This is a genomic window from Flammeovirga sp. AWQ4_249 (assembly GCF_056161045.1).
In genome coordinates this window covers 173,014-221,500 of sequence record NZ_JBSWYJ010000005.1, presented here as the reverse complement: position 1 = coordinate 221,500, position 48,487 = coordinate 173,014, and the positions used below count along the sequence as shown (strand labels likewise).

Below are 48,487 nucleotides of genomic sequence, written 5' to 3'. Positions count from 1 at the left end.
TGAGGTGAATTTTCTTTTACTTTTCATAATACTGCAATTTACTTAATTATTAATTTTGATTGCAGTCCATTTTGATGGGGTAACTATAGTACACTGTTTACTTCGATTTTATCAGAGAAACCAACTTCAAAACAAAGTATGAGTCGAAAAGGAAATTGTTGGGACAATGCTGTTGCTGAAAGCTTTTTCAAGAGTATCAAATATGAATACCTTTATCGATTCAATTTTCAATCCATGGAACATCTGAGAAAAGAAGTAACTAAATATATTTATTGGTACAATAATAAAAGACTTCATTCAGCTTTAGGTTATAAAACACCTGCTGAAAAAGAAAATGAATTAAAATTTGTGAATTTAGAAAGGGCAGCTTGAAATTTGTATCCTTTTTGGTTGCTATTCCATTTTGTGCTGACTCTCCTTTTGGCTTATAATAATAACTAGATTTCTGTAAACCTAATAGCTGACATTGACGTGTGATGCTTAGCTCTGGATGAGCCTTGTCGACAATTTTTCTCCGTTCTGACAACGACTTATTTACGACAAGGCTTTCTTTAAAAAATCCACTTCAACTTGAAGTTTACCAATTTTCGCATAAAGCTCATCTTCTTTCCCTTCACTCGCTTTTTGAAGCTTCTTTTTCTCTCCAGACTTTTCAAAAACATTGGATGCACCTTCTAGAAATTCCTTTTTCCATGCACTGATCTAAGTAGGATGAAGATCGTACTTCTGGGCTAATTCTGTGGTAGTCTGTAAATCTTTGATGGCTTCTAAAGCTACTTTGGCTTTAAATTCTGAGGTGAATTTTCTTTTACTTTTCATAATACTGCAATTTACTTAATTATTAATTTTGATTGCAATCCATTTTGATGGGGTAACTATACAGTTTTTAGACCGGATAGAATACAAAGTGATCAGATGTTCCAAATATCTGGCATAAATAATGTTTGATAATGTAAAATATTTTTAATATTTGATAAAATGATTTATATAATTTTAGGAATGCATAAGAGTGGTACTACTCTAATATCAAAAACACTTCATAAATCTGGGATTAATATGGGGGATTTTAATGATAATGTATCATATGACAAAGGTAATCAATATGAAAGAGAAGAAGTTTTAAACCTTGATATTTCAATTTTAAACGCAGAAAAAATTCCAAGTTATCTAGTTAACAATAATAATTTATCTGTTTCGACAAAAGATAAAGAAAAAGCTACAAAAATTATTAATAAATGTGATATAACATTTGATGATTGGGGTATTAAAGAGCCTAGAATGCCATTATTACTAGATTTTTGGAGTAAGATTCTCAAACCTTATAAGTATAAAACAATTATTGTGATTAGAGATCCTAGAGAATTATTAGTGCATTATAAAGTGAAAAATCCATTTATTTTAGTTAAAGTTATTAAATCTTGGCGAGCAACATATTTAAATATAATTAAATATGTTCCTAATATGGGAAACGGTTTTATCACTATAAATTATAATGATTTCATGACAGAAAATTATGAATTTTTAAATTTAAAAAAATTTGTAAATAATGATATTGTTGATCTTAGAGATAAGAAGCTTTATAGGAGTAAAGTAAGTTCTTTGAATAGATTAACTAAAGTATTATATGATTTATTTTACAAAAAATCATGTGAAAGGCTAATTTATCAACTAAGTAATTTAAAATAAATAATTAATGCGCATTGTACAAGTCGTTAATACTCTAACATATGGTGGTGCAGAACTATTTGTAATTCGTTTAGTTAATGCTCTATCTGAACAGTATAAAGTTACTCTTATAATACTTAATTCAGATTTAATAGAAAGTGAACTTTTAAAAAAAGTAAATAACAAAGTAAATGTATTAAAAATAAAAGTATTTCCATTCAACGCAGGGCTATGGAAGTTAGATTCATTTTTATATAAGTTGAATATTGATTTTTCCTTTAGAAGGAAATATTTTGAGTTACATTTAAATAAAATAATAAAAAAACTTAAACCAAATGTAGTACATTCTCATTTATTTCAGGTTGATTTAATACTTTCAAAAGTTTTAAAAAATTATGCTTCAATAAATCATGTGACTACTATACATGGAGATTATCTGAAATATTTTAAAGAGATAAAAGATGGAGGTAAGATTTATCAAATGCATAATTATTTAAATAAACTTGATAAATTATTATATAACACTAAGATTCAATTAGCAATCATATCAGAGTTACAAAAAGAGTTTTTTGATAAAAATTTTACTAATATTCAAGTTAGTAAAATATATAATGGATATTCTGTAAAACTGCCCATAAAAAAAAATAAAAATGATTTAGGGATTCCTGAAACTAATAAAGTTATTGGAATGGTAGCAAGAGGTATTAAAGAAAAAGGTTGGGAAATAGCAATCAATACTTTTAATAAATTAAAAGAAAATAATATAACACTATTACTTGTTGGAGGAAGTGATTATATAACTGAATTAGAAGTTAATAATACTAACAGTAATATAATCTTTTTAGGTAACCAATCTAATCCACTAGAATACATTCAACTATTTGATATTGGAATACTTCCATCTTATTACGGATCTGAAAGCTTGCCAACCACAATTATTGAATATTTATTATGTAATGTGCCATCTGTTGCATCAGATATAGGTGAAATTAAATACATGTTATCAAATTCTATTCAAGAAAGTGGTGTATTATTATCTCCTCTTAATTTAGAAGAAGATTTGTTTTTGAAACTTACAATGTTATTAAATAATGAAACTAAGTTAAGAGAAATGAGTGAAAATTGTCAAATTTTATTTAATCAGTTTTCAATGAGTAATTGTATTGGTAAATATATTGGTTTATATAAAAACAGAGCTCATGGGAAACAATAGATTATTAATGATTATACCTAATTTTGGGTATGGTGGAGCACAATTGTCTTTTAGTAAATTATCAAAATCATTATCAGAAAAATTTGAAGTGTTTATCTGTGTTTTTAGTAATGAACAAGAATGCATATATCCATTAGGTGGGGAGGTAATTAATTTAAAATCAGGTTCTTCTCATTCAGTTATAGGGAAGGTTACTAATTTTTTTAATCGTATTATTAGTTTAAAAAAAATAAAAAAGGATTTAAATATTTCACATAGTATTTCGTTTATGGAAGGAGGGAATTATGTGAATATTTTGTCAAAAGTTGATGATGAAATAATAATAAGTGTTCGAGGCTCGAAATTATTTGATAATGAAATAAGTGGGATATTAGGATCAATCAGATTAAAAATATTAATTCCATTATTGTACAAAAAGGCAGACAAAATAGTTTCAGTTGCAAAAGCATTAAATAAAGAAATTATTGATATTTTTAATATAAATAAGGAGAAATGTATTTATATACCTAATTATTATGATTTCGATGTTATTAATGAAAAATCAAATGAATCTATAGATGAGATTTATAAAAAATTATTTAAACATAAAACGATAGTCAATGTAGGTAGATTTCATATTCAGAAGAATCAGAAAGCATTAGTTTGGACTTTAAGAAAAATTAGAGACTTTGGTGTAGATGATATAAAATTAGTTTTGATTGGTGATGGTAATTTATATGATGAAATAATTAAAACAGTTAAACTTTCAAACCTATCTTATCAAGAGATTAATGGTATTAGTAAGTTAGAAGAAGTTGATATATATTTTCTTGGATATCAAAAAAATCCTTTAAAATTTATGAAAAAATCTAATGTATTCGTATTATCTTCTTCTTGGGAAGGTTTTCCAAATGTCTTATCAGAAGCTATGTCAGTAGAAGTGCCTGTAATAGCAACAGATTGTCCAACAGGGCCAAGAGAAATATTAGCTCCAAATACAAAAATCGATCTTAACTATAAATTGAATTCTATAGAAGAAACAAAATACGGAACATTAATACCCATTTTAAATAAAGATGAAAACAATTTATTGTTAGCTAATTATTTAATTAAATTTTTCAAAAAATTAAAAAAGAATAATTTATTTAATGATAATACGAAATATGCAAAAGAAAGAATTGAAACTTTCAACGAAGAAAATGTTATAAGAAAATGGATCCAATTGATAGAAAAAGGGTATTAATCATAGATAATTCAAAATATTTGACGGGTGCATTTAAATCCGCATTAATTTTTTCTAAACAAGATCATGATTTTTTTTATGTATTACCTAAAGGTAATCAGCTTAATCAATTCTTAGATAAAGAAAATATTCAATCATATGAGCTTAATATGATTGAAATAAGTACGTCAATTAAAAGTTTAATATTGTATCTACCACAATTATTAATTAACACATTTAAATTATTAAAGTTAATAAAAAAAGAAAAAATTGAAATTGTTCATGTCAATGATATGTATAATATGTTAGGGATTACTCTAAAGATGTTAAAACCAGAAATACAATTAATTTATTTTGCACGATTAATGTCTTCCTCTTATATAATAAAATTATATTCTTCTTTTCAAAAATTGATAATTAAATATGCGGATAAAATAATTTGTGTGTCTAATGCTGTAAAATCTTCTTGGAAAGATCTATATAAAATTGAGGTTCTTTATGATGTTATAGAAGATGAATTACAGACTTTTATAAATTCCAATACCTTATCATATAATTTAAATAATAACAATATTAAAATTCTTTATTTATCAAATTTTGTGAAAGGTAAAGGGCAAGATTATGCCCTTGAAGCGTTTAATTTACTATTGAACGAAAATGTAAACGAAGGTGTAGAGTTACATTTTATTGGTGATGATTCCCATGGTATTTTATTTAAAAAATCTTTACTTGATAGAACTCAAAATTTAAATCTGTGTGATAAAGTTAAATTTTTCCCTAAAAGTAATAATATTATTCAAACAATTTTAAGCTATGATATTGTATTGAACTGTTCTGAATCTGAATCCTTTTCAAGGACATGTTTGGAAGCTTTGACTTTAGGAAAACCATTGATATCTACAGATAGTGGAGGACCAAAAGAGTTATTTGTTCATCTGGAATCAGGATATTTAGTAGAAAACAAAAATATAACTTCTATTTTATCTGGTTTAAAAACGGTAATATTAGATGAAAACCTTAGGAGTAAACTTGCTAATAATGCATCTCCTCAAGTTCTTAATAAGTTCTCATATGATATATTGGAGGAGCAATATTTAAATTTATATAATTAAGAAATGAAAATTCTAATACTAGCACCATATCCAGAGGGTAAAGCACCTTCACAAAGGTTTAGATTTGAACAATACTTATCGTTATTAAGTGAGAATAATATAAATTATGAATATCATTCTTTTCTTGATAATAAAGCATGGAAGAATTTACATCAACCAGGTAATTTTGTAAAAAAAGCTTTTTCAATAATATATGCATTTGTTAAAAGATTTAAGCTCATGAAGAAACTTAATAATTTTGATAAAGTTTTTCTTCATAGAGAAGCATCACATATTGGCCCACCTGTTTTTGAATATTTAATTGCTAAAATATATAAAAAAACAATAATTTATGACTTTGATGATGCTATATGGATGCCAAACTATTCTGTTCATAATGCTAGATTCCATAAATTAAAAATGTATTGGAAAGTAAATAAAATAATTAAATGGAGTGAAAAAATTAGTGTTGGTAACCTATATTTAAAGCAGTATGCTGAAAAGTATAATTTAAATGTAATTATCAACCCAACAACAATAGATACTGAAAATTATCACAATCCATCATTGTTTTCTAAACCTCATAATAATATTCCTGTTATTGGATGGACTGGTACTTTAACTACTGCTAAATACCTTGATTTCTTAGTTCCTGTTTTTCAAAAATTAGAAAAGAAATACAATTTTAAGTTTATTGTGATTTCAAATGAAAATCCAAACTTACCTTTAAAATCTCTTGAATATATTAAATGGAAAAAAGAAACTGAAATTAAAGACCTTCTGAAATTCAATATTGGTATTATGCCTCTTGTTGATGATAAATGGGCTAAGGGAAAATGTGGTTTTAAAGCTCTTCAATATATGTCATTAGGAATACCTGCAATTGTCTCACCAGTGGGTGTAAATAATGAAATTGTAGATAATGGAATTAATGGATTTAAATGTTCTAGTGAGAAAGAATGGTTTGAAGCATTGTCAAAATTTTTAGAAAGCTATAAGGAAAATGATATGGCTTACCAAGCTAGGAAAAAGATCATAGAAAACTATTCAGTATTATCAAACTCTAATAATTTTCTTTCTCTTTTTTATTAATTTTTTTTGTTTTATAAAACCAAAATGTATTGCTAAAAATAGAGTGTAAAAAGGCATCATTGGTGTTTTAAATCTTTGTAATACACCAAAATTATAAGATATATAACCAGCGATAAAACCAAAAAGTAAAGCATAACCTATTAAAAACACTAAATTAGGATCAGATATCGTTCTCTTTAACAAATTGTAAGGACCAACTTTTAAAATTAAATAAAGTGTAATTAGCAAAATAGAAAAACTTTCAAATGAACCTAATAACTGCACTATTTTTTTTGTTTCCCATGGAAAAGGTCTAAATAATGTGTAACTCACAGCTTCAGGAAAAGAAAATAATATACCTAATAATGATAAATCACCTGCTGTTTTTAGATGATATGTAGAAGCTTGCCCACCACCATGTCCTCTGTTTTTACTTCTTTGACTACCATGATCACTTTGAAACCCAGAAATTGTCTCTTTTGCACTTTTAAATTCTTCGCTAGATTCAACATATTTTTCAAAATTTTCACCAACAAATAAAAGTATAATTGGTATAGCCACCATCATAGACAGTGAAAAAATAATTTTAACAAATTTAGAGAAAGAATTTAAATTATGTAAAAATAACCATATAACTAAACAGGGTAATAAAATATATACTGTAGCACCTTTTATGTCAATAATTAGTTTAATAATTAAAAGAATAATAATTATTGATTTCAAAGATTTTTTTTTCTTTATAAAAAACTCATGAAATTCATATACTAAAAAGCCAATTGCCCCTGTTGTTATTGATTCTTTTACAATTCCACTACTCCAAAATAAACAAGAAGGAATAATTATTAGAGAGATGCAGATAAGTTTATAATTGTATTTGTATGTATTTAGAAAAACTTGACCTAATCTCCAGGTTCCAATAAAAGACCAAAGACCAAAAAAAAATGATGTAATAAAATAAGACTTAAATGTAATAACTTCAAAGAATGTGGAAATTTGAACCATCCTCCAAGTACTTATTTCTCTAGCCATATATAATCTGTTTATATATGGCATTATTTCACCATCAAACTTACCATTTTCATGAAAAAAAGTTTTTAAACCAATTATTGGTGACTCGATAAATAAATCGGAAAGTATACCCCCTTGTAGGAAATATCTAGTATTATCTCCACCACCATAATAGTACATATAAATTAAGCAAAAGAATATACTACCTATTGTTTTAAGAATTAAACCTAATCTAAAATAAATCTTTGTGTATTTATTTGTTAATTTTTTTTCAATAAAAAATCTTACAAATAAATATAATAAGGTTAAATATATAGGTGTTATAATAAAGTTATATAATGGATTCATAACTAGTTAAAAATACTATTATATTTTCCTTTTAATCTCAAAAATTTATTCTCAAAAAAATTAAAACTAAACCAACTTATCAAAATTGATAATGTTAAAGCTGAAAAAGTTTCAAGTATTAGTACCTCTTCTAGAGTTTTATTAAGTCCTAATTTATCAGTGATTGTAATTATAATAAGGATAGCAATAAAATGTAAACAATATAATCCATAAGTATATTTCCCTAAGTAGGAAAATATTTTATTATTAGACATTTTATAATAAGATTTTTTTGAAAAACATTGTTCCAAAATTATAAATAAAATAATGGTTGAGATAATTAGTCTGTCAAAAATGGTGAAAAAATCATTAAAAAAAATTTGTTTTCTGAAAAAGAAAATTAAAATGAAAAAGACATATATAATAAATATATTTTTCTTACTTAGATCAGATATTATTTGTTCGAAGTTTTTGTTCATCAAAATTAACCAAGCACCTAAAGAACCTATTGCCATATCATTAATACATGAAAGAGTATGATATTCAAACATAGTATGACTTTGATTATAAAATCGAAATATCAAACTTATTAATATAATAATGATAAAAAGAATCCAATATTTTCTTACAGGGAACAAATAAAGAAATAAAGGCCAAATAAGATAAAATTGTTCTTCAATAGCTATACTCCATAATACACCTAAATTTGAAGAGTCAGGTAACCCTGAATTTATAAAATCAAAATTATTTGTAAACGTCAAATAATAAAAAATAGACGCAGTTTCATTTGGTGTTTGACCAAAATACTCTTTTAAAAAAGGAAAAATAAAGAAACCAAAAAATACACAAACGTAAAAAAGAGGCCAAATCCTAAGAATCCTTTTTATCCAAAAAAAAATAATATTTATCTTTCCTGTATTTTGTTTCTCCAGAATTAAAAAATAAGTAATTAAAAAACCACTTAAGACAAAGAAAAAGTTAACACCTAAATTTCCGTTAACAAAAATATGCCTTGTTATAAATATATATATATCATTATCTTTGATGTATTCATATTTAGTATGAAAGCTATGGTAAAAAAAAATCGATAGAAAACATAAAAACCTAAAACCATCTAAGTTTTCAAAGTATATATTTTTTTTATTTGGCATAAAATCAGAAGATTCTTATATAATTAACAATTATAATGTTTAAAATAAATAACAACATTAAGGAAAATATTTTTGCAAAAAAAATGTTTTATGAATTAATATTTGTATTTTTTTAAAATATCAATTTTATATTCTTTCTCCGCAAGATCAATAATCATATCAAAAATAATAGCCTTATGACCTGCTTTTTCAGCTTATTTTTTCTAGACGGTTAATTTTTTTCTTGGCCGCCTCTAATTCTACTTTCATTTCTAGCAATTCTTGTTTTGGTGATTTCTTTTTCAAGGTATTCACTTTATGGTTCCAATCAAAGTTATCATATTTTTGTAACCATAACTTTACTGTTCGATTACCTAGAATTCCATATTTACGTTGAGCAGCTTTTAAACCTAGTTGACCACTTTCAACTTCTGGCACAATTTGAAGTTTTAAAGACAATGGGTGGTAATCCTTCTGTGTACGTTTAACACACAAAATTTTATGTTCTTTCATAATAACGATTGTTTTAGTGTATCGTTAGGACAATACATTATGAATTTAGAAAGGGTAGCTTAAAATTTGTAACATTTTTTGTTACTATTTCAGAAATTAATAAAAACTATAATTGATTTCTAACCAATGTGTATCATCCCACAAATAAATATCCTTTTTTCCTGAATCTTTCAATATCTTGTATGTATTAGGGATTTGGACGTCTTCAATTTTTAAATTGAAGACGTTGTAGAGGAAATCTGAACCGTGGATATTTTCTTCGTTATAGAAGGAGTATTTGTCTGGGGCAACCAAGAAAATTAACTTGATGTTTTTCTCTTTGCATTTTTTAGAGATGGATATTAATGTTTTTTTAAGGTTTGTGATTGTTTCAGGCCTGTTATTTATTTTTTGATAGAGGAGGTCTTCTGAATAAAAGAGGACCTCTTTTTTATTATTTGAGAAGTAATTTCCTTTCACAGGTTTTCTATAAACGTTACTGATGAACGCATGATCATTAAATAGGTATAAGAAGTTGTATAATGGAAATTTGAGATGATCTAAGGAAAGGAATCCGTTGTCTTGTATCTTATTTTTTTTGTAACCCTTGTCAAATATGTCTCTTTTGTAATCAGCAATTTTTTTTGAAGTGTTATACTCTATGTTTTTTACTCTTTCGCCAATTTTCCTCTCTACACTTTGAAGAATAATGTAATTCACTTTTAAACTATCTGTGAAGTCACCATTGAGGTAATCAATACATCTTTGGAAAGGATTGTAGAAAAAAAGAGGTTTATCATAGATAACATTAATAGAAGGATCTTTTGCTAGGCTGTTTTTATAACCTGAATTAGCAACTTCTGAAAATGAATCTCCGAAGATTAATACACGTTTTCCTTTTGCGTTTGCATTGAAAGCCTTCCAATTAATTAGACTATCGTAATATATTGGCGAATTAAATGCTTCAGAAAATTGCTTTCTGTACTCAGTATTCTTAGGTAAATAACCTATACGAGTAAGGTCACCTTCAGTTTTACTGTAAAATAAATCTGTTGATAGAATACAGATTGCAAATGGAAGTAAGAATAGTGTTGTATTAATGATAAATTTCTTCATTGTAATCTGTATTATTAAAACTGAAAATAAAGAAACTGTTGTTCAGGATATTCAACCAAGAAAAGTGAAATGGTTAGTACATAATACATTAATCTTCTCATCAATTTATGATTTTTTAATGTTGGCATTCCGTATGAATTTTCTTTATGAAACCACTCTATAATGATGAAGATAAGGATTAATGCTATGATTTTTTTTGGAAATAATAAACGTCCCTCGAAATCAAATAAATGTTGCGTATAGGTGAATGCATCTTGTATACTTTCAGCTCTAAAAAAGATCCACGTAAATGAAATGATAATAAAGGTGATAAGTATCTGAAGAAACTCTTTAAGAGTAGGTAACTGCTTGTTTTCAAACTTAATCAGATAATTTCTATTACTACCTTTTATGATTAATGGTAAGAAAAATAATGCATTTAGTACTCCCCAACAGATAAAAGTCCATTTTGCTCCATGCCAGAATCCGCTTATTATAAAGACGATAAAAATATTTTGAATTGTTGTGAGTCTAGACTTTTGACTTCCTCCTAGAGGAATGTATAGATAATCTTTAAACCAACTTGTTAGTGAGATGTGCCATTTTCTCCAGAATTCACCAATATTTCTCGAAAAATAGGGATAGTTGAAGTTTTGCATTAAATCGAACCCAAATAACCTAGCTGAACCAATAGCTATGTCAGTATAACCGGAAAAATCACAATAGATTTGAAAACTAAATAGAAATAAGCCTATCCATAAACTGATACCGTTAAATTTTGAAGGTTCATCAAAGATTTGATTTACATAAACTGCACAGTTATCAGCAATGACTACTTTTTTCACCAATCCCCATAGTATTTGTCGTAGCCCTTCTATACCTTTTTGATAAGAGAATGTTCTATTATTTTGAAATTGAGGAAGAAGGTGAGTTGCCCTTTCAATTGGACCGGCTACCAATTGTGGAAAGAAGCTTACGAATGCAAAAAACGCTATAGGATCCTTGATAGGGTTAATTTTACCTCGATAAATATCTATCGTATAACTAAGTGTTTGAAATGTATAAAAGCTAATTCCAACAGGTAAAATGATGTTGAGCGTTGAAAGACTGGGTTTAAGGCCAAACTGTTCATTTAATGTAACAAAACTTTCGATGAAGAAATTACAATATTTAAAGAAGAGAAGAAGCCCTAGATTTACAATTATACTAAGTGTTAGAAAAAGTTTCTTAGTGCTTTTGTTCTGTGAATTTGAAATTTGTAGACCAATACTATAATCGATAATCGAACTAAATGCGATTAAGAGTAGGAATCTTTTGTCCCAAAAACCATAATATATATATGAGATAATTAAAAGAAAGAGGTTTTGACTTTTTAGCTGACCTTTCAAGACAATCCAATAGATCAGGAATGTTATAGGTAAGAAATAAAAATATTCTATGGAGTTAAAAAGCATTACTCTTATAAGTTTAAAAAATCATTGTGTAAAAGTATAACTTCAAAAAAAATGCCCAAAGCGAACTTTGGGCATATTGATAACTATGATCAATTCTAATGTTTTTCCTTATATGATTTTCGATAATTGGATTTTTAGCAAGTGTTAGTTGGTCCTTTTCCTCATTAATAAAAGGTTTGAAAATTATATAGGAAGTTTGCTGAAAGTGTTTGTTAGACTTTTCACATTAAAAATGAAATTATCTATGCATAAATTTAATTAGATTTTTTTAATGAATAAAAGTTCATGCAAATTTTTCAATGAATTAATATGTTTTTTTTGAAATGGATAACAATTCTCCCAAATCGTTTCTATAATAGGAATTAATAATTTTCATCTTTTATGATGTAATTAAAGTTTATTAACGGTTGAGTTATTTGAAAAAAAATCAAAATATTCGACTTTTATGATATGTATAAATCTGTAAAGAACATATTACTTTCCTTTGTATTGATTTTAGGAACGATTGGGACAATGGGTAATGCTCATATTTGCAATGGTGTCTTAAAAGCAATCAATATGGCACCTTCACATGAGTGTTGTGCGATGGGAATGGATATGAAAATGAAAACAGATTGCTGTGAAAACAATGCACATCATATTAAAATTGAAGGACATTTCGATCATGTTATTGATATCGTAGAAGTACCTTCCTTTACTTATCAGGAAATGATGAGAAATCTATGGGAATCTGCATTTGTATTTATTCAACCTTCAATGGATACTATTTCTATTATATCAGTTGCTCAAACGGATCATAGTATCTATTCATCACCTCCAATCTATCGGGAGGTTCCTATTAATATCACAAATCAAGTTATTTTAGTTTAGTAAGCTTATTTTCAATTGTATTAAACAAAATCTAGTATTCTGTACATATGAATTTTTATATTCATATATAAAAATGCAATACATTTTTGTTTAAATTAAGTGATTAAAAATAAGATCTATACAATAGCAGTAAATACATCTTTTTCTGCTCTAAACTATATATAAATGATTAATAAAATTGTTCGTTTCTTCCTCTATAATAGAGTAGTAACGATCGTAACATTATTATTAGTAGTCTTTTGGGGATTAATGCATAGCCCATTCAGAACTACTATTAATGATTACATTCCATATGATCCCGTTGCTGTAGATGCAATTCCAGATATTGGGGATAATCAACAAATTGTGTTTACAAATTGGCCTGGTCGATCTCCTCAGGATATTGAAGATCAGATTACTTACCCTTTGACAACTAGTCTTCTTGGAATTCCTGGGGTGAAGAGCATTCGAAGTAATTCAATGTTTGGCTTTTCAACGATAAACGTCATTTTTAAAGATGATGTGGAATTCTACTTTGGTCGAACTCGAATTTTAGAGAAGATTAATAGTTTACCTCCAGGTACTCTTCCGCAGGGTGTTCAACCTACTTTAGGGCCAGATGCAACAGCTGTTGGTCAAGTGTTTTGGTACACTTTGGAAGGACGAGATAAAGAGGGGAACCCAACAGGTGGGTGGGATTTAGAAGAACTAAGAACAACTCAAGACTTTTTAGTGAGATATGCTTTGATGGCTGCAGATGGTGTGTCTGAAGTGGCATCTGTAGGTGGTTTTGTGAAAGAATATCAGATTGATGTTGATCCTAATGCATTGAAGGCTTATAATGTGACCCTTCAACAAGTGATGAACGCCGTTCGTAATTCAAATTTGGATGTTGGAGCTAGGACTATTGAAGTAAATAATGCGGAGTATTTTGTACGAGGAATAGGCTATATCAAAAGTTTAAATGACTTAGAGGAATCTGTTGTAAAAGTCAATAATAACATTCCAATTCGAATAAAAGATGTTGCCAAAGTAGTTGAAGGTCCAGCAGTAAGAAGAGGTATTTTGGACAAAGAAGGAGCTGATGCAGTAGGTGGAGTTGTTACTGCTCGATTTGGTGCTAATCCAATGCTTGTAGTGGATAATGTAAAAGCTAAAATACAAGAAATCCAATCAGGTTTACCTCAAAAAACCTTAGAAGATGGTACTGTAAGTAAAGTAACTATTGTTCCTTTTTATGATCGTTCAGTTCTAATCAAAGAGACATTAGGAACGTTAAATGAAGCTTTGACACAAGAAATTCTAATTACTGTAATTGTTGTCTTGATTATGGTTTGGAATCTGAGAGCTTCTATGTTGATTTCAAGTTTACTTCCAATTGCAGTTTTAATGGTGTTTGTCGTCATGAAATATATGGGTATTGTTGCCAATATTGTTTCATTGAGCGGTATTGCAATTGCGATTGGAACAATGGTGGATATTGGGATTGTCATGTCAGAAAACTTGATTAAACATTTAGAACATCGAAATGGAAGACAATTAGTAGATCTGATATATGATGCTACAAAAGAAGTTTCTGGAGCGATTGTAACAGCTGTCGCAACAACAGTAGTTAGCTTTATTCCTGTCTTTACTTTACAAGCTTCAGAAGGTAAGCTATTTACACCACTTGCCTATACTAAAACTTTTGCATTATGTGCTTCAGTAGTGGTTGCACTAGTGTTTTTACCCTCTTTCGTTTATTACTTTTTTAAATCAAGTCAAAAGAAAAAAGTATCCTATATCATTCAGGGTTTGACTATTTTGATAGGGTTTGTATTACTGTTTATTAAGACCTCTTTAGGAGTTGGCTTATTATTGATATCAATTTATAATGTATTAGAACAACCTCTTAAAAAATACATTCCAGAAGGATATTATGATAAAATCAGAAGTGGAATTGTCGCTTTTATTATTGCTTATTTGTTGGCAATGGATTGGTTGCCTTTAGGAGCACAAGAAAGTAATTTTAAAAACTTTTTATTTGTTGTGGGTTTAATTGCATTAATTCTTGGAGGGTTTCAGCTGTTCATTAAACTATACCCTAAGTTGTTGGCATTCTGTTTAGATAATAAAATTACATTCTTATCAATCGTATTTTTTGTAGTCTTCTCTGGTATCTCAGCTTGGTTAGGTTTTGCAAAATTATTTTCTCCTGTAACGAATAGCATTACTAAGTTAGGTGTTGATGTTACTACTTCAAGAGCCTATAAAAACATGCAACATGCCTTTCCTGGGATTGGTTCAGAGTTTATGCCTTCGCTTTCAGAAGGGAGTTTTCTTTTGATGCCAACGACTATGCCAAATGCGGGTATTTCAGAAGTTAAAAAGAATCTTCAGTTGATGGATATGGCAGTGAAGAACATCCCTGAAATTGAGTCTGTTGTTGGAAAAGCAGGAAGAGTACAATCACCTTTGGATCCAGCTCCATTATCGATGTATGAAAACATCATTAATTATAAAAGCGAATATAAAGTCGATGAAAACGGAACACGTTTGCGATTTAAAGTTGATGATGAGGGTAATTATATTAAAAATGAGAATGGAGATTTAATCATAGATCCTGATGGTCAGTATTATCGTCAATGGAGAGAACATATTCACTCACCGGATGATATATGGCAAGAAATTGTCAAAGCAACTCATTTACCAGGCCTTACTTCAGCTCCTAAATTGCAACCTATTGAGACGCGTTTGATAATGACACAAACGGGTATGAGGGCACCAATGGGAATCAAAGTATATGGCCCAAATTTAAAAACTATTGAGAGCTTTGGAGTTGCCTTAGAAGGGATCTTAAAAGAAGTTCCTTCAGTCAAAAAAGAAGCTGTTTTTGCAGATAGAATTGTTGGTAAACCATATTTGGAAATCGAAATAGATCGTTTGAAAATTGCAAGATATGGCATGAATATCAAAGATATGCAAATGCTATTAGAGATGGTCATCGGTGGTATGCCTCTAACGTATACGGTTGAAGGTAGAGAGCGATTTCCTGTTCGTTTACGTTATGCAAGAGAATATAGAGATAATCCAGATGTATTAAGGAAGTTTTTAGTCAATGTTCCATTAGGAATTCAGGTTCCATTGGAAGAATTGGCAAATATCAATTATGTAGCAGGTCCTCAAAGTATTAAAAGTGAAGATACATTTTTAACAGGTTATGTTTTATTGGATCGATTACCAGAATATTCAGAAGTTCAGGTGGTAGAGCAAGCAACCGCATATATACAATCTAAAATAGAAGAGGGAAGTTTGATAGTTCCTAAAGGAGTTAGCTTTAAATTTTCTGGTAATTATGAAAATCAACTTAGAGCTGCAAAACGATTATCAATTGTAATGCCTATTTGTTTAATGATGATTTTCTTTATTCTATATCTTCAATTTAAATCGTTGAAAACCACATTTATGGTCTTCTCTGGAATTGCGGTAGCATTTAGTGGAGGGTTTTTAATGTTATGGTTGTATAGCAAACCTGACTTTTTAGACTTCTCAATTTTAGGCACAAACATGAGGACACTATTTAATGTCGGTACAGTTAATCTTAGCGTTGCTGTATGGGTAGGATTTATTGCTTTGTTTGGTATAGCAACAGATGATGGCGTTTTAATCGCTACTTATTTAGATCAATCATTTGCAAAGAATTCACCTAAAGATATTCAACAAATAAGGAAAGCAGTGCTCGAAGGAGGAATGCGAAGAATACGTCCAAGTTTAATGACAACAGCAACGACATTACTTGCTTTTATACCAATTCTTACTTCTGCTGGAAGGGGTGCAGATATCATGAAGCCTATGGCTATTCCAGGATTTGGAGGAATGACAGTGGCATTATTAACGCTTTTTGTTGTGCCAACTCTTTACAGTGCTGTTGAAGAAAGCAAACTTTCAAAAGCAAATACAAAGAGTGAATAGTTTAAGCTTTAAATTTTAAAGAAATGAAAAAATTAATATATATATCCCTTATTCTATTTTCTCAAAGTGTTTTAGCTCAAAATTCCTTTTTGGATGCTTATATCAATACTGCATTAGAAAATAATTATGGGGTACAATCTAAGTCTCAAAACATTCAAGCGGTTGCTTCTGAAAAAGAAATAATAAAAGGTGAAGCAACCTCGAATTTTGATGTGATGTATGGATACGCTGCCTCGCCAATTGAAACTAAAAATGGTCCTGTGAATCATAAAGTTTCAGCTGGAATACTATTGCCTTGGTTTGGTACACGTTCAACTCAATATCATGTTGTAGATCACAAAGTCGAGAAAGCACAGAAAGATAAAGTACAAACCGAAAATGGTGTAAAGTATACTGTTCGCAATTTGTATTTTAAGATGCTTCAAAACAAAAAAGACTTAGTATCTGCAAGAGATAATATAAGAATTCTAAAGACTTTTGAATCGATAGCTTTATCACGTTATGAGAATGCAAAAGGATCATTAGTAGATGTTCTTAGAGTGCAAATGCAAATTGAGGAGGCTGAAAATAAAGTGAAGACGTTTGAAGAAGATAGTGTGTTGTTGGATGAACAATTTACATTAGTATTGAATCAAAAAGTAGATGTAATTGAATTATCAGATGAGATGATCTTTGAAAATGATGATAAAATTACTTTAGAAAATAATCCAATGCTTTTAGGGTTAGAAGCTTCTCAAAAAGTAGTTGATTCTCAAGTTTTAAATGTATCAAAGGAAGCTTCTCCTAAAATTAAAATCGCTTTAGAATATAGCATTTTAGGAGATGCTGGTTCAACTGCTGAAAACGCAGGAAGAGATGCAGTGATGCCAATGGTTGGACTTTCTATACCTGTTTTTAATTCAAGAAAATATACAGGAAAAAAAGAGCAATTGGCCTTAAATCATCAGACCATTAATCTTCAAAAAAGAGAGCTAGAGAATGTTCTTCAAAGCGAATATTTAAAGGCTTTAAATCAAAAAGAAGATGCATTAAGAGCAATAGAGGTGATTAATAGTCAAATGTCTAAAGTCGATCAAGCGATTAAAATTCAACAAGAAGCCTATTCAGTAGGAAATTCTCAGGGACAGGCATTTATTGAACTTTTAAGGTTACAAATTCAAAGGTTAGAGTATCAGTTCAAGAATCATCAATCTGAAATGAATAAGTATGATGCTTTAGCAAAGATTGAATTTCTAGCTGGTTTATAATGCTTAATTTATAAAAATAGATAAAAATGAATCAATATATAAAATCATATAGTTCGCTGATTATTATATTCCTGATTGGAATATTTTGTGGATGGTTATTTTTTAGCGGAGGGGAATCTTCGAGTACTCATGAAGGGCATCAACATACTTCAAAAGAAGAGGTTTGGACTTGTTCAATGCACCCTCAAATTAGACAAAATGAACCTGGAGATTGTCCAATTTGCGGTATGGATTTAATTCCTGCATCTACAGCGGATGCAAATCAAGATCTATCACATATTTCACTTTCAAAATCTGCAACTGCATTAGCCAATATACAAACGACAGAAGTAACGATGGCATCTCCTGAAAAGGAGTTGATTTTACAAGGGAAAGTGGCAGTAGATGAAAGAAGAACGTATTCTCAAACTTCTCATATTTCGGGTAGAATAGAAAAAAGTTACGTGAATTATTTAGGTGAAAAAGTACGTAAAGGTCAAAAGTTAGCGATTATTTATTCACCTCAGTTAGTTACCGCTCAAAGAGAATATTTTGAAGCAAAAAAAGTAAAGGAAACAAACCCTCAGCTTTTAAGAGCAGCAAAAGAGAAGTTAAGATTATGGAAATTGACGGATGAACAAATCAAAGAAATTGATCAATCTGGAAAAGTAATGACGGAGTTTGATATTCGAGCTGATATTTCTGGAGTGATTACAAAACTAAATGTAGTGGAAGGAGACCATGTGATGGAGGGACAAGTAATGTATGATCTAGCTGACTTATCTCGCCTTTGGGTAAAGTTTGATGCTTATGAAAGTGACCTTGCATGGTTGAAAGTTGGTGACGCAGTCGCCTTTTCTGTGACTTCTTTTCCTGGGCAAAAATTTACTACAAAGATTAATTTTATCGATCCATTTATTGATCCAAAAACAAGGGTTGCAGCGGTTAGGGGTAATATTGTAAATAAAGGCACAAAGTTAAAACCCGAGATGTTTGTGACAGGAAAAGTAAAAGCAAAATTACCTGTATCGAAAGATGTAATTGTTGTTCCTAAATCTGCTGTTTTATGGACAGGACCTCGTTCAATCGTATATGTAAAAGTAGAAGGACAAGATGAACCAACTTTTGAAATGAGAGAAGTGACTTTAGGTACAGCATTAGCCAATGCATATGTTATATCAGAAGGAATTAAAGTGGGTGAAAAAGTGGTGACAAACGGAACGTATACAGTGGATGCTGCTGCACAGTTAAAAGGAAAACCAAGTATGATTGATCCTAATAAAGGGAAGAATCATGACCATGGCAATGATATGGCTGAAATGATGAAAGAGGAGACTAAATTTACTCAAGGTGTTTCTGAGAAATTTCAAAATCAATTATTAAAAGCTTTCCAAAGTTATATCTTAGTTAAAGATGCTTTGGTAGCAAGTGATGATGCTAAAGCAAAAGAAATTTTAGAGGATTTGTCCAATAACGTCAAAGCTATAGATATGAAAGGTTTAAAAGGAGATGCTCATATGTATTGGATGATGACTTCAAAAGAGTTAAAGAAAAACTTAAAAGAAATGTTGGCTGCTGATAACATTGATACAAGAAGAAGGTATTTTGTTGATGTTTCGAATGAGCTCACAGGATTAGTGAGTAGATTAGGATTACCCAAAAGTGAAAAGATATTTTTATTGTATTGTCCAATGGCAAACCACGATAAAGGAGCTGCATGGTTATCAACGACCAATGAGGTATTGAATCCTTACTATGGTGATATGATGCTACGTTGTGGAGAAATGAAAAAAGAAATACAATAAGTAATAACACTTTATTGATACACAAAAAGACAAATGATCCTTAGTAGATTGTTTGTCTTTTTTTGATGATTGAGAAAGATAATATAATTGTTAAAGAATTAGATCAGATTATGTAATGGGTATGTTTGAAACATACGTGAATATTTAAAACAATTTTAAAATTTTATACATTTCATTCAAAATATTATACATCAACAAATACACAAACTACCTACCTTTGTTTTATACAAAGAACAAACAATATGAAAGAGTTAACACTAGACACTACTTTAGGTTGTAAAGCTTGTGAAGCAAAAGTACAACCTTTATTGGATGCTGATCCAAGAGTGATTGATTGGGAAGTAAAAGAGGGGCATATACTGAGAGTTGTCACGGAAGGCGCTTGTCAAAAATGTGTAAATAAAATAATAGGAGAAGCGGGATATGAAGTGAAAGAACAACTTTCATCTAAAGAAGTGAACCCAGAAGATTATAAAGATAAAATTAAACATGATATTCCTGCAATAGAGTATGATGTACCTGATTTTTCAGCAGACAAAGCAGGGAAGTATTATTGTCCAATGTTATGTGAAGGAGAAGATAAATTATATGATGAGGCAGGTGATTGTCCAGTCTGTGGTATGCCTTTAGAAAAAATTCCAGAACCAAAGCCTGCTGTTCAATATGCTTGTCCTATGCATCCAGATAAAACGAGTGATGGTCCTGATGAATGTCCAATCTGTGGGATGACAATGGAACCTGTAATGGTTGATATTCCAGTTGAAAAAAATGAGGCGTATGAAGACATGAAGCACCGTTTTAGATGGAGTTTAGTATTTACGATTCCAGTTGTCTTAATCGCCATGCTTGGTCATATTATTCCATCGATTCACCATGCCATGTTGGAGTTAATGTCTCAAACTGCTTGGGATTGGGTGCAATTCGCTTTTACCATTCCAATGGTATTTTATACGGGAAATATTTTTCTAAAAAGAGCATGGTCATCTATTGTAACTAGGAATTTCAATATGTGGACATTGATTGGAATAGGTACTGCAGTGGCTTTTCTATTCAGTATTTTCGCTCTTTTATTCCCTAATGTGTTTCCAGATCAATTTAAAGATAATGGAGCTGTACATGTATATTTTGAGGCAACATGTACCATCTTAGTTTTAGTGATGGTTGGTCAGTTAATGGAATTAAGGGCACATTCTCAAACAAATGCTGCTTTAAAAGCATTATTATCTTGGGCGCCTTCTACAGCTACAGTTATTCGTAAGGGTAAAGAACTTACAGTGGCATTAGAACATATAGAAAAAGGAGACATTATAAAGATTAAACCGGGAGAGAAAATCCCTGTTGATGGACACATTACGGAAGGAAAAGGGACTATAGATCAATCTATGATAACGGGTGAGCCAATTCCAATTGATGTTGCTGAAGGAGATGCGGTAACGAGTGGATCTATCAATGCAAATGGTCATTTCTTGATGAAAGCAGAACGCATTGGAGGTGAAACATTGCTCTCTAAAGTAATTCAAATGGTCAATGATGCTAGTAGATCAAGAGCCCCGATTCAAAAAGTTGCGGATCAAATCTCTGCTTATTTCGTTCCCATCGTTGTTGGAATTTCAATGCTTACTTTTTTCATCTGGTATTTCTTATACACAGGTGAAAATGCAGCTACTTACGCTCTAGTTAATGCTGTTGCAGTATTGTTAATTGCTTGTCCATGTGCATTAGGTTTGGCAACTCCAATGTCTATTATGGTTGGAACAGGTAAAGGTGCTCAATATGGTATTTTAATAAAAGATGCTGAAGCCTTACAAGGGTTTAGTAAAGTAGATGTTTTAATGATTGATAAAACAGGGACGCTTACAGAAGGTAAACCTGAGGTCAAAGGATTAATTACATTTGGTGAACAAGATGAGAATGAATTGATTCAAGCTTCAGCTAGTATTGATCAAAATAGTGACCATCCTTTAGCCAAGGCTATTGTAAGAAAAGCCAAAAAAGAGAATCTTGAATTATTACATGTAGATAACTTCGAATATGTAATAGGTAAAGGAGCTACTGCAACAGTCAATTCAAATGCGATTGCAATAGGGAATAATAAATTAGTTGACCTTTCTCAATTAGATGAGGAATCAAAGATAAAAATTAAGAAAGAGCAAGAACAAGGTGCTACCATTGTATTTATCTCAAAAAATAATAAAGCTGTAGGTGGAATTGTTATTTTTGATCCGATTAAAAAAGGAGCAGCACAACAAGTTCAAGCTTTAAAAGAAGAAGGAATAGAAGTAGTAATGCTGACGGGAGATAATCCTGTTACTGCACAAAATGTAGCTAATGAAGTAAACATTAAAGACTTTGTGGCAGAATGTTTACCAGAAGATAAATTAAAGAAAATTAAAGAATATCAAGCACAAGGAAAGCATGTTGCAATGGCAGGAGATGGTATCAATGATGCCCCTGCATTAACACAAGCTAATATTGGAATTGCAATGGGTGATGGAACTGATATTGCCATTCAAAGTGCAGAAATTACCTTATTAAAAGGGAATTTAGATAACTTAGTAAAAGCAAGAAAACTGAGCGAAAAAGTGATGAAAAATATCAAGCAGAACTTATTCTTTGGTTTCTTTTATAACACACTAGGGGTGCCAATTGCTGCAGGAATATTATTTCCTTTCTTTGGTATTTTATTATCTCCAATGTTAGCAACTTTAGCGATGAGTTTTAGTTCAGTATCAGTGATTACAAATGCACTTCGATTAAGAAGATTGAAATTGTAATTTACTATAAATTAAAACTAGCATAAAAATGACCAATATAGTATTTATATTGGTCATTTTACATTATAAACGAATTAGAACAAAACAATACAATAGATTTTAATTAACTTACATAAATCTAACAAAGTGTGAACTCGACTGTCAATTATTACAATGAAAAAATATCATTTAACGATATTATTCTTTCTATTATTCTCTACTGTTTATGGGCAAACAATTAAAGGAACAGTACTAGATCGAGATACAAAAGAATCTTTACCTTTTGTCAATATTTCATTCGTTTTTAATGATTCAATCGAATCGATAACTTCAACTGATTTTGATGGTCATTTCGAAACATCTCCTAAAAATCGGGGAGAATACATTATTCAATTTCATTATACAGGTTATGAAAAAAATCAAAGAATACTATTGGTTTCAGATGATCTTGAAATTGATTTGGGTAAAATTGAACTAAAGTCAAATATCACGGAATTAGAAGGAGTTACAATTACTGCCGAAAAAGAGTCTGTAAATATGACTGAAAATGGAATGACGTTTAACATAACAGACGGGAGTGGAGATACAATGGAAGATATTGTCTCAAGCATGCCTTCTATGTCAGTAGATGAAAATGGACAAGTATCTTCAAATGGTGAAAAAGTAGTCATTTTAGTAAATGGAGTAGAGTCTGACTTAGATAATCCTCTTGAAGATATCCCAATGCAGATGATAGAGAAAGTGGAATTACTTAATAACCCGCCTGCACAATATACTTCTGCCAGCAGTGCAATCAATATTGTATTAAAAAAGAATGTAAAACTGGGAAATTTAGCTAGGTTTGAATTAGAAGGTGGATTGCCTGAAGCTTACAAAGTAGGGCTAAATATTTCTAGAGCTTCAGATAGAATTTCTACTTCTTTAAATGTAAAATATCAAGAATATTATCTCCCATTTGAAAGAGAGACAGAACGTTTAAACTACGGAAATAACTACAGAGAAAATGAGAGTGAATATGTAAATGGTTTAAAACATTTTAGTGGAAATTGGACCACTGCTTATGCATTATCTCCCAATGATAGAATCAGATTAAGCTTATCTTATTTTTCTAAGATAAATACTACTGAAAGCAATGAATTTGAATTAGTTCAAAATACTGACGAGAATAATCTAAATCCTCGCGAAAACTATAGAAAAGCAGAAAATACGAGAGAGTTTTCTAGAGCACAAGCTCAACTAAGTTATAATAAAAACTTTTTACAGAAAGGACAGAAGTTTAGTAGTACTGTACGTTGGTCTTTAGAAGGTTTTGACCAATTAAACAGTAACAATACTGATGTTTATAATGTCAATTCAGGTAATTGGAATTATCAAGATGAGCGTTTTACAGATAGGTCACGTCCTGCACAAAATATTTTTGTGAATTTAAATTACACTCATCCATTTAATGAAAATAAAGGTTCATGGACAAATGGAATTAGAAACAATACTAAAATTCAGAATATTGAAGAAAGATTTTATAATGTTAGTGATGAAGGTGATGAAATAGAACGAGGAAAAGGTTTACAAACCACAGATTACCTAAACCAAAAGCTGACTTTTTATTCTCAATTTAGATATCGATTTGACAATAAATTGACATTAAATATTGGAGGACTTGTAGAAAATGCAAGAGTTGTATCAGGTGTTATAAACAACGAAAACTCATTTAAAGCAGATAACAACTTCTGGATTTTCAATCCTAACATTACTCTGAATAAACGATTTACAAAACATCTTTTTGGTAAAGTTACCTATTCATATAAAATGCTGACACCTCCAGATCATGCATTAAATCCAACTATCAACGATAATAATCCTTTATATATATCAAGTGGTAATCCTAATTTACAGTTACAGAAATACAACAAATTGACGATTGATGTGACATATCATAAAAAGAAAACTTCTTTAAGAGGAGGTGTGTTTTTTAGGTCAATTAATGATGGAGTAGAAAGAGTTTTTGAAAATAGAGGAGATACTATTTATACTACTTTCATGAATATTGTAGATAAATATACAGCAGGTGTAAATCTATATATGCAGTATAAACTAAGCAAAAAACAGAATATTACAGTTTCTGGAGATATATACAAAGACTTTTTTAATGAAAGAACAGGAGATTATGCATTGAGTCAAGTTATGTTTAATGGTAAAATCAACTACAATGCTCGTTTCAAAAAAGGCTTTAGATTAAGAGTGACAGGATATTATCTATCAGAGACAATACTTTACAATGGTACTTTCCAACCCGCATCCGGTGTTGATTTATCTATTTCAAAATTTATATATAAGAGTAAAGGTAAGATTTGGCTTTCTGCTGTTGACCTATTTTCAACTAGAAAAATTGTAAGGAATAATGTCACACCGACTTTCGAATCTTCTTCTCTGATAGATCTACCATCAACCTTCAAATTAGGATTTTCATGGACGTTTTTATCTTCTTAGAAAAATAAAAAAGAGAGAAATATTCCCTCTTTTTTCATTCAAAATCTTACTAGAAATAATTTATTATTCTTGGATAAACAAGTTATAATTGGAGTAATAAAAGTATCATTTTCCTGATAAAAACACACAAAATATATCAGAGGGTTATAAAAGAATATTCAATTAATTTTTAAGTAATAATTTCTATTAAGATATTATTCTCATGATTAATACACATATATATGCACACTACGCTTTTTTTTGATTATTATTTTTAAATTCTCTGTATATCACATTCAATAAGAAGGTGACAGAAGAAGTAATAAAAACAAGCAATAGAATTCTAAAGTTATCCATGGTTGATTTATGCTTTGTAATGAAGAAATAGTTAATTTGATTTATGCTCTTGAGTAATATTGAATTCTTTCTTCAGCTTGTTGACTCAAAGAAATATAAATATTATGCTTTGTGATACTGACTAAATTTATCAGACCATCTTCCCTTAACTTTGAAGTAATATTTATCAATTCTTCTCGATTGTAAGGTAAGTTCAATTGTTCTGAAATATCTTCTAAACATTTGTGCTTCATGATAAAAGCACCTTCAATTAATTTGTGATGACGAAAAGTATTTTCCATAATTTATTTTATTTCATTCTATACATTACTTAACGGAGATGTTTTATATGAAACATATAATTTCCGTTTATAATCTTGTGAAATTTGGCTTTCATTTTCATAATCTGACTATCTTCTTTTAAAATGTGATTGCTTAGTTAGTTCTTTGTGTTTTATGATTATTTTATGAAAATAGTCCTTTTTTATACCATAATGACTAATATTACTATTTTTTGGTGATCTGAATCAATATAATTAACTTTTAATTTTTTTCAATTTGGTTATCTCTCAAATTCAAAATGATAATATGTGTGATATTAAACTAAATAGTTTTATTTTTTCCATTTAAACAACAATAATACATAAAATGACTCTTAAGTCGGCATATGTGTAAAACAGTAATGAGTTAATTGTTTATCTATCTAAATCATTATTACGTTGTGAAATAAAAAAATGTAAAGATAATTGGAGTTTTACACCTTGTTAAAACTTATTAGGTCTAGTAAATTCATTTTGAATACTTTATTGTTGAATTTACCCTCAATAACTTAACTAAGTGCAGACTATATCATGACATCTATCTTTAAAATAGTATTACTACTATTATCATTCATTTCTTTAACCACATTTGGTCAAGTTTCAAAAAAGGTAAAAAGAGAAGGTAAGCAAACGGTAGTATTTCTTGGAAATAGTATTACCTATCAAGGTGATTATATAAAGTATTTTGAAACCTATTGGAATATTAAACATCCAGATGCAAATGTTGATTTTATCAACTTAGGTTTACCTAGTGAAACAGTTTCAGGACTTTCAGAAGAAGATCATGCAGGGGGTAAATTTCCTAGACCTGTCCTTAATGAGCGTTTATCAAGAATCTTAGATTCCTTATCCATTGATCTTGTTGTAGCGTGTTATGGAATGAATGATGGTATATTTCTCCCTTTTGATAAAAAGAGGGAAAAGAAATACATCAGTGGTATGAAAGCTTTAAATGATACATTAATGGCAAGAGAAATTCCTGTAGTTTATATGACTCCTGCTATGTATGATCCAAAAGGTGAGGCCGCTTTTTATACTGAAGTATTGGACAGATATTCAAATTGGTTAGTAGAACAAAGAAAAAGAGGGTGGGAAGTGATAGATATGCATTATTTTGTAGAGAACTATGTAATTCGGAAAAGGGAACAGCACCCTGAATTTGTTATAGCTGAAGATGCAATCCACCCAAACGATGAGGGGCATTGGTTGATGACTTTACCATTAATCAATTATTTTTCAAATGATAGTTTATCTGCTGAAACTTCAAAAGAAGAGGTGTTTGGTGATATCAATAATTTTGATTCTATATATAAACTGATTTCCTATAAACAGAATTTACAAAGAGATGCTTGGTTGACTCATATTGGTTATAACAGACCTGGTTTACCTCAAGGAATACCAATTAAAGATTTACAGATAAAGAAAATGCAGATTCAAAAAGAATTAGAATCTTTTCATCATATTACTCAATAAATACTAGTTATTGAAGTGAATTTTTGTGCTTCATAAGTTCCATTAAAAAGTCCAAATGTTTTTTCATATGGACTTTTATATTTCTAGATAATTACAGTGTATTTAGCATTAACAATTTAATTTCCTAATAAAATTAAATTTGTACATTTTCTTTATTCAGAATAAGATTCGTGTATACTTTTTGTCAATTGAAAAATATAATTTTACAACATTAAATTTTCACCAGACCACTTATTGTGTTTTAATAAAATTACCAGCAAACTTTATTTCAAAACCTTATAAGCGATATTTAGGACTTCAAGCATATCATGAAGAAATTATTTTTAATCACTCTATTATTTATTTCCTTCTTTAACACCTTTGCCCAAAATGTGACAGGTATAGTGACAGATGGAGAAACCAACGAAGCATTACCGTTTGTAAACATAGCATGTTTAGATCAGGATAGTACTACAATTGCTACTGCAACCACTGACTTTGATGGGAAATTCTTATTTAACCTAACAGAACATGGAGATTATAAGCTTAGGTTTTTATTTACAGGCTATAAACCACATCAGAGAATTATTACAATTAAAGATGATTTAGATATTTCTTTAGGGGAAGTGAAATTAGCTTCTACAATTACTGAACTGGAAGGTGTAACGATTACAGCTGAAAGAGAAAATGTCAACATGACGGCTTCTGGTATGAGCTTTAATATTGATAATGATGGGGGGGCTGATATGGAAGATATTATTTCAGGAATGCCTTCGATCACTATGGATGATGATGGTCAAGTTACTTCTAATGGTGAAACGGTAATCATTTTAGTAAATGGTGAGGAGTCAGATCTTGAAAATCCATTGGAAGAAATTCCTATACAAATGATTGATAGGGTAGAATTAATGAATAATCCACCTGCGGAATATACTTCTGCTAGCTCTGCGATTAATATTATTTTGAAAGAAGATGTACAGTTAGGTAATCATGGACGAGTACTTCTAGAAGGTGGTTTACCAGATCAATATAGAGCCAATGTAAGTGTTTCAAGATCAAAAGACCGTTGGTCTACAAACTTAAATGTTGGTGCAAGAGTTAGAAAAACACCTTATGAAAAAGAAACATCAAGATTGAATTATGATCAAAACCAAAGGTCATCAACAAGAGTGGATGATGTAACGAGAGCAAATTATAATGTGAATTGGTCTACATCTTATGCAGCATCTGCAAATGATAAATTGAAGCTAATTTTAAGTTGGAGTAGATATGATTACAATTTAGATGGCGATGAAAATGAACATGTTTATGATGTAGATACTATGGATCCAAATCCAAGAGATAACCATAGAACGATCGAAAATGAAAGAACATCTCAACGTCTACAAGCTCAATTCAATTATGATAAAAACTTTATGCAAGAAGGAAGAAAGTTATTATTTAGAGCGAGGTGGTCAATGGATACTTATGATCAATTTAACGCGAATGGAGTTGAAACATATTACTATGATTCAGATTCTATAGATTATGGTGATACAAGAATAACAGAAAGAGATCGTCCCGCTCAGAATTATTTTGCTACCCTAAAATATATCCATCCTTTTAATGAAAGGAGTATTTTAACAACAGGTTTTAGAAATTATACTAAAATCCAACAAACTTATGAAAAGTATTATGATGTAAATCAAGAAGGTGGAATATCTGAAAGAGGAAGTGGATCTCAAGACATTGATTATTTAAACCAAAGGTTTGCAGGATATGCTTCTTGGAATTATAAATTCTACAATGATTTATCTTTTAGAGTTGGAGGTGTTGTAGAAAGTTCGATTGTCGATACAGATTTTTCTTCTCCTGATACTGTTTATAATACGAATAATAACTTCTTGGTAATCAACCCAAGTGCCAATATCAATAAAAAATTCAATGAAAATTGGATGGGTAATATAAGTTATTCATTCCGTTTGAATACACCTGCGGAATGGAAAATGAACCCAACAATTAATGATAGTAATCCTCTTTATATTAGTTATGGTAATCCAAACCTTGGTTTAGAGAAATTTCAAAAATTGACAATTGAAGCAACCAATCAAAATGATAAATTCTCTACTCGATATGGTTTATTCTACAGAAATATTTTAGATGGAACAGAAAGAGTGTATGATTCCAAAGGAGATACTATTTATGCTACATATGAGAATATTGTAAATAAGCATACTTTTGGAGGAAATGTGTATGTTCATATGCAGTTGACAACCAATCAATCGATTATCTTCTCTGGTAATATTTATAATGATATTTACAACCAAAGAATTGTAGATGATTTACCTAAAAGTCAATGGATGTGGGATACAAAATTAACCTATAAAGTGAAGTTCCTAGAGCATTATCGTTTTAGAATTGTCGGTTATTACACATCAGAAAGAATTGATTACTCTGGAACATCTACACCTGCCAGTGGAGTTGATGTTAGTATTTCGAGATATGTTGCAGATCGCAAAGGTAAAATCTGGCTTAGTGCTCAAGATATCTTCAATACGAGATCTTATTCAAGACAAAGTTATTCTCCTACTTTTGAGTCTGATTATTATAATGATTATGCTCAAACTGTAAGGTTAGGATTTAGTTGGTCGTTTTACTCGATGAATTAATAGTTGAAGTAAAGTTACTTTAGAGATATAAAATAGGAGATTAATCTATTGATGAAGAATAGATTAATCTCTTTTTTTATATCTATGATCCTCATGTATTTTGAAATAAATCATTAGATTTGTTTTGATAAATAACAGATTAAACAAAACTAGCACAATTGATTTAAGACTTCTTTCTATTGATAAATTGACTGAATCAATAAATGCTGGAAATTACTACGTATGAAACTAAGGAATAAATTACTTATCGGTGGATTAGCGATAAGTTTAGCAGCTTGTACTACTACAGAAAAAACAGTTGCTGATTTAACTACAGTCGGTACTCTCGAAGAAACAAATGCAATACCATTACCGGGTAAAATCTATTCAACAGGAGACATTTTTCTTTTGACTAAAAACGCTAACATTGTTGTTGAAAGTAATAGCAAAATCACTTCACAAGCAATAAGTACCATCAAAGAAACTTTTGGCCCTTCTCTCGGAGGCTATTTTAATGTAATTGAGAATGAATCCTCTGAAAAAGGAGATATTGTATTAAAATTTGATGCTAAAATTACAAGTACTGAAGGTTATATCTTAGATATAAATAGGAATAACGTAACAATAAGTGCTAGTACGGCTAATGGACTATTTTATGGAGTACAAACATTACGACAACTTTTACCTGCTGAAATTGAATCAGATAAAAAGGTAGAAGGAGTTTCTTTTGCTATTCCAACAGGAAAAATTGTAGATAGCCCTCGTTATGAATATAGAGGTTTTATGCTTGATGTTTCAAGACATTTTTATACCGTTGAAGAGGTGAAAAAGTATATTGATTATTTATCAATGTATAAAATGAACAAGCTACACCTTCATCTGACAGATGATCAAGGATGGAGGATAGAAATAAAATCTTGGCCAAACCTAACTGTTAAAGGGGCTGTATCTGAAGTTGGAGGGACTGATGGTGGTTTTTATTCACAAGAGCAATACAAAGACATTGTTGCTTATGCTCAAGAAAAGTTTATTACAATCATACCTGAATTTGATTTACCAGGCCATACACAAGCTGCTATTCATGCTTACCCTGAGTTGGTGAAAAAACCTTTTGGAAAATTTAAACATGACTATTATACAGGTACAGAAGTGGGAGAGAGTTCTTTAGATATCAATAATCCTTTAACATATGAGTTTATGAATGATGTCATTAAAGAATTAGCAGAAATGACACCTGGAAAATATATTCACATTGGTGGAGATGAAACTCATGTCACTAAAAAAGAAGATTTTATTGAGTTTATATCTAAAGTAAGAAAGATAGTTTCCAAAAATGGAAAAGAGATGATGGGTTGGGCTGATATATCTGATGCAGACTTAGAAAAAAATAACGTTGCTCAATTTTGGAAAACGGATACTAGAAATGCAAAACTAGCCGCTAAGCAAGGAGTGAAAATGTTGATGTCACCAGCTAACTATGCATATTTAGATATGAAATATAATAAGGAAAGTAAATTAGGATTAGCTTGGGCAGGGACTGTTGAAGTAGATAAGGCTTATAATTGGGACCCAGGTAAATTCTTAGCTGAAATCCCATCTGAGCTTGTTATTGGAATAGAATCACCTCTTTGGGGTGAAACAGTGAAAACCTTAGATGATGCAGAATGGTTGACTTTCCCAAGGCTTTTAGGTTATGCTGAAATAGGATGGAGTGCTCAAGAAAACAGAGTTTGGGAGTCTTACAAATACCGATTAGCAGATCAAGAAGATCGTTTTAAAGCATTAGGAATTAACTATTATAAATCAAAAACGATACCTTGGGCGAAAGCTATAGAGAATCAACCGAATTCAAAATAATTAATTTAAAATATCTACAAATAAATTCAAAAAATAGACTTGCAATGGAGTGAGTCTATTTTTTATGCTGTCTTTTTTTAGTTATATAACTGAATAATAATTCATTACACACCTTGTTGTTTAAAAAAAATAAAAGAATCAGTGTTAGATTTAAAGAAAATAAAAAGGCTTTTATAATAGTTAATATTTTTTGTGAATGAAGCATACATATCGTTATTGCATTAATCAAACAAATAACTAACCTCGATTCATTAATATGAAATACTTATCATTCATTATCTACTTAAGTATCGCATTAATTGTATACTTAGGTGTTCAAATTGTAGTAGGTCAAGCGATCTATGAAACATTCAGTCCTGAGACAGGATTTGGTATCCTATTTTTCTTTATTATGTGGCAAGTGTTGAGTAACACGGTCGGTTTTGGATTAGGGAAACTTTGTAATAAAGTATTCAACTAAAAGAAAGAATCTATCTCGCAATTTTCTTTTAAAGAAATTCAATTCCATTGTGATGGAATAAAAAACCATTCAAATGCTACTTTGAATGGTTTTATAATTATTGCTCAACAGAGAAATAAACAATTTTTTCTTGAAAGTCCTTTTTATTTGTTTTTTGAATGCTCAGCCATTCTTGAAATTCTTCTGGACTTAATGTTTTAATTCCGCCTTGTTCTGTCCTTAATACAGGTTTATCATACTCTTCAGGACAATAAATAAAATATAGTCGATTAACTATTCGTTTTGGTCCCATGGTAGACAATACTAACTGATCTACTTGTCGACTTGATATGTTTTCAAAATGAGAAGTATTATTAGGATCAAAAAATACATAAGGTACATCAGCTTTTACAGGATAGGGTTTAGTGAGTTCACCTTGTAAAGTAGAATAGGGGAACAAACGATAGACTTTATCATTTTCTCTCATATAAATGCTTATGTATCCATCTTTAGGAGAAGTCAGAGAAGCATAAAAATGTTGCATTTCTTTGAAAAGTGTCGTTTCACACTTTTGATCAGGACAACTTAATGTCGCTACATGATAATTTAATGTGGGTGTATCAATGGCTCTTGCTTTTCCTTCTACATTGCATGAAAGATATAATACCTGTTGATTATTTTCTATATCTATATTCCATTCATAAGTAATCTGTAAGGTTTTAATCCATTCTCCTTTAATAGAGCTATTATTGAATGAATTTAATTCCATAGCAGTATTATCTAATCTAAGATCAGATGAAGAAGTAATATTTGTTCCGAAGGCTTTAGCAAGGGCATCAATTTGTGCTTTTCGAAATAAATTCTCTTTAAATTCTTTAATTGAGTAGGATTCATCGACTCTTTCGATAACTTCTCCTTTAACTTTTTTTGTACTCTGGGCATTTATTGATACCGTAAAAAGTAAGTAAATGCAAAAAAATAAAAATTTTTTCATTGAAATTCAGTTGTTAGTATACTTCTTGTCAAAAGATCTGTTAAATTAAAATATAATATTCATATATTTACGCATCGTAACTGACAATTATTTTTTTAATTTATTAATGAACTATGAAAAATAAATTCATTTTAAGTTTTTTACTAGTTTTTGCTACATTATTCTTTATCTCCAATGAGAATCATGCCCAAACAAAGCAAGAGAAAAAAGAAACTTTGAAAGCTCTGAAAGGTAGAGCTAACAAAGATGCCAGAAAACAAGCAAAAGCTTTAAAGAAAGAAGGTTTCTCAGTATTACCTGGTGATTTACCTATGGAGAAGCAATTAGAAGCTTCATTTTTTGCCCGTTTAGATACTGACGATATGGGTAATCCAAAGTACTTTGTAGCATATCAACAATCGAAAGGTGAAACTTTTGCTGCTGCAAAACAAGCTGCTTATCAATTATGTTTAACAGATTTAGCAGGTAAAATTGGTTCTGAAATCGTTGGTCGTATCAAATCAAATGTTGCAAACTCAGAAGGAATGTCTGACGCTGCTTCTGTTACAGATGTAATTGGTGCTTACCAAAACAATGTAACTGCTCGTTTAGGTAGAACAACTCCAATTGTAATGTTAAAGAAAGTAGACAGTAAAGGTCTTACTCACATTACAATGTCTATCAAATATCCAATCGCTGAAGCTGAAAGAATCGTAAAAGACGATTTAAGAAAGAAATTAGCTGCTGAAGCTGAAGTAAGCCAAGATGAAATCAATGGTTTATTAGATATTCGTTAGTCACAACGATATAAATACAAAAAAAGGCTGTCTCATATTTCTTTATGTGACAGCCTTTTTTGTGTTTAATTATTTGTCGTTCTGCATTTGAATAAATGCTTGACCTATATGATCGATTACATCTGTTGTGACCAAACTTTCATAACCTATATTTTCAACTGCAATGTCTGCAGCTTTTCCATGTAAATAAACACCCAGAATTGCTGCTTCTTTAGAAGAATATTTTTGAGAAAGTAAACCAGTTATTAAACCTAGTAAAGCATCGCCACTTCCTCCTTTAGCTAATCCAGGGTTCCCACTTGAATTAAAATGAACCTCACCATTTGGTAAACAAATTGCTGTATTAGCCCCTTTTAATATAATAATTACGTTACGATGTTTGGCCATTTTTTGAGCAGCTTCTAATCGATCAAAAGATTGAACATAATTTACATCAGTTAATCGTTCAAATTCTCCAACATGAGGCGTTAGTATTGAATTTTCAGGTATAAAATCCCACCAACTTTCATTTTTAGACAAAAGATTGAGTGCATCAGCATCCAATACAACTGGTTTGTCATAATCTTCAAGAATTGAACGAATAGCTTTTGAAGTCTGATCGTGTTGGCCTATTCCTGGACCTATGCCAATTGCTGAATATTTATTGACCAAAACAGAAGCAATAATATGATTATCAGAAGGGTCTGCAAGACACATAGCCTCTGGAAGCATTGCTTGCATTACTTCATAACCACATGAAGGAACTAATGCCGTAGTTTTTCCTGTTCCACTTTTTAATGCAGCTTTAGTGGCTAATTGAATAGCACCTATCATTCCTTTGGAACCTCCTACTAGGAGCGTATTACCAAACTTTCCTTTATGATCAAATTTTAATCTTGGACGATGGATGGCTTTTGCATCAACATTAGTAGTATAAAAGTAGGTGCTAGATGTATTTTCCTGAAATTTAGGATCTAACCCTATTGGTAAGACCACCATTTTCCCTACATTTTTATTATTTTCCATGAAAAGCATAGAAAATTTTGGCATTTCAAGGGTCAATGTAATATCTGCTTCAACAATTGACTGGAAATGAGTAGAATATTGATCTGTATAAAGTCCTGAAGCAATATCTACAGAGATAATAGGAGCATTAGAATTATTAATTAAACTAATGGTACTTTGTGCAATACCTTTCGGGGCCCTTGTTAACCCTGATCCAAAAATACAATCAATTATAACACTTTTATTCTCTAATTGTGGAAGGTCTTCTTCTTGGTAAATATCAATACAGCTTATTTTTTCAGGTAACCTTTCTCTATTTTCTTTAAAATCGTTTGATTGATCTTCTTTAAAATGAACGATATAGCATTGAACATTAAAGCCGTCTTTATTTAAAAGTCGAGCCATAACTAATCCATCTCCGCCATTATTACCAACACCACAAAATATGACTACATCTTTAAAATTGCTACAGTGACTTTCATACCAATTGGTAAGGGACGTTGCAGCTCTTTCCATTAAGTCTAAGCTACTAATCGGTTCATTACTAATTGTAGCTTGATCCCATTCTCTTATTTGTGCTGAGGTAAATATTTTCATTATAAACGTTTGATTTTTTTGCCTATTTAATTTACAATTAAATTTAGTTTAAAGACGAATTAATTGTTCTTTAATTTTGGTAAATTCATTCCATATCTCATTAAGAACGTCACCAGCAGGTCTAACATCTTTTATGTGAGCTGAAACCTGACCAATTTCAATTTCTCCTTCTTCAAGATTCCCTTCAAAAATTCCTTTCTTTGCTCTTCTTTTACCAAGTATTTCTGCTAATTCATCTTTTGACGCACCTCTAGCTTCGGCTTTCGCTACTTTTTCATAAAATTCGTTTTTAATCAATCTAACTGCAACAAGGTCTTTTAATGTCAAAATAGTTTCTCCTTCCTGAGCATCAACAACTCGTTGTTTATAGTTTTCATGAGCGGATGATTCTTGTGTGATGGCAAAACGGGAGCCAATTTGAACACCTTCTGCACCTAAAGCAAATGCTGCCATCATTGCTTGGCCTGAACCAATACCACCTGCTGCAATAACTGGTATTTCTAATGAAGCAGCTATTGGTGGAATTAAGCACATTGTTGTTGTTTCTTCTTTCCCATTGTGACCGCCTGCTTCGAAGCCTTCAGCAACAATAGCATCCACACCTGCTTCTTGAGATTTTAAAGCAAATTTTAAAGATGATACAACCTGAACAACCGTAATATTATGACTTTTAAGAAATGCAGTGTATTTTTTTGGACTTCCTGCCGAAGTAAAAACTATAGGTACATTTTCATTGACAATAATCTCCATTAACCTATCAACTTCAGGGTAGAATAATGGAATATTTACTCCATAAGGTTTTGAAGTGGCCTTCTTACATTTTTGAACATGTTCTTCAAAAGTTTCAGGATGCATTGAACCTGCACCAATTAAGCCTAAGCCACCTGCATTACTGACCGCTGATGCCAATTTCCATCCACTACACCAGACCATTCCTCCAGAAATAATAGGATATTCGATCTGAAAAAGTTTACAAATTCGATTGTTATTCATGTGTTTATATTAGTTTTTTGATTTTAATAGTGAATATAAAAAAAAGAGTCTAAGGATAATACCCTTAGACTCTTAACACTTAATATTTGACAAAATATTTTCTAGTAGAAAACAAAGTGGAATGGACCTACACCCATACCTTCTGTGATATGAACGATTTCAGTACCATCCTTTGAGAATATTTTTACTGACCCTGACTCTGAAAAACTTTGAGCAATAGCAACATGAATGTTTCCATTAGCAGGGTTTACCCCAATTCCTTTAAAATATTGACCAGAAACTACTGGTGAAGAAACCGTTGATGAAGCAACATCAAATTTCACAACTTCAGTTGTAGAAGGACCTTCCCATGCATCATCTGAACCTAAAATATAAATTTCTGAACCGTCTTCTGATAATTGAATGTCACCCTCATTTGCAATACCTGAATAAGTAACCCTAGATTCAACAGCATCATTCACAAGTTTAACAACACCAAGATCACTAGTTTCTGGAGCAGGCCATAAGTAACCTTTTGAAGCAGAAACCCATAAATTATTGTTTCCATCAATTACAAAATGTTGTGGGGCAGCTTCAATATCAATTGTTGTGACTAAGCTATGATCATTTAAGTTGTAAACTTCAACATTTGTGGTATTTGAAATCGCCACATAAATTTTATCATTTTGAATAGCAATTCCTTCTGGACCTGCACCTACAGCAAATGTTTCTTCTAATTCACCAGTAGAAAGGTTGATAACACCAACAGATGAATTTTGTAATGAGAAATCCTCTTCATATGGACCCCAAATAGTAACATATGCTTTTCCATTAGAAGTAGCAATATATCTGGGGTTTACAATAGCTGGATTATCTTCTAAAGTAAATCTTCTATTCATTGTTGAAAGATCTACAATTTGAATTTTATCTGCATTTGAACAAGTAACGACACCTACACCATCATTTCCAAAAAAACCTTCAGTGATTCCACCAAGTTCAAAACCATTCGCCGATTGGAAAACTCTAGGTGAAGAGGTAAATATATTTTCCGATTCTGTCACTCCAGTGATAGAACCATTGCCTTCAGAAAAGTTTCCGGAGTTACTTACATAAAATCCATTTGATCCAGGAACGAATGGAGTAGGAGTATCATCATTATTCTCACATGAGATAAACCCAAATCCTAATAAAAGAAAAAGTAAGGAAAGTTTGTAAAATTGTTTCATTGTATAATTTATTAAATTGAGATATTCACTTTTAACATATAATTTCTGCCAGGCATGGCATAATTCTTATAATTTTGGTATTCTTCATTCAATAGGTTATTCACCTTGAAAGTGACAAGAAAGTCTACTTTGTTTAACTGAAGATGTTTACTTAGACCAATATTACTGACCCAATAAGGATCTAAAGTATCATAATCATCTGTAGTCGTTCTCCAACCCGTATATAAAACATCATAATTGAGACTCCACTTATGATAATTTAAACTGAGAAATGACTTAAATAAATGTCTTGGGACATAGATGAGTTGTTTATCTTTCTCTAAGTCTGTAGCATGTGTAAATGAATAGCTTGAACCTATATTCCACTTAAGTTGACTTAGAGAATTATAATTATTTATTTTCAAAGCGGTCTCTAATCCTTTAGATAAAGAGTTGGCAACATTTTCCGCATAAGTAGGATCAGTGGGAACCCATCGAATACGATCATACATTCTTAAGTAATAAACTGAAGTCAACCAATTCATTGAAATATTTCCCATGTTACGTGTATAATCAAAACCTAAATCAACATTATAACCATCTTCAGGTTTGATTTCTGGGTTTGCATTATCACCCCAATAACGTTCATTTAATGTAGGTACTCTATAACTTCTTGCCGCTGAACTCTTTATTGTTAAACTATTTTTATCGGTATTAATTGCTTTATAGGCAATATCAAAAGCAGGAGTAAAAGGAGCAGAGTATCCTGTAACAACGGTCTGTCTAAGTGTAGTAGACAAACTTAATCGATCAGTTGCATCCCATCTAACGGCTAAAAAAGCGGAAGCTCTTAATTCTGTGGTGTTATCAGGGTAAGCATATACATCAGGCCATATGTACATGGCATTAATTCCTCCTTGGAAATTGACTTTCTCTCCAAAATAGGTTTCTGTCTTCCATTCTCCTTGAAGACGTTCAGTACCAATAAATAAGCTCTGATAATTCTGATTATCCTTTATATAACTTACTCTTCCAAACTGTGTCCATTGATTACCTTTATATTTGTAATCAATAGAAGCTCTGATATTACTATTGTCAACAGTGTCATATACAGAAGGATTATTATTGTTACCCATAATGGGTTGTACTTGTCTTTCTTCTGAAGTGATCCAGACATTTGCCGACCATTCTTCTCTATTATTAGGTTTGAAATGCGATTCATGCATAACACCTGCATGGTAAAAACCAGCATTGTTTACCGTTTCAGTTGATCCTTTTGAGGGATTTGAAAAAGTATAATCATTTGTTGCTGTTTGATACAAGGCTACTGTTTTATGTTTCCATCTTTTAGTGCCATATAATGCTTTCCCCCCAATGAAATATTGTCCATAACTACCAAATGCTGTTTGAACTTCATAATGATTGGGAGATTTCCATGAAAATTGATCATTTAATACGACTGTACCACCCACTGCTCCTGATCCATATTGAGCTGACCCACTACCATAATGTACATCAATATCCTCGAAATAAAATGTATTGACAGAGGACATGTCCATCATACCCAAAGTCATGGAATTTAGATTTATTCCATTCCAAATAATAGCGGTATTTTCAGGTGAAGCACCTCTAATAGACATCGAAGATAACTGTCCGGGAGCACCATATTCTCTAATGTAAATAGATGCATTATCTCTTAACATTGTAGCTAAAGTTCCTTCATTCCCTAATTGTAGTTTAATGCTATCAATCATTTGAATATGAGATCCTTGAGCGTAATGTTTTAAAGGGGTAGAGATAATTTCTACGGTTTCCAATTCTTTGTCAGGCAAAGCGTAATCTTGCCCAAATACATTTATCCCAATGAGAAATGAAAAAGAAACCACCAATAAAAGATGTTTCATTTCCTATTTTAATTTTTGATAAAAATAAAGTTCATAATCCGGTAGAAGTTCCGGATGAAATATTTTAATTAAATCTGCAATGACTAATTCAGGATGTAAAATACCAGTACCCCAATAATCATTGGCAGTGGCATTTTTAACTCTTTTAGTATTGTTATAAACTTGCTTTGTTTTAAAAGCTTTAAATTTTACATAACGTGGGTCATTACTTTTAACTGCTTCTAGAGTGGTCAAAGTTCCCACATTTAACCAAAAATCAGCTTGACCACCTTTTGCGTATACACCTTCTAAATCCAATTGAAGACTACCTGTTTGACTGGTTGCTTTCCAAGGGTATTCAGCATTAGCTTGTTTAAATGCATGAGCTAGATAGGATTCTCCTCCAGGAACAGACCACATACCTTTGTAGGGTAGTCCACTAATTACAGAAGGTTGAGATTTAGCAGTTTTAGCGATGTTAATATATTCCGTGAATTTCTTTTCTACCATTGAAAAGATTTCATTCGCTTGTTCTTCTTTATTTAATAATGCCCCAAAAAGCTTAATCCATTCAGCTCTTCCTAATAGATGATTTTCTTGCCAATCAGTATTCGCTAAAACAGGAATATTTACTTTTTGTAAAATAGGGAAGGATGAAGAAGTGGTTGTACTACTTCCAACAACCATGACAAGATCTGATTTAGCTGAGATAATTTTTTCTGTATTACTGCCTAAATCATAGCCAACAGAAATAATTTCACCTGATTCCATTCTATCCAAGATAGGTTGGCTATACATATAATCCTTAGCAACATAACCTTTTATGCAGTCAATACTCCCTAATGCTTCAATCATAGAAGTTTGTGCAGTAGTCGTTGTTATAATTCGTTGAATGGGAATAGAAATAATCCTGTTTTTTGAAAAGCCACTGGGCATTTTGGACCCTTTCGGAAGTAAAACAAAAGATTCTTCCGTTATATTCTCTGAAAATGGATTAATTAAATGAAGTAATTTATAGCCATCCTTGTATTCTAAACGAAAGGTTTTGGCATATTTAACTTCACTTTTAGTTGAAGTAGTGGAGGAGACAGAAGTCTGTGCTTCTGTGTTGTTAGAGGAGTTCGTTGTACTTTCATTACAACCAACCAAAGAATAGGATAAGCCTAATATGATTAGACTTAGTGTCTTGATATTCATTAGTAAAATTACTTTACACCCGAAGAAAATAAAATGTAATGAAAGATATCCTGACTTTTCTTTTACTATGGGCCTTCCCATCCTTAGATAGTGGCTTGCATAAACCTAATTTAATAGGTTAGAATTACAGTAGCGGGGACTGTCATGGATTTTCACCATGTTCCCTTTCGTTACATGTGCAAATATGAAGGATTGTTTTTGACTTTCCTATAATTAATATGACAAAATTTTAATGATCGTCATCAACATTTATTTCGTATACAATTTTAATTAAATATTCAATCTTGCAACTGTAATGCCTGTATTAAGCTTACTATTTTTTAGCCACTCTGCTATTGGTTTTGAAGTTATGACAACTTTTTCGTTCGATTGTGAGGCATGAAGTAAATGTATTTGCCCATTTTGTCGTACTGCTATTCCAACATGAGAAACATCTAAACCACCAATTTTTGTAACTAAGGCAATGATATCACCCTCATTAATTTTGGCCTCTACAGAAGCAATATCTTTAATATATATTTGTGATAATTGTCTAGTGTTAATTCTTGCTTCAGCCACTTTTACTGAATCTACAGCACTTTTATTATTGTTAAGACGTTTATAAGATGAAATATGAGTACTCATGAAATTTATAGTTTTGTCATATTTTGTTCCACCAATTTCCAATGTAATATCTCTTAAAATACCTTTCTTTTGATTGTCTAATACCCATTCTGTAAAATAATGAAGTCTACTTGCATAACCATTTAATTTTCCATTTCTATAACGCAATCGTTCAAGAATAGAAGCATAGTGATTGAGATTCCTAAAATCTTTCTTTTGATTGAATAATAAGTTTAAAGCAGTGACACTTTCGACGAAGGTTGTACAATCAAATCCAACAAAATTGACAATCAATTCCTCCTTATTTCCAATTTCAAGTGTCTTCTCTAAGTAAGGCTGAGCTAAAAAAGTTCTTGCAATGCTGCCTTCCCTTAATGGAGCTTCAATTGTATCAACTTGTAAAGAATTTAAGGTTTCAATTTTCTTATCTAAGCTAATTTTACTGGCATTTGAGCAAACAATTTGTGCTTCTAGTGAAAAAGTGGTAAATAATGTGATAATTGTACAGAATAAATATCTTAACATATTATTTTTTTAGCATTTTTACGGTATGAAATTTTATTTCAATCGTCATTTATATCGATCAATACTAAATTATGACAATCTTTAATAAACAAAGAACCTTTTTACATTTAATTTTTACAAATCGAACTTCGATTTTTTCATATGTATTTCTTTTGGTTAGTACATTAATGACTACTTATTCTAATGCACAAGAAATAAGTGAAAATCCTGATAACGATACATACGTTGGACAATACAATGGTGATGGAAAACGTAATGGTTTAGGTACTTACACTTGGGAAGATGGAACGATTTATCAAGGACGTTGGAGAAATGACTTGATGGAAGGGAAAGGAAAATTGAAATTCTCCAATGGAAATACTTACGAAGGTAATTTTGAAAAAGGTGTTCCTTATGGTTTAGGTGTTTACATTTGGGCAAATGGAGACGTTTACCAAGGTGGTTTCTTAGATGGAAAAATGCATGGTAGAGGAGTATTAGTTACAAAGTCAGGTGAAAGACACGAAGGAACTTGGATCAATAATGTAGTAACAGGTGAAGGAATCCATTATTATTCCAACGGTTCACAATATATAGGTAACTGGTTAAATGGTAAAAGAAATGGTAAAGGAATTATGCTTTATGTCAATGGAGATACTGATCAAGGGCAATGGGTAGATGACAAGTTTATTCCATGTGATTGTGTGAGAGAAAGTATTTCAGTGGAGCAAGCTTACAATGAATCGGAAGCTGTTTTTGTCGGTAAAGTATTTGAAGTACAAGCGATGGAAGAAGGCTATGATAGAGTAGGTATGATCGTTTCAGAATACTGGAAAGGATCACTTTATCCAGAAAGAAAAGTATATATTAGAGCTGAATATTCTTCTTGTGATTTTGTATATTTTGAAGGAGATGAATACTTAGTTTATGCTGATTCATATCAATTTGACAAAACAGTTTACTATCCTACAAAATGTACGAGAACAATGTCATTAAATGTTCCTCTAGCACAAAATGACATCAAAAAATTAAGATCATTTACTTGTCAGATTCCAGAGAACGATAATCGTGCAGTGACATTCGATTTTACAGATGACACAGTATGTGGTTGTGATGGAAAGGATTATAAAAATCCATACGAAGCCTATAAGGAAGGTATTGGACATTGGTATGCGGGTTCTTGTGAGGAGAAAAAGAAAAGAGATGCAGCTTTAGCAAAACAAAAATCTGAAATTAAGTACAAGATTGAGGAGGAAAAAAAGAAAGCGGAATTGTTAGAACAAAATGCAAAACCACAAACTCCACAACAACCTACTTATAATTATGTAGAGGAAGAATAAAATGAAAAAGATAATTTCCTTTTATAAACAGTATAAAACCTATATGAGGGTTGATTTATTAATGTATATCGTAATGATTTTAGCTTTAATCATTGGAGTAGTCATTGCAAGTTTTATGAATTAATATACAACTTTAAATAGAAAAAAGAGGCTTCAATACATTGTTAGGTGTATGAAGCCTTTTTGGTTTTAAAGCACATAATAATTTAAAGATCATTATATAAACATATTTAGATTTCTTTATTAATAATAGATTATAAAGTAACTTCTCTAATCAACTATATTCTCACTTATATACGCATTAAATAATGGTCATCTTAGTTACTTGTTATGAATTGGACCCAAATAAGGGGTCGTACGAAGGAACCGGTTGGAAGTGGATTCAACAAATAGCAAGAAATCATGATGTAATAGTGGTTACTCGGAAAAGTAATGCAAAAAATATCAATGCCTTTTTGAAAGATAAAGAAGAGGATAAATTTCAAAATATCTTTTTTCAATATTTCGATCTTCCATTAGCTAATCTTTTGAGAGGTAGAGGAGCCTTCCGTTCAATGTTATATTATCACTTATGGCAGAAAAAAGTAGTTGGCTTCATTAAGGATTTGGGATTACAGTTTGATATTGCTCATAATTTAAATCTAAATAACGATTGGAGTCCAAGTTTTCTATGGCAATTAAATAAACCCATGGTTTGGGGGCCGATAGGTCATCATGATAAAATTCCTTTAAAATACATGAGAAATTATCCATTGAAGTTTCTTCTTCGTGATCGATTAAAATGGCAAATCAAGAAATTATTATGGAAGTATTCAAAAGACCTTAAGGAAACAACAAAGAAAGCTGATGCAATTATCATGACGAATGAAAGAGTGAAAGAGGTACTTTCATTAGAAAATAATCATTCCAAGAATTTTATTATTCCTATATGTGCTTCAGAAAAAGCACCCTCAATTTATCATGATCTGAGAAGTGAAAAATATCAAATTTTATGTGTAGGTACTTTAAAAGCCATTAAAGGATTTGATTTAGCCATCCACGCTTTTCAAGCCTTTATGGAAAGATTACCTCCAGAAAAAAGAGATAATTTTGAATTAATAATTGTAGGAGAAGGTGCTGCTTTAGGAAGTCTTAAAAAAGTAGCTGAAAAAGGTTTTACGGAGTCTATAAAGTTTGTATCAACACTCGATGGAGATAAATTAGTAAAGCATTATAAAAAAGCAGATGTATTTTTATTCCCTTCACATGAAGGAACAGGTATTTCAGCTTTAGAAGCCATGTCCTACAGTTTACCTGTGATAAGTTTAGATAATCCTGGACCAGGAAGTTTTATTGATGAGACATGTGGTTATAAAATCAAGCAATCAACTTACACCAAAACAGTTCTTCAAATTTCTTTTGCATTGCATCATTTATTTTTCACTGAAGGTGAATTATTAAAAAAGCAAGATGCAGCATACCACAAATTTAAGGAGAAATATAAATGGAAGAAGAAAGGAGAACAGATTGATGAGATATATAAAGAACTCGTTCATTTAAAGCGAAAGAAATCAGCATAAAAAAATGGAGTAGTACCTAATGATACTACTTCATTTTTTATTATAAATCTAAAACTAATGATGGAGGCCTTCCTACCACTGCTTTGTTATCTTTAATGACAATTGGACGCTCAATTAATTTTGGGAAATCAACCATCGCTTGAATATATTCAGCATCCGAAAGATCTTTACCTTTAAAATTTTCTTTATAAATCGCCTCGCCTTTACGTATCAATTCCAGAGGTTTAATTTTTAATAAAGATAAGATATCTTCAATCTCTTTTTTAGAAGGTGTATCTTTGAGATATTCTCTGATTTCAACTTCCTGTCCATTCTCTTTTAGAAGATTTAAAGATTCTCTACTTTTTGAACATCTCGGATTATGCCAAATTTTAATCATTTTTCGTTTTATTTTGATTAAATAATGCGATTAATTTTCTTGCTCCTGCAATTGCAGGCAATTTATTTTGAATAACCTGATTCTCCAAATGATCGAGCTGATCTTCTACTAATGGGTTAGCATAAAATGCTCTTTTCAGATGATTATCTATACTTTCATGCATCCAGTGGAGGTTTTGTTGTTGTCTATTCGACTGAAAGAAACCTTTATCTTTCATTTCTTTTTCATAGGCCAAAATATTCTCAAGAATAGCATCTAAACCATCATTTTCTAAAGATGAACAAGTCATTACTTTAGGAGACCAGCCAGTTTCAGAAGGAGGGAACAAATGCAATGCATTCTGATAGCTTGCTCTTGCTAATTTTCCTTTATGAACATTATCACCATCACATTTTGTGATAGCAATAGCATCAGCCATTTCCATTATCCCTCTTTTAATACCCTGTAGTTCATCTCCTGCACCAGCCAACATTAATAAAAGGAAAAAGTCAACGATACCTTTGACGGTAGTTTCAGATTGACCAACACCAACAGTTTCTATTAAAATAACATCGAAACCAGCAGCTTCACATAGCAACATCGTTTCTCTAGTTTTATGATTAACACCACCCAGTGCGCTACCTGCTGCTGAAGGTCTAACATATGCTAAAGGATCGTTAGATAGTTCCTCCATTCTTGTTTTATCCCCAAGAATACTTCCACCACTTATTTGAGAACTTGGATCTATGGTTAATACAGCCAATTTCATTTCTTTAGAAGTGATGTATTTTCCAAATGATTCAATAAATGTACTTTTTCCAACGCCAGGGACACCTGTAATACCAACTCTTAGTGTATTACCAGTATGAGGAAGGATCAACTCTAAAATTTCTTCAGCAAGTAAAACATCACTTTCTAACTTACTTTCAATTATTGTAATGGCTCTACTTAATATAATACGATTACCACTTATTATACCGTCAGCATACTCTTTTGCGGTTAATCGTTTTTTTCTTTTATAAGCCATAGTGTTAGATGAAGTCTTATTGGTTGTTATTTTTTCTATCATCTCTTCTATTATTTAAGTAAATAAATAAAGTAAGAGAGAAAAGCTTATCACAGTGTATCTTTTGATGCTTCAAATTTACGGACAATTATTTATAAATTACCTATATATTACTACGAATAGTAGGACAAATTAATCAATTATTAATTTTTTATTTTTTTAAATATTAACTAAAAAAGCAAAAAGGTGATTTTAATTCACAAGTTAATATGTTGATATTCAATATGTAGGTGTAGTGGTAGTCTCATTAAGTAATTTTAGAGTTGATTTTTGTATGATTATTAATCTTGAAATAGGTGATAAAAGTTATCTGTAATTCATTCGAAATATGTCAATTTTACATTAAATAATAAGAGACAAAAACTTATCACAGTCCAAGTTATTACTTATACTAAAAAAGAAAAGAAAATGAATATTTCACACATTGAGCACATTGGTGTTGCAGTAGAAAACTTAGAAGAATCAATTAAGTATTACGAAGAAGTATTGGGATTGAAATGTTATGCAATTGAGGAAGTTGAAGAGCAAAAAGTAAAAACAGCTTTCTTTAAAGTAGGAGATACTAAAATAGAATTATTGGAGTCTACTGCCGAAGACGGACCGATTGGTAAATTTATTGCTAAAAAAGGTCCTGGAATGCACCATATGGCATTTGCTGTGAAAGATATAGAGAAAAACTTAGAAGACGCCGAAGCAAAAGGTGTCCGATTGTTAGATAAAACACCAAGAAAGGGAGCGGAGGGTTTAGACATCGCTTTCTTACATCCCAAGTCAACGCATGGAGTTTTAACCGAGCTCTGTGAAAAAAAAGGTGAATAACCTTTGACCATCTTCCAATAAACAACTAGCACTACAAACACACAAAAAGTTGACTCTTGGTAGAAGTAACTGAATATTACTTCTACCAACCGTTAATTACTACAATAACACAATAACAACACATGACTCTGTATTATGAAACCAACAACAAAACAAAAACAAGAAAGATCAAATGTAACATGTAAAGTACGAAATGATGAAAAAAATGATCACAATTCTCAATGAACACATAGGTGAGAACTGTGACCCAGTAGCTCTAGGAAGGAGTTGCTCACAAAGTAAGAAAAAGTAACAAGGAAACGTCAAGGTCAATAGTCGTTCATGATTTTAAGCTAAACGACTTACAAACCTAAAGTTGAATTAAAATTTGATTTTTTAAACTCATAGAAATATGAGGGTGGACGGTTATTGCCTTGATTTTCTTACTACACGAAGATGAAAAAAATAATACACTGAAATGTGTATAAGTAATATTTGACAAAAAACCCGCTGGGAGAATCAATGGGAACTAACAGAGACAAGGTTAGAGAACTTGTAGAAAAAAGATCACAAGCACGTTTAGGTGGAGGTGAAAAAAGAATTGACAAGCAACATAGTCAAGGTAAATTAACTGCTAGAGAAAGGATAGACCTTTTATTGGATGAAGGAAGTTTTGAGGAATACGATATGTTCGTAACGCACAGAACAAAATCTTTCGGGTTAGATAAGCAACAATATTTATCAGATGGTGTTGTTACTGGACACGGTACTATAGACGGTAGAGTCGTTTATGTATTTGCTCAGGATTTTACCGTTTTCGGTGGTTCATTATCTGAAACATTCGCACAGAAAATTTGTAAGGTAATGGATCAAGCCATGAAGGTGGGAGCACCTGTTATTGGTTTAAATGATTCTGGGGGAGCACGTATACAAGAAGGCGTTAGGTCTCTTGCGGGTTACGCGGAAATCTTCCAAAGAAACATAATGGCATCAGGTGTTGTGCCTCAAATTTCAGCAATCTTAGGACCTTGTGCTGGGGGTGCTGTTTATTCACCAGCTCTTACAGATTTTATTTTGATGACGGACCAGACTTCTTACATGTTTGTTACAGGTCCTAAAGTAGTTAAATCAGTGACAGGTGAAGTCATTTCAGTAGAAGATTTAGGTGGTGCAAATATGCATGCATCGAAATCTGGTGTGGCACATATGATGACTGAAAATGATGAAGAAACTTTACTACTTATTCGTAAGTTAATGAGCTTCTTACCATCAAATAACCTAGAAGAACCACCAATGATCGCCTGCAGCGATCCTACAGATAGAATAGAAGATGTATTAAATGATATTATTCCTGATGATCCTAACAAGCCATATGATATGTTAGATGTCATTCATCTGTTAGTAGACAATGAGGAATTCTTGGAAATGCACAGAGCATATGCTAAAAATATTATTACTGGGTTTGCACGTTTCAATGGTCGTCCAGTAGGGGTAATTGCCAATCAACCATCATTCTTAGCAGGTGTATTAGATATTGAAGCTTCCAAAAAAGCAGCTCGTTTTGTTCGTTTCTGTGATGCTTTCAATATTCCAATAATAACACTTGTAGATGTACCAGGTTTCTTGCCAGGTTCGGGTCAGGAATATGGTGGTATTATTCTTCATGGAGCAAAATTATTATTTGCATATGGAGAGGCAACGGTACCAAAAATTACCATTACACTGAGAAAATCTTACGGAGGTGCTCACGATGTAATGAGTTCAAAACAATTAAGAGGTGATATTAACTACGCTTGGCCAACAGCCGAAATTGCTGTAATGGG

Annotated in this window: 36 protein-coding genes, 1 pseudogene and 1 riboswitch (1 of these 38 cut by a window edge); of the genes and pseudogenes, 21 read left to right on the top strand and 16 right to left on the bottom strand. The window is 30.9% G+C overall.

Features of this window, described 5'->3' with window-relative positions; genetic code table 11:
* Positions 1 to 132: 132 nt before the first annotated feature.
* A pseudogene (locus ACXAHM_RS06755) lies at positions 133 to 372 on the top strand (integrase core domain-containing protein); the annotation flags it as partial.
* A gap of 330 nt (positions 373 to 702) precedes the next feature.
* Here ACXAHM_RS06755 and ACXAHM_RS06750 read toward each other — a convergent pair.
* Positions 703 to 819 (bottom strand): transposase, encoded by a 117-nt coding sequence (locus ACXAHM_RS06750; protein WP_474959650.1) that lies wholly within the window; start codon positions 817 to 819, stop codon positions 703 to 705.
* A gap of 159 nt (positions 820 to 978) precedes the next feature.
* Between ACXAHM_RS06750 and ACXAHM_RS06745 the strand changes: the two genes are divergently transcribed.
* Genes ACXAHM_RS06745 through ACXAHM_RS06725 form a run of 5 tightly spaced genes read left to right on the top strand, consistent with a single transcriptional unit; the run spans position 979 to position 6,262 of the window.
* Positions 979 to 1,686 carry a hypothetical protein gene (locus ACXAHM_RS06745; RefSeq protein WP_474959649.1) on the top strand — a complete coding sequence of 236 codons (708 nt, stop codon included), beginning with the start codon at positions 979 to 981 and terminating at the stop codon, positions 1,684 to 1,686.
* Positions 1,687 to 1,693: 7 nt separating this feature from the next.
* Entirely contained in the window at positions 1,694 to 2,878 is a 1,185-nt protein-coding gene (locus ACXAHM_RS06740; RefSeq protein ID WP_474959648.1) for a glycosyltransferase, read from the top strand.
* Complete coding sequence (locus tag ACXAHM_RS06735) at positions 2,865 to 4,100, top strand: glycosyltransferase (RefSeq protein WP_474959647.1); 1,236 nt, start codon at positions 2,865 to 2,867, stop codon at positions 4,098 to 4,100. Before ACXAHM_RS06740 ends, ACXAHM_RS06735 begins: the two co-directional genes overlap by 14 nt.
* Positions 4,070 to 5,191, top strand: a complete 1,122-nt coding sequence (locus ACXAHM_RS06730) for a glycosyltransferase family 4 protein (RefSeq protein WP_474959646.1) — start codon at positions 4,070 to 4,072, stop codon at positions 5,189 to 5,191. The genes ACXAHM_RS06735 and ACXAHM_RS06730 overlap by 31 nt, the downstream gene beginning before the upstream one ends.
* A gap of 3 nt (positions 5,192 to 5,194) precedes the next feature.
* Entirely contained in the window at positions 5,195 to 6,262 is a 1,068-nt protein-coding gene (locus ACXAHM_RS06725) for a glycosyltransferase family 4 protein (protein ID WP_474959645.1), read from the top strand.
* Here ACXAHM_RS06725 and ACXAHM_RS06720 read toward each other — a convergent pair.
* The 5 genes from ACXAHM_RS06720 to ACXAHM_RS06700 all read right to left on the bottom strand — a co-directional run bounded on the left by ACXAHM_RS06720 (position 6,227) and on the right by ACXAHM_RS06700 (position 11,747).
* The gene (locus tag ACXAHM_RS06720; RefSeq protein WP_474959644.1) at positions 6,227 to 7,597 is read right to left on the bottom strand and encodes a hypothetical protein; all 1,371 of its coding nucleotides are present in this window, start codon (positions 7,595 to 7,597) and stop codon (positions 6,227 to 6,229) included. The genes ACXAHM_RS06725 and ACXAHM_RS06720 overlap by 36 nt on opposite strands.
* 2 nt (positions 7,598 to 7,599) lie before the next feature.
* Positions 7,600 to 8,727, bottom strand: coding sequence for an acyltransferase family protein (locus ACXAHM_RS06715; protein WP_474959643.1), 1,128 nt, complete (start codon positions 8,725 to 8,727; stop codon positions 7,600 to 7,602).
* Between the two features lie 189 nt (positions 8,728 to 8,916).
* Positions 8,917 to 9,219 (bottom strand): hypothetical protein, encoded by a 303-nt coding sequence (locus tag ACXAHM_RS06710; RefSeq protein WP_474959642.1) that lies wholly within the window; start codon positions 9,217 to 9,219, stop codon positions 8,917 to 8,919.
* Between the two features lie 96 nt (positions 9,220 to 9,315).
* The gene (locus ACXAHM_RS06705; protein WP_474959641.1) at positions 9,316 to 10,314 is read right to left on the bottom strand and encodes a hypothetical protein; all 999 of its coding nucleotides are present in this window, start codon (positions 10,312 to 10,314) and stop codon (positions 9,316 to 9,318) included.
* Between the two features lie 14 nt (positions 10,315 to 10,328).
* Positions 10,329 to 11,747, bottom strand: a complete 1,419-nt coding sequence (locus tag ACXAHM_RS06700) for an MBOAT family O-acyltransferase (RefSeq protein WP_474959640.1) — start codon at positions 11,745 to 11,747, stop codon at positions 10,329 to 10,331.
* A 450-nt stretch (positions 11,748 to 12,197) separates the two neighbouring features.
* Between ACXAHM_RS06700 and ACXAHM_RS06695 the strand changes: the two genes are divergently transcribed.
* The 6 genes from ACXAHM_RS06695 to ACXAHM_RS06670 all read left to right on the top strand — a co-directional run bounded on the left by ACXAHM_RS06695 (position 12,198) and on the right by ACXAHM_RS06670 (position 24,818).
* The gene (locus tag ACXAHM_RS06695) at positions 12,198 to 12,617 is read left to right on the top strand and encodes an HYC_CC_PP family protein (RefSeq protein ID WP_474959639.1); all 420 of its coding nucleotides are present in this window, start codon (positions 12,198 to 12,200) and stop codon (positions 12,615 to 12,617) included.
* A gap of 165 nt (positions 12,618 to 12,782) precedes the next feature.
* The gene (locus ACXAHM_RS06690) at positions 12,783 to 16,547 is read left to right on the top strand and encodes an efflux RND transporter permease subunit (protein ID WP_474959638.1); all 3,765 of its coding nucleotides are present in this window, start codon (positions 12,783 to 12,785) and stop codon (positions 16,545 to 16,547) included.
* Positions 16,548 to 16,570: 23 nt separating this feature from the next.
* Positions 16,571 to 17,794, top strand: coding sequence for a TolC family protein (locus ACXAHM_RS06685; RefSeq protein ID WP_474959637.1), 1,224 nt, complete (start codon positions 16,571 to 16,573; stop codon positions 17,792 to 17,794).
* Positions 17,795 to 17,820: 26 nt separating this feature from the next.
* A complete protein-coding gene (locus ACXAHM_RS06680; RefSeq protein WP_474959636.1) occupies positions 17,821 to 19,578 on the top strand; it encodes an efflux RND transporter periplasmic adaptor subunit in 1,758 nt (585 codons plus the stop codon).
* 242 nt (positions 19,579 to 19,820) lie between these two features.
* Positions 19,821 to 22,352, top strand: a complete 2,532-nt coding sequence (locus ACXAHM_RS06675; RefSeq protein WP_474959635.1) for a copper-transporting P-type ATPase — start codon at positions 19,821 to 19,823, stop codon at positions 22,350 to 22,352.
* Positions 22,353 to 22,505: 153 nt separating this feature from the next.
* On the top strand, positions 22,506 to 24,818 hold the full coding sequence (locus ACXAHM_RS06670; RefSeq protein WP_474959634.1) for a TonB-dependent receptor: 2,313 nt from the start codon (positions 22,506 to 22,508) through the stop codon (positions 24,816 to 24,818).
* A gap of 377 nt (positions 24,819 to 25,195) precedes the next feature.
* Here ACXAHM_RS06670 and ACXAHM_RS06665 read toward each other — a convergent pair whose 3' ends face one another.
* Positions 25,196 to 25,435, bottom strand: coding sequence for a hypothetical protein (locus tag ACXAHM_RS06665; protein WP_474959633.1), 240 nt, complete (start codon positions 25,433 to 25,435; stop codon positions 25,196 to 25,198).
* Positions 25,436 to 25,984: 549 nt separating this feature from the next.
* On the opposite strand from ACXAHM_RS06665, the gene ACXAHM_RS06660 reads away from it, so the two are divergent.
* The 4 genes from ACXAHM_RS06660 to ACXAHM_RS06645 all read left to right on the top strand — a co-directional run bounded on the left by ACXAHM_RS06660 (position 25,985) and on the right by ACXAHM_RS06645 (position 31,849).
* Entirely contained in the window at positions 25,985 to 26,926 is a 942-nt protein-coding gene (locus tag ACXAHM_RS06660; protein WP_474959632.1) for an SGNH/GDSL hydrolase family protein, read from the top strand.
* A 308-nt stretch (positions 26,927 to 27,234) separates the two neighbouring features.
* Positions 27,235 to 29,553 carry a TonB-dependent receptor gene (locus ACXAHM_RS06655; protein WP_474959631.1) on the top strand — a complete coding sequence of 773 codons (2,319 nt, stop codon included), beginning with the start codon at positions 27,235 to 27,237 and terminating at the stop codon, positions 29,551 to 29,553.
* Between the two features lie 222 nt (positions 29,554 to 29,775).
* A complete protein-coding gene (locus ACXAHM_RS06650; protein ID WP_474959630.1) occupies positions 29,776 to 31,389 on the top strand; it encodes a beta-N-acetylhexosaminidase in 1,614 nt (537 codons plus the stop codon).
* Between the two features lie 256 nt (positions 31,390 to 31,645).
* Positions 31,646 to 31,849, top strand: a complete 204-nt coding sequence (locus tag ACXAHM_RS06645; RefSeq protein ID WP_474959629.1) for a hypothetical protein — start codon at positions 31,646 to 31,648, stop codon at positions 31,847 to 31,849.
* A 97-nt stretch (positions 31,850 to 31,946) separates the two neighbouring features.
* On the opposite strand, the gene ACXAHM_RS06640 is transcribed toward ACXAHM_RS06645, so the two are convergent.
* Complete coding sequence (locus ACXAHM_RS06640; RefSeq protein WP_474959628.1) at positions 31,947 to 32,822, bottom strand: hypothetical protein; 876 nt, start codon at positions 32,820 to 32,822, stop codon at positions 31,947 to 31,949.
* A gap of 113 nt (positions 32,823 to 32,935) precedes the next feature.
* On the opposite strand from ACXAHM_RS06640, the gene ACXAHM_RS06635 reads away from it, so the two are divergent.
* Entirely contained in the window at positions 32,936 to 33,598 is a 663-nt protein-coding gene (locus ACXAHM_RS06635; protein ID WP_474959627.1) for a hypothetical protein, read from the top strand.
* 69 nt (positions 33,599 to 33,667) lie between these two features.
* On the opposite strand, the gene ACXAHM_RS06630 is transcribed toward ACXAHM_RS06635, so the two are convergent.
* The 6 genes from ACXAHM_RS06630 to ACXAHM_RS06605 form a co-directional block, all read right to left on the bottom strand.
* Entirely contained in the window at positions 33,668 to 35,179 is a 1,512-nt protein-coding gene (locus tag ACXAHM_RS06630; RefSeq protein ID WP_474959626.1) for an NAD(P)H-hydrate dehydratase, read from the bottom strand.
* A gap of 48 nt (positions 35,180 to 35,227) precedes the next feature.
* Entirely contained in the window at positions 35,228 to 36,172 is a 945-nt protein-coding gene (locus ACXAHM_RS06625) for an NAD(P)H-dependent flavin oxidoreductase (protein ID WP_474959625.1), read from the bottom strand.
* Positions 36,173 to 36,273: 101 nt separating this feature from the next.
* A complete protein-coding gene (locus ACXAHM_RS06620) occupies positions 36,274 to 37,377 on the bottom strand; it encodes a DUF5074 domain-containing protein (RefSeq protein ID WP_474959624.1) in 1,104 nt (367 codons plus the stop codon).
* A gap of 11 nt (positions 37,378 to 37,388) precedes the next feature.
* Positions 37,389 to 39,260 carry a TonB-dependent receptor plug domain-containing protein gene (locus ACXAHM_RS06615; RefSeq protein WP_474959623.1) on the bottom strand — a complete coding sequence of 624 codons (1,872 nt, stop codon included), beginning with the start codon at positions 39,258 to 39,260 and terminating at the stop codon, positions 37,389 to 37,391.
* Between the two features lie 3 nt (positions 39,261 to 39,263).
* A complete protein-coding gene (locus tag ACXAHM_RS06610) occupies positions 39,264 to 40,436 on the bottom strand; it encodes an ABC transporter substrate-binding protein (RefSeq protein ID WP_474959622.1) in 1,173 nt (390 codons plus the stop codon).
* A gap of 25 nt (positions 40,437 to 40,461) precedes the next feature.
* Positions 40,462 to 40,638: riboswitch (cobalamin riboswitch) on the bottom strand.
* Positions 40,639 to 40,706: 68 nt separating this feature from the next.
* Complete coding sequence (locus ACXAHM_RS06605) at positions 40,707 to 41,564, bottom strand: N-acetylmuramoyl-L-alanine amidase-like domain-containing protein (RefSeq protein WP_474959621.1); 858 nt, start codon at positions 41,562 to 41,564, stop codon at positions 40,707 to 40,709.
* 167 nt (positions 41,565 to 41,731) lie between these two features.
* Here ACXAHM_RS06605 and ACXAHM_RS06600 point away from each other — a divergent pair, with 167 nt between their 5' ends.
* The gene (locus ACXAHM_RS06600) at positions 41,732 to 42,883 is read left to right on the top strand and encodes a hypothetical protein (protein WP_474959620.1); all 1,152 of its coding nucleotides are present in this window, start codon (positions 41,732 to 41,734) and stop codon (positions 42,881 to 42,883) included.
* A 308-nt stretch (positions 42,884 to 43,191) separates the two neighbouring features.
* Positions 43,192 to 44,442 (top strand): glycosyltransferase family 4 protein, encoded by a 1,251-nt coding sequence (locus ACXAHM_RS06595; protein WP_474959619.1) that lies wholly within the window; start codon positions 43,192 to 43,194, stop codon positions 44,440 to 44,442.
* 40 nt (positions 44,443 to 44,482) lie between these two features.
* Here the strand turns inward: ACXAHM_RS06595 and arsC are convergent, their stop codons facing one another.
* A complete protein-coding gene (gene arsC, locus ACXAHM_RS06590) occupies positions 44,483 to 44,821 on the bottom strand; it encodes an arsenate reductase (glutaredoxin) (protein ID WP_474959618.1) in 339 nt (112 codons plus the stop codon).
* Entirely contained in the window at positions 44,814 to 45,869 is a 1,056-nt protein-coding gene (gene meaB, locus ACXAHM_RS06585) for a methylmalonyl Co-A mutase-associated GTPase MeaB (protein ID WP_474959617.1), read from the bottom strand. Before meaB ends, arsC begins: the two co-directional genes overlap by 8 nt.
* Positions 45,870 to 46,274: 405 nt before the next feature.
* Between meaB and mce the strand changes: the two genes are divergently transcribed.
* Both mce and ACXAHM_RS06575 read left to right on the top strand, forming a co-directional pair.
* On the top strand, positions 46,275 to 46,685 hold the full coding sequence (mce, locus tag ACXAHM_RS06580; protein WP_474959616.1) for a methylmalonyl-CoA epimerase: 411 nt from the start codon (positions 46,275 to 46,277) through the stop codon (positions 46,683 to 46,685).
* A gap of 501 nt (positions 46,686 to 47,186) precedes the next feature.
* On the top strand, positions 47,187 to 48,487 hold the 5' portion of the coding sequence (locus ACXAHM_RS06575; RefSeq protein WP_474959615.1) for an acyl-CoA carboxylase subunit beta. The gene runs 262 nt beyond the window's last position; 1,301 of the gene's 1,563 nt are visible here — the first part of the coding sequence; the start codon lies at positions 47,187 to 47,189; its stop codon lies off the right edge, out of view.

Coding starts and splice junctions, on each gene's coding strand:
- arsC (WP_474959618.1), bottom strand. CDS start 44,821: ATGATTAAAATTTGGCATAATCCGAGATGTTCAAAAAGTAGAGAATCT.
- ACXAHM_RS06745 (WP_474959649.1), top strand. CDS start 979: ATGATTTATATAATTTTAGGAATGCATAAGAGTGGTACTACTCTAATA.
- ACXAHM_RS06695 (WP_474959639.1), top strand. CDS start 12,198: ATGTATAAATCTGTAAAGAACATATTACTTTCCTTTGTATTGATTTTA.
- ACXAHM_RS06725 (WP_474959645.1), top strand. CDS start 5,195: ATGAAAATTCTAATACTAGCACCATATCCAGAGGGTAAAGCACCTTCA.
- ACXAHM_RS06655 (WP_474959631.1), top strand. CDS start 27,235: ATGAAGAAATTATTTTTAATCACTCTATTATTTATTTCCTTCTTTAAC.
- ACXAHM_RS06750 (WP_474959650.1), bottom strand. CDS start 819: ATGAAAAGTAAAAGAAAATTCACCTCAGAATTTAAAGCCAAAGTAGCT.
- ACXAHM_RS06690 (WP_474959638.1), top strand. CDS start 12,783: ATGATTAATAAAATTGTTCGTTTCTTCCTCTATAATAGAGTAGTAACG.
- ACXAHM_RS06665 (WP_474959633.1), bottom strand. CDS start 25,435: ATGGAAAATACTTTTCGTCATCACAAATTAATTGAAGGTGCTTTTATC.
- ACXAHM_RS06630 (WP_474959626.1), bottom strand. CDS start 35,179: ATGAAAATATTTACCTCAGCACAAATAAGAGAATGGGATCAAGCTACA.
- ACXAHM_RS06705 (WP_474959641.1), bottom strand. CDS start 10,314: ATGAAGAAATTTATCATTAATACAACACTATTCTTACTTCCATTTGCA.
- ACXAHM_RS06715 (WP_474959643.1), bottom strand. CDS start 8,727: ATGCCAAATAAAAAAAATATATACTTTGAAAACTTAGATGGTTTTAGG.
- ACXAHM_RS06595 (WP_474959619.1), top strand. CDS start 43,192: ATGGTCATCTTAGTTACTTGTTATGAATTGGACCCAAATAAGGGGTCG.
- ACXAHM_RS06680 (WP_474959636.1), top strand. CDS start 17,821: ATGAATCAATATATAAAATCATATAGTTCGCTGATTATTATATTCCTG.
- ACXAHM_RS06640 (WP_474959628.1), bottom strand. CDS start 32,822: ATGAAAAAATTTTTATTTTTTTGCATTTACTTACTTTTTACGGTATCA.
- ACXAHM_RS06710 (WP_474959642.1), bottom strand. CDS start 9,219: ATGAAAGAACATAAAATTTTGTGTGTTAAACGTACACAGAAGGATTAC.
- ACXAHM_RS06670 (WP_474959634.1), top strand. CDS start 22,506: ATGAAAAAATATCATTTAACGATATTATTCTTTCTATTATTCTCTACT.
- ACXAHM_RS06740 (WP_474959648.1), top strand. CDS start 1,694: ATGCGCATTGTACAAGTCGTTAATACTCTAACATATGGTGGTGCAGAA.
- ACXAHM_RS06720 (WP_474959644.1), bottom strand. CDS start 7,597: ATGAATCCATTATATAACTTTATTATAACACCTATATATTTAACCTTA.
- ACXAHM_RS06600 (WP_474959620.1), top strand. CDS start 41,732: ATGACTACTTATTCTAATGCACAAGAAATAAGTGAAAATCCTGATAAC.
- ACXAHM_RS06650 (WP_474959630.1), top strand. CDS start 29,776: ATGAAACTAAGGAATAAATTACTTATCGGTGGATTAGCGATAAGTTTA.
- ACXAHM_RS06645 (WP_474959629.1), top strand. CDS start 31,646: ATGAAATACTTATCATTCATTATCTACTTAAGTATCGCATTAATTGTA.
- mce (WP_474959616.1), top strand. CDS start 46,275: ATGAATATTTCACACATTGAGCACATTGGTGTTGCAGTAGAAAACTTA.
- ACXAHM_RS06605 (WP_474959621.1), bottom strand. CDS start 41,564: ATGTTAAGATATTTATTCTGTACAATTATCACATTATTTACCACTTTT.
- ACXAHM_RS06660 (WP_474959632.1), top strand. CDS start 25,985: ATGACATCTATCTTTAAAATAGTATTACTACTATTATCATTCATTTCT.
- ACXAHM_RS06735 (WP_474959647.1), top strand. CDS start 2,865: ATGGGAAACAATAGATTATTAATGATTATACCTAATTTTGGGTATGGT.
- ACXAHM_RS06615 (WP_474959623.1), bottom strand. CDS start 39,260: ATGAAACATCTTTTATTGGTGGTTTCTTTTTCATTTCTCATTGGGATA.
- ACXAHM_RS06675 (WP_474959635.1), top strand. CDS start 19,821: ATGAAAGAGTTAACACTAGACACTACTTTAGGTTGTAAAGCTTGTGAA.
- ACXAHM_RS06685 (WP_474959637.1), top strand. CDS start 16,571: ATGAAAAAATTAATATATATATCCCTTATTCTATTTTCTCAAAGTGTT.
- ACXAHM_RS06700 (WP_474959640.1), bottom strand. CDS start 11,747: ATGCTTTTTAACTCCATAGAATATTTTTATTTCTTACCTATAACATTC.
- ACXAHM_RS06620 (WP_474959624.1), bottom strand. CDS start 37,377: ATGAAACAATTTTACAAACTTTCCTTACTTTTTCTTTTATTAGGATTT.
- ACXAHM_RS06625 (WP_474959625.1), bottom strand. CDS start 36,172: ATGAATAACAATCGAATTTGTAAACTTTTTCAGATCGAATATCCTATT.
- ACXAHM_RS06635 (WP_474959627.1), top strand. CDS start 32,936: ATGAAAAATAAATTCATTTTAAGTTTTTTACTAGTTTTTGCTACATTA.
- ACXAHM_RS06610 (WP_474959622.1), bottom strand. CDS start 40,436: ATGAATATCAAGACACTAAGTCTAATCATATTAGGCTTATCCTATTCT.
- meaB (WP_474959617.1), bottom strand. CDS start 45,869: ATGATAGAAAAAATAACAACCAATAAGACTTCATCTAACACTATGGCT.
- ACXAHM_RS06730 (WP_474959646.1), top strand. CDS start 4,070: ATGGATCCAATTGATAGAAAAAGGGTATTAATCATAGATAATTCAAAA.